The organism is Kitasatospora sp. cg17-2, from assembly GCF_054031055.1.
Map to the genome: position 1 here is coordinate 8,127,333 of NZ_CM132923.1, position 57,072 is coordinate 8,184,404.

Here is a 57,072-nt window from a genome sequence, read left to right on the forward strand (position 1 = left end):
CGGCCGCCTCGCCGAGCCCGCGCCCGGCCCGGTAGGCGTGCGCGTACCCGGCGAGGTCGGTCTGGTAGACGGCGACGACCGGCAGGCCGAGCCGGGCGGCGACCTGCGCGCCGCGCGCGCCGAGCACGAACGGGCTGGCCAGGTGGACCAGGTCGGGCCGGTGGCCCTGGATCGCGGCGGCCAGCCGGCGGCTCGGCAGCGCGATCCTGACCTGCGGGTAGCCGGGCAGTGGGACGGAGGGCACCCGCACCACCGGCAGCTCGTCCGGCACGCCGCCGGCGCCGAAGGTGTGCGCGGGACTCTGCGCGCCGCGCGCGGGTGCCGGGGTGACGACGAGCGGCTGGTGCCCCCGGCGCAGCAGGTGCTCGGCGGTCCGCAGCACGCTGTGGGCGACGCCGTTGACCTCGGGGGGAAAGGACTCGGTGACGATGACGACACGCATGCCAGTGTTCTGTCCGGGTCCGGCGTGCAGGCGGCCAAAGGGATCTGTCGTACAAACGAACGCGGGTCGGCGAATTGTGCCGCCGACCCGCGTCCAGCCCTCCGTGGGGCATCAGCGCGACGTCACCGAGACGTCAACGAGCCGCTCCGGCCGCTCCGGCGGCCGCCTCCTTCAGCTCCGCGTAGGGCGCGAGCTTGCGGATCGACTCGATGCTCTTGAGGCAGTCGTCCCGGTTCTCCTGCGGGTCGCCGGTCACCACGATCGTCCCGTTGCTCGACTTGAGTCGGAACCGGTGCATGCCACTGTCGTCGGTGTACAGCTCGAACTTGCCGGCCATGGAGTTTTCGCCTTTCCTTCGGTGACCCCCTCGCAAGGCAACGTAGGGGCAAATCCCTTGCCGCGCATGTCAGATGAGGCATCAGGGGGCTACGCCGAACGGGTCCGGCGCCTCGGCCGGCTGTCGCCGGTCCCGTCGGTCCCGCCGGTCCCGCTCCGGTCAGTCGTGGTAGAGGGTGAAGGCGGCCGCCTCGATGGCGTCGGCCGCGGCGTCCCCCAGGAAGAGCCGGCGCAGCAGTCGCACCACGTCGTCCAGGGACACCTCCGCCTCCACCTGCACCCGGATCCGCGAGTCGCTCCGCACCTGGCGAACGATGTCGTTCTTCGACAACTCCCTGCCCATGACTGCTCCCTCGATCGGTCCTCCGGCGCGGTCGGTTCCCCGCGCCGTCGAGGTCGAGCGAATCACCTCACCGGGTGCGGAACTCGGTCAGCTGAGGCAAAGCGGGAAGTCCGGACGCGACCGTTCGCCAGGTGCGGTCGCGGGGCCGCCGCGCGGGCGGCACGACTGGCGGGGCCCCGGACGGTCGGCGCAGGCTGGGAGGGGGACGGCTCGGGGACCGAGGAGCACGGTTCATGGACGACACCGAGACGGAGGTCCTGGTCGTGGGCGCCGGACCGGTCGGGCTGACGGCCGCCGCCGAACTGCGCCGCCGGGGCGTCGGGTGCCGGATCGTCGACCGGCTGGACCGGCCGCAGCCGTACGCCAAGGCCGTCGGCCTCCAGCCCCGCACCCTGGAGGTGTGGGAGGCGATGGGGCTGGTCGGCCGGGTCCTCGACGAGGCGGTGCCGCTGCTCGGCCAGCTCAGCTTCGTCGACGGCGAACCGGGCCCGCGGCTGGAGCTGGAGCTGCCCGCCGAGGTGCCCTACCGGTTCGCCGCGCTCCCGCAGGACACCACCGAGCGGCTCCTCACCGAGCACCTGGCCGGCTTCGGGACGCGGGTCGAGCGGGGAACCGAGCTGCTCGGCCTCGACCAGGACGACGACCGCGTCCGCGCCGAACTGGCGACCCCGGACGGTTCGGCCGTGCTGCACGCGCGGTACGTGCTGGGCTGCGACGGTGCGCACAGCCGGGTGCGCCGCGCGATCGGCGTCGACTTCGCGGGCGACGCCTTCCCGGAGCGGTACATGCTCGGGGACGTCGAGGTCGACTGGGACCTGCCCGGGGGCTACGGCGTGCGCTGCCTGCGCCGCACCGGGGACGGCGCGCCCGACGACGTGCTGGTCTGCATCCCGCTGCCGGGGCGCCGCCGCTACCGGGTGTCGATGCTGGTCCCGTCCGGTCCGGAGGACGCGGCGGACGGCGCGGCCGCCGGGGAGGTCACCCACGGTCTGGCGGGCGGACGGGGGCCCGATCTGGCGGACATCCAGGCGGTGCTCGACCGCCTCTCGCCCCGGCCCGCGACGGCGGGGGCGCTGCGCTGGTCCTCGGTCTTCCGGATCAGCCACCGGCTGGCCGACCGGTACCGGGTCGGGCGGGTGTTCCTGGCCGGCGACGCCGCGCACATCCACCCGCCCACCGGGGCCCAGGGCCTGAACACCGGCGTGCAGGACGCCTACAACCTGGCCTGGAAGCTCGCGCTCGCGCTGCGCGGGGCCGCCGCCGACGGGCTGCTCGACAGCTACCACGCCGAGCGCCACCCGGTCGGGGCGGAGGTGGTCGGCCGCACCGTGCGGCACGCCCGGGGCGAGGCGGACGCCGACGACCTCACCACGGTGCTGCTGCGCCAGGCCCAGCTGCTGGTGAACTACCGGGGCGGACCGCTCGGTGACGAGGGCGGCGCGACCGGAGCCGGACCGCGGGCCGGGGACCGCGCACCCGACTGCACCGGGCTGGAACGGCCGCTCACCGCCTTCCCCCAGCGGCTGTTCGACCTGCTGCGGGCCCGTCCGCACCACGCGCTGCTGCTGTACGCGGGCGCCGGGGCCGACGGCGCGGCGCGGGCGGAGCACCTGCACGCGCTCGCCGACGCGGCCCGCGCGGCGGCGCACGGCCTGCTGGACGTGCACGTGCTGCTGGCCGGGGACGCCCCGGCGCCGCCGGAGGGGCTGCTGCTGCCGTACGCGCGGGACGCCGCCGGCTCGTTCCGCGCCGCCTACGCACCGGCCGACGGCGAGGCGTTCCTCGTCCGCCCGGACGGCTACCTGGGCACCCGGCTGCCCGCCCCGACCCCCGCCGCCCTGACCGGTCACCTGCGTCGCACCTTCCGGTAGCCGACAGCCGACAGCCGCGGCCGCCGCGCCGCAGGTCAGGTGCCCTCACCGGGCGCTGTCGGAGGCACCGCCTAAGGTGGGAGACCCGTCCCGTGGAGAGGTGCCGCCCGCCGATGTACGCCCTGCACGCGCTCTGGCGAGCCGACGGCCGGCTCGCCGTCTGGGCGGAGGACGCGGCGGTCCACCGGGGTGATGCGTACGAGCCCGGCGACCGGGCCGGCCGGGGCGGGACGGCGCACCCGTTCGCCTGCCCGGCCGGGGAGGTTGCGCGGCTGCTGGGGACGGTCGGGCCGGGGCTGGGGTGGCTGGCCGAGCAGGCCGGCGAGCGGTGGACGGGGTTGCTGCTGCCCAGCCTCGGCGGGCGGCCCGTGCCGTCGCCGGACCTGCCGGTCGGAGCCACCTCGCGGGGGGTGGGGCTGAGCCCGTGGCGGGTGCCCGCGCTGCTCTTCGACCGGTCCCAGGCCGCCCAGCTGCTCGGCGCGCTGCACGATCCGCACTGGCCGGGTGCCACCGTCCAGCTGCCGGACGGCACACCGGCCGAGCTGGCGTACGGAGCCTCGGTGCGCTGGCTGGCCGCCGTGCACGATCTGGCCTGGCGGCTGGTCGGGCGGGGGCGGCTGCTGCCGGTGCCGGTGGAGGAGGCGGGGGAGTGGTACGCCCGCTGGCGGCCCGCGCCGGACGCGCCGGCCCGCCGGGAGGCGGCCGCGCTGGTCGCGGGCTGCCCGCCGGTGTGCCGGGCCGAGCACCCGGCGCCGGCCTCCGCCGACGGCCCGCCCGGCAGGCCCGGTGCATCCGGCCGGTCCGGCCCGCCCGGTACGTCCGGCAGGCCCGACCTGACCGCGCCGCCGACCGCCGCCGAGCTGTTCACCGGGGTGCTCGACGCCCTGGTCGACCAGGAGGCCCGGGTCGCCCTGGCCGATCTCGACCCGCCCGCCGAGCCGTTCCTCGCCGCCCTGCACTCCCCGGACGGCCGGCTCGGCCAGGCGCCGCCCGCCGGACTGCCCGAACGGCTCGCGGTCTGGCAGACGGCCCGCCCGGCGGACGGGCCGCTGCGGCTCGACTTCCGGCTCACCGAACCGCTCGGCCACGACGCCGACCCGGAGGTCGCCGGCCCGGCGATCGACGACGGTACGGACCCGGACGCCGCCGACTCCTGGTGCCTCGACCTGCTGGTCCGCGCCGTCGACCGGCCGTCCCTGGTGGTCCCGGCCGCCGCCCTGCGCCCCGGCTCCCGCGACCCGGCCCGGGAGGCCCTGGCCGACGCCGTCCCCGCCGGGGCCGGCGATCCGGCCGAGGCGTTCCGCGAGGAGCTCGCCCGCGCCGTCCGGGTCGCCCCCGAGCTGCGCGCCCTGTTCACCGGCACCTTCCCCACCGAGGCCCGGCTCGGCCGGGCCGGCGCCCTGCGCTTCCTGCGCGAGGACGCGCCCGCGCTCACCGCCGCCGGCTTCGGCGTGCTGCTGCCCGCCTGGTGGCAGCGCCGCCCCCGGCTCGGCCTGGTGCTGACGGCGGGCGCGCCCGCCGACGGCCCGGCCGCCGTGCGGCGCACCGCGCAGGTCGACCGGGACGCCGTGCTGGACTTCGAGTGGCGGCTCGCCCTGGGCGACATCACCCTGACCGAGCGGGAGTTGGCCGACCTCGCCGCCGCCCAGCAGGGGCTGGTCCGGCTGCGGGGCCGCTGGGTCGAGGTGGACCAGGCCCAACTCGCCATCGCCGTAAGGTTTCTGGCCGAGCACGGCAGTGGCACCATGGCGCCGGTCGAACTGCTGCGGCTGGCCGTGGACGACGGCGCGGTGGTGGACGGCCTGCCGGTCACCGAGGTGCGGGCGGCCGGGCCGATCGGCGACCTGCTGGCCGGCCGGCCCGGTCCGGCGGACCGGGTCCCGGAGCTGCCCGAGGGCTTCACCGGCACCCTCCGCCCGTACCAGCGGCGCGGGTTGGCCTGGCTGGACGCGCTCGGCCGGCTCGGCCTCGGCGCCGTCCTGGCCGACGACATGGGTCTCGGCAAGACGGTGCAGACGCTGGCCCTGCTCGCGCTGGAGCGGGAGCGCGGGGCGCGCGGACCGGTGCTGCTGGTCTGTCCGATGTCGCTGGTCGGCAACTGGCGCCGGGAGGCCGCCGCCTTCGCGCCCGGTCTGCGGGTGCACGTCCACCACGGCCCCGACCGCACCGCGCCCGCCCCGGACGCGCCCGGCACCGGCCTCGGCCTCGGCCTCGACGGCTCCGATGGCTCCGCCGACCCCGCCGACTCCGCCGACCCCGCCGACCTCCCCGACCTGGTCATCACCACCTACGGCGTGGTCCAGCGGGACGCCGCCGAACTGCGCCGGATCCACTGGCGGCGGATCGTCGCCGACGAGGCGCAGCACATCAAGAACCGTTCGGCCCGCCAGTCCCGGGCGCTGCGCTCACTTCGCTCCGGCCCGCGCATCGCGCTCACCGGCACCCCGGTGGAGAACCGGCTGGCCGATCTGCACAGCGTCCTGGACTTCGCCAACCCCGGGCTGTTCGGCAGCCCGGAGTCGTTCCGGGAGCGGTTCGCCAACCCGGTGGAGCAGACCGGCAGCGTGGACGCGGCGGCCCGGCTGCGGCGGGTCACCGGCCCGTTCCTGCTGCGCCGCCGCAAGACCGATCCGCAGATCGTCCAGGACCTGCCCGCCAAGCAGGAGTTCACCGTCAGCTGCTCGCTGACGGCCGAGCAGGCCGGGCTCTACCGGGCGGTGGTGACCGATCTGCTGGAGCGGCTGGGCGGACTGCGCGGGGTGGAGCGCAAGGGCGCGGTGCTGGCGGCGATCGGCCGGCTCAAGCAGGTGTGCAACCACCCGGCCCAGCTGCTGCACGACGGCACGGCGGTGGCCGGGCGTTCGGGCAAGGTGGAGCGGCTGGTCGAACTGCTGACGGAGGCGCTGGCCGAGGGGGACCGGGCGCTGGTGTTCACCCAGTACGCCGAGTTCGGCGCGATGCTCCGGCCCTACCTGCGGCGGAAGCTGGGCGAGGAGGTGCTCTATCTGCACGGCGGCGTGCCGCGCGGGCGCCGGGACGAGATGGTCGAGCGCTTCCAGTCGCCGGCCGGGCCGCGGGTGTTCCTGCTGTCGCTCCGGGCGGGCGGCACCGGGCTCAATCTGACGGCCGCCAACCAGGTGGTGCACCTGGACCGTTGGTGGAATCCGGCGGTCGAGGACCAGGCCACCGACCGCGCGCACCGGATCGGGCAGCGCCGGGACGTGCAGGTGCGGCGGCTGGTCTGCGCGGGCACGGTCGAGGAGCGGATCGACGAACTCCTCACCGCCAAGCGGACCCTGGCCGAGGCGGCGCTCGGCGCCGACGAGCAGTGGCTGGCCGAACTCCCGGCCGAGCGGCTGCGGGAGCTGCTCACCCTGTCCGCCGACTCGATCGGAGTGTGACCGCTGTGACCCCTTCGGAACGCCCGCCGGAGTACCGCCCGGACCGCGGCGCCGACCGGCCGCTCGCCGAGCTGCTCGACGTCTACTGGCGCGGCCGGGTGCCGACCCCGGTCGACCCCGAGCAGGCCGGAACGCCCACCGCCCTGGACGAGTTGGGCCCCTCCGGCATCACGGTACGCGGCCGCCCGCTGGAGGCCGGACTGGCCGCCGCCTACCGGCGGTTCACCGGGGCCGGCTGACCCCGGTGGACCGCCGCGCGGAGCCGGAGGCTCAGCCCGCCGTGACCGGGTAGTGGTCGGACAGGTCGTTGTAGGTGTAGCTGGTGCCCCAGCTGCTCACCGTCCAGGGCGCGCTGTGGAAGCGGACCACCGAGTTGGTGTAGGCGGCCGGGCGCGCGTGGTCGGCGCGGTAGAGGACGTAGTCGAGGTCCTCCTTCGGCTCGCCGGGGTAGCGGTAGGCCGCGATCGAGTTGTCCGCGGTGTCGAAGGAGTTGACCCAGCCGTCGCGGGTGGTGGCCGGTGCCACGCCCGCGTTGGTCAGCAGCGACGGGTACTCGCTGCCGTGCGAGTCGATGTTGAGGTCACCGGCGAGCACGATCGGCTCGGCGGCCGGGATGTTCTTGGCGTCGACGAAGGCCTTCATCGCCTTGAGCTGGGCGGCCCGGACGGTGGCCGGCTGGCCGGCCGAGCAGCCGGAGTCGGTGGACTGGAGGTGGGTGCCGATCACGTGGGTGCGCACGCCGTTGACGTTCAGCACGGCGTAGACGAAGCCCTTGTTGGACCACCAGTCCGCCCCGCAGGCGTCCTTGAAGATGTACTGCTCCTTGCGCAGGACCGGCCACTTGCTGAGCAGGGTGACCCCGCCGTCCTCGGGCGTGGCGGAGCTGTAGCTGCCGTAGGTGGCGTCCCAGCCGCTGGTCGAGCGGCCGACGACCGGGGTGTGGTACGGGTACTGCGCCGAGGCCTGGGCCACCAGGGCGTCGGAGGCGGCGTTGTCGAAGGCCTCCTGGAGCACCACGACGTCCTGGCCCTGGAACACGTCGGCGGCCGGGATGGCCTTGGCCCGGTAGTCCTGGCCCCAGTTGGGGTAGAGGTTCTTGCTCATCAGGAAGATGTTGTACGTCAGCACCTTGAGCGGCGCGACCGTCGGCAGCGCGGCGGCGGTGCCCTGCGAAGCGGCGGCGGCGCTGCCCGCCGCGGGGGCGGCGAGGGCGCTCGGCGCGGCGGCGAGCGGGGCGAGCAGGGCGGCGGCAGCGGTGCACACCGCGGCGAGGCGCGCGTCGGGGCGGCGCGTGGAGGGAGTTGGCATGTGCGCAGTGAAGCGAGACCGGGCGGCGCTCGTCCAGACAGTGAACGATAACCATATGAACTCATTGGTAACTTAAAGCTGTCTGGCCAACTCCTTCTCGGGCGGAGGAACTTGTCCGGACAACGCGCTCGGCCACCACATGTGCCGGTCCAGGTCGACGGTCAGCGCGGTCACCAGGACGGAGCGCACCACCAGGGTGTCCAGCAGCACGCCGAGGGCCACCGCGAAGCCGATCTCGGCGAAGCCCACCACCGGCAGGGTGCCCAGCACGGCGAAGGTGCTGGCCAGGATCAGGCCGGCCGAGGTGATCACCCCGCCGGTCGCGGCCAGTCCGGCCACCGCCCCCCGCCGGGTGCCCTGCTGCACGGCCTCCTCGCGCACCCGGGTCATCAGGAAGATGTTGTAGTCGATCCCCAGTGCCACCAGGAACACGAAGACGAACAGCGGGAAGGAGTTGTCCTGCCCCTCGAAGTGGAAGACGTGCTCGAAGAAGAACGCGCTGATGCCCAGTGCCGCCGCGTAGGAGAGGACGACGGTGGCGATCAGCACCAGCGGCGCGGTGACCGCGCGCAGCAGCAGCGCGAGGATCACCAGCACCACGCCCAGCACCAGCGGGATGATGGTCCGGTTGTCGGAGGTCGCGGCCCGGCCGGCGTCCAGGATCACCGCCGTCGAACCGCCCACCTGGGCGTCGGCGTTCGGCACGGCGTGCACGGCGGTCCGCAGCCGGTCCACGGTGTCCTTGGCGGCCTGGCTGTCCGGCGGGTCGGTGAGGGTCGCCCGGAACAGCGCCCGCCCCTCGTGGAACGTCGGCTCGGTGGTGCTCGCGATCCCGGGTGTCGCCCGGGTGGCCTCGCGGACCGCGCCGCTCTCGGCGGCCGCCGAGACGACGGTCAGCGGCGCGCCGGTGCCGGCCGGGAAGTGCGCCTCCAGGGCCTGCTGGCCGACCACCGAGTCCGGTGTCCCGGTGAAGCTGCCGGCCGTGCTGAGTCCGGTGGCGTTCAGCGAGACCAGCCCGACGCAGCAGGCCGCCAGCGCCAGCCCGGTGCCGACCCACACCTTGCGCGGCCGCCGCGCGATCCACTCGCCGACGTGCGCCCAGCGTCCGGAACGGGTCGGCTCCGGTGTGCCGAAGGCGGGCTTCACCGGCCAGAACACCCAGCGCCCGAGGATCACCAGCAGCGCGGGCAGCAGGGTCAGCATCGCGACCAGCGCCACCAGCACGCCGATCGCGCAGACCGGGCCGAGGCCGCTGGTCGAGTTCATCTCCGCGACCAGCAGGCAGAGCATCGAGGCGACCACGGTCGCGGAGGAGGCGAGGATCGCCGGACCGGCCCGGTGCAGGGCGAAGGCCATCGCCTCGTGCCGGTCCCCGTGCCGGCGCAGCTCCTCCCGGTAGCGGGCGGTCAGCAGCAGGGCGTAGTCCGTCCCCGCGCCGAGCACCAGCACGATGAGGATGCCGGCGCTCTGGGCGTTGACGGTCAGTCCGGCGTGGTCGGCCAGCAGGTAGATCACCGCCTGGGCGACCACCAGTGCCCCGGCCGCCGAGAACAGCGGCAGCATCCACAGCACCGGGCTGCGGTAGGTGAGCAGCAGCAGGACGATCACCACGGCGACGGTGGCGGCGAGCAGGGTGGAGTCGATCCCGGCGAAGGCCTCGGCCTGGTCGGCGCCGACCCCGGCCGGGCCGGTGACATGGGTGGTCATGCCGAGGCTGTTCTCGGCGGCGGTGGCGCGCAGGCTGTCCACCGCCGGGCGGAGGTCCTGCCAGCCGCCGGTGCCGATGTCCACCGACACGATGGTCTGCAGGGCCTGGCCGTCGGCGGACTCCACCGGCCCGGTGACCGGGCCGACCACGTGCGGGGCGGAGGCGAAGGCCCGGGCGTCCTTGACCGCCTCGGCCTTGTCGGCGGGCGTGATGCCGCCGTCCCGGACGTAGACCACCACCGCCTGGGCGGTGTCCACCGGCTGGAAGGCGCGCTGTTCGTCGAGCACCTGGGTGGACTCGGCGTTGCCGGGCAGCCAGCTGGACGCCTGGTTGTCCTCGACGTCGGTGAGCTTGCCCGCCAGCGGGCCCGCCACCACCAGCAGGACCAGCCACAGGGCCAGCACCACCCACTTGCTGCGGCGTCCGCACGGCAGCTCGGCCAGTCTCCGGGTCGGGCTCATCGGGGGACCACCGTTCTCGGGGCTGCGACGGCGCGGGTCGGCACCACGCGTCGGCATCGTCCGCTCCAGCCTGGCACCGGCCCCCGGACCCGGCAGCCCGAGCGGCACCGGCGGGCGGCCGACCGTGTGTCGACCGGTGCCCGAGCCCCCGTCCGGCGGAGGCCCGCCCCCGCCCCTGACGCCGCTTCCGGCCCCGCCCCCCCGCTGGGGCAGGTGGGGCGGGTGCGCGCGGACGGTGCGAGGGTGGTCCCGGCGTGCCGTGGTTCTTCCGTCGTTCATACCGCGCTCGCCTCCCGGCGTCGCTCCGTTGGCGGGCCGCCGGGACGGTGGTGGCGCCCTGTCAGCGCTTCCCCCTCCCCCCAGGACGGACATCGTGACCGCATCGCGCGCACCGCGTCGACGCCGCAGCCTCGCCCTCCTCCTCGCCACCGCCCTCGGCCCCGTGCTGGCCACCGGCGTGCTCGGGGTGTCCCCGGCCGCGGCCGCGCCGGCCGACGACATCCGGATCAACGAAGTGGTGACCACCGGATCCGTCGACGACTCGATCGAGCTCGTCAACAAGGGCACCGCCGCGGTCGACATCTCGGGCTGGGTCCTCAAGGACGACAACAACAGCTCCAGCTACAAGGTCGCCGCCGGCACCACCCTCGCCGCCGGCGCGTTCAAGGCCTTCGACGTCCACAACGCCTTCGGCCTCGGCTCCGCGGACAAGGCCCGGCTGTACCTGCCGAACGGCAGCACCCTGGTCGACAGCTTCACCTGGAGCACCCACTCCGCGCCGTCCTGGTCGCGCTGTCCCGACGGCACCGGCGCCTTCGCCCAGGCCCAGCTCACCCTGGGCGCGGCCAACAGCTGCGGCTCCGGCGGCGGCACCCCGGTGGCCTGGCCCGGTGGCAGCGGCATCGCCACCGCCGACGCCTCCAACGTCTTCGGGACCGACCTCAGCGGCCTCTACCAGGACGGCGGCGTGCTGTGGGGCGCGCAGAACTCCGGCAAGCTCTGGCGCCTGCTCCCCGACGGCTCCGGCGGCTGGACCCCCGACACGGCCTCCGGCTGGAGCAGCGGCAAGACGCTGCGCTTCCCGGGCGGCACCGGCAGCCCCGACAGTGAGGGCGTGACCGTCACCTCCGCCGGGGCGGCGGGCGGCGTCTTCGTCTCCAGCGAGCGCAACGGCGACGCGTCCGGCACCAGCCGGCTGTCCGTGCTGCGCTACGACGTGAGCGGCACCGGCAGCACGCTGACCGCCACCAAGGAGTGGAACCTCACCGCGAGCCTGCCCGCGGTCGGCTCCAACCTCGGCCTGGAGGGCATCACCTGGGTGCCGGACGGCGCGCTGACCGCCGCCGGCTTCAAGGACGAGTCGACCGGCGCGGCCTACGACCCGGCCGGGTACGCCGCCCACACCGGCGGGGTGTTCTTCGTCGGGGTCGAGGGCACCGGCGCCGTGCACGGCTTCGTCCTCCAGGACAGCGGCAGCTTCACCAAGGTCGCCTCGATCAGCACCGGCCTCGCCGGGGTGATGGAGGTCCAGTGGGAGCCGCAGACCTCGCGCCTGTGGGTGGTCTGCGACGACACCTGCAACGGCCAGCACCGCACCCTGAAGGTCAACGCCTCCGGGGTGTTCGCCACCACCGCGATCTTCAACCGCCCGACCGGCATGTCCAACCTCAACAACGAGGGCTTCGCGATCGCCGGCGCCGCCGAGTGCGTGGGCGGCAGCAAGCCCGTCTACTGGTCCGACGACAGCAACACCGGGGGCCACGCCCTCCGCAGGGGCACCGTCACCTGCTGATCCGGGGACAGCCGTCCACCCCGCGGCCCCGAGCCACCCGGCTCGGGGCCGCGGCCGTTGCGGGAGGCGCGGGCGTTCACACCGGCCGCGCGGCGGTCGCGCGGGCGTTCACACCGGCAGCGGGACGGTCGCGCGGGAGCGGAGCCGCTTCAGCGCGGTGATGTCGAGGGTGTGGCCGGCGCCCTCGCCGCCGTGCTTGCGGTCCGGGGTCTCCACGATCAGGGGGACGCCGGCCGTGGCCGGGTGCTCGAAGAGCTCGCGGAACGGTTCGGCGCCGATCAGACCGGCGCCGATGTTGGCGTGCCGGTCCTTGCGGGCGCCGACCGCGTCCTCGGAGTCGTTGGCGTGGATCAGCCGCAGCCGGCCCGGCCCGGCGGCCTCGACCAGCGCGTCCAGGGTCGCCCGGACGCCGCCCGGCGCCGCCAGGTCGTGGCCGGCCGCGAAGGCGTGGCAGGTGTCCAGGCAGACCCCGACCTTCGGGTGGCCGTCCAGCGCCTCCACGTACCCGGCGAGGTCCTCCATCCGCGCGCAGAGCGAGCTGCCCTGGCCGGCCGTGGGCTCCAGCAGCAGCCACGGCGCGTCCTCGCCGAGCGCGTCGAGCTCGTCCAGCAGCCGCCGCACGTCCTCGCGGACCTGGGCCATCGCCTCCGCCCGCCGCGAGCCGCCGCCGGGGGCCGAGCCGACCGCCGAACCGGTGTGCAGCACCACGCCGAGCGCGCCGATCGCGTGCCCGCGCCGCAGCGAGTGGCGCAGCGAGTCGGCCGAGCGCTCCCTGGTCACCGGATTGTCCGAGCCGAAATTGATCAGGTACGGCGCGTGCACGTACGCCGGGACCGCCCGTTCCGCGCAGGCCGCGCGGAACTCCGCATCCTGCGCCGGGTTGCCGGTCGGCGTCGCCCAGCCGCGCGGGTTCGCGACGAACACCTGCACCGTCTCGGCGCCCACCCGCCCGGCGTACGCGAGGCCGGTCCCGGCCAGACCCCGGCCGGCCACCGGCACATGGGCGCCGATCGGGTTGCGGAGGCCGGCGGTGGTGGGGGATGCGGAGGCGGTGTCGGCGGCGGGTGCGGCGGCTTCGGCGGTGCTGGTGCTCATGGCTCCGAGCATGGCACGCCGACGACGGTCCGCCGTCGGCCGGGCCGGTGCCCCCGACCGGCCGACGCCCCGTCAGCCCGGCAGCCCAACCCTGGTGGCGGGGCCTGCCGCCCGCCCCTAGCGTCGGTTCGGCCGACACCCACCGGCCGTCACCTCCCGAACACCCCGCGTCATCGTGCCGACGTCCCCGCGAGCGCGCCCCCGCCGTCGGAGCGTCAGAAAGCAGGTCACCACTCATGCCCACGCGACGGGTCCACCACCTCGCCGCGGCCACCGCCGCCGCCACGACCGCCCTGACCACCGTGCTGACCGCCGTCGGCGCCGCACCCGCCCGCGCCGCCGGCGACCTGCACCTGGTCCGGCCCGGCGAATCGATCCAGCAGGCCGTCGACGCGGCACTGCCCGGCGACACCGTGCAGCTGCTCCCCGGCGAGTACCGGGGCAGCGTCCGGATCACCACGCCCGGCCTGACCCTGCGCGGCGCGGGCCGGGACAGCGTGCTGCTGCCCGCCGACGCGTCCGCCCCCGTGCCCGCCGACGGGGCCGCCGTCTGCGCGGCCGCCGGCCACGGCCTCTGCGTGGCCGGCACCGACGACCGGCCGCTCGACGGGGTCACCGTCGAGGCGCTCGCCGTCACCGGCTTCCGCAAGAACGGCATCAGCGCCTCCGGCACCACCGGCCTGACCGTGCGCGCCACCTTCGTGCACGACAACGGCCAGCAGGGCATCAGCCAGGAGAAGTCGACCCGGGGCGTGATCACCGCCAACGAGTCCACCCGCAACGGCCAGTCCGGTGTCTTCCTGGCCAACTCGGTCGACAGCGAGGGCGGCGCCCTCTCCGCGGACGGCACCCTGGTCAGCGCCAACCTGCTGACCGACAACCGGGTCGGCGTCACCGTCCGGCGGCTGCGCGACCTGAGCGTCGAGCGGAACCGGATCCGCGGCAACTGCGGCGGGGTGTTCGTCGTCGGCGACGAGGGCGTGCCCCGGGCCGGCGCCCTCACGGTGACCCGCAACCAGGTCGTCGCCAACAACCGCTACTGCCCGCCGAACCCCCGGCTCGACCACATCCAGGGCGCCGGGATCGTGCTCACCGGGGCCGAGGAGACCTCGGTGACGGAGAACGAGGTCCGCGACAACGTCGGCGCCTCGCCGTTCTCCGGCGGCATCGTGCTCGTCCACAGCGTGGTGGGGGTGGCCAACGCCCGCAACACCGTCGCCGACAACCTCGTGCTCGGCAACGGGCCGGCCGACCTCGCCGATCGCGACACCGGCACCGACAACTCCTTCGCCCGCAACCAGTGCGCGGTCTCCGAGCCGGCCGGCCGCTGCTGACCGGTTCCGACCCCGCGCGCCCCGGGCGCGTCCTCGAACCCACGCCCCCCGACCCCCGCAGAAAGCAGAGACCCGGCCCCATGACCACCGCACCCGCCACCACCCCGCAGGCAGCCATGCGCCTGCGGGAGCTCGTCTTCGGCGCCGCCTGCGCCGCCGCCGTCCGCGCGGCCGCCCGGCTCGGTGTCGCCGACGCGCTCGGCGACACCCCCACCCCCGTCACCGACCTCGCCGCCGAGCTCGGCACCGAGCCCCGCCAGCTGCGCCGCCTGCTGCGCGCCCTCACCTGCTACGGCATCTTCGAGGAGCTCGACGGCGACCGCTTCACCCACACCGACATGTCCCGGCTGCTGCGCGAGGACGCGCCGAACAGCCTCCGCTACATCTCCCTGTGGTGCACCGAGCCGTGGACGTGGGAGGCCTGGCCGAAGCTGGACGAGGCGGTGCGCTCCGGCCGCAACGTCTTCCCCGAGCTGTTCGGCAAGGAGTTCTTCGACTACCTGCACAGCGACGGCGGGGAGTCCGCCAAGGTCTTCGACCGGGCGATGACCACCTCCAGCCGGCAGTCCGCCGCCGACTTCGCGGCCTACCTCGACCTCACCGGGATCGACGCGGTGGTCGACATCGGCGGCGGCCAGGGCCATGTCCTCGCCAGCCTGCTGGAGAAGCACCCGGCGCTGCACGGCACCCTGCTGGACCTGCCCAAGGTGGTCGCGGGCGCCGATGCCCGGCTGCGCGAGGGCGGCGCCTTCGCCGACCGGGCCCGGCTGGTCCCCGGTGACTGCCGGGAGGCGATCCCGGTCGTCGCGGACCTCTACATCATCAAGAACATCCTGGAGTGGGACGACGCGAGCACCCGCCGGACGCTGGCGAACGTGGTCGCGGCGGCCCGCCCGGGCGCCCGGGTCGTGGTGGTCGAGAACCTCGTCGACGACAGCCCCTCGATGCGCTTCACCACCGCCATGGACCTCCTGCTGATGCTCAACGTCGGCGGCGCCAAGCACTCCGAGGCGAGCATGGTCCGGCTGATGACGGAGGCCGGGCTGGAGGTCCGGGAGGTGCGCCCGGTCAATCCGTACCTGCACGCCTTCGAGGCCGTGGTGCGCGGCTGACCCGGTCCGCCGGAACGACGCGGCCGCCGGTCCCCTTCCGAGGGGGACCGGCGGCCGCGTCGTGGGTGCGTGCGTCGTGGAGCGGGGGTTCAGGCCTTGCGGCTGGACTCCAGGTGCGCGAAGACCACCACGTTGTCCAGGTAGTCGCGGCGCTTCTTGTCGTAGGTGCCGCCGCAGGTGATCAGCCGGAGCTGGGCGTCGGGCGTCTTCCCGTAGACCTTCTGGTCGGGGAAGGCGTCCTTGGCGAAGGTCTCGACGGCGTCCACCGAGAACACCGCGACCGTGCCGTCCGCCCGCCGGACCTCCACCTTGTTGCCCGGCAGCATCAGGCTGAGCAGCAGGAACACCGCCGGGCCCTTGGTGGTGTCGACGTGTCCGGCGACCACCGCGGCGCCGCGCTCGCCCGGGGTGACGCCGTCGCGGTACCAGCCGACCAGGTTCTTGTCGTCCGGCGGCGGGGCGTTGAGCTGGCCGGCGGGGCTCAGGGTGAGTTCGGTGAAGGGGGCGTCCACGTTGAGCTGCGGGATCCGCAGCCTGGTCGGCTTGGAGCGCTTCAGCGGCGCCGCCGCCTTGACCGGCGCGGCGGGGGCGGGCGCGGCCGCCCCCGCCGGTGCGGTGGAGGCCGGGGCGGCGGGGCCGGTGGCCGCCGCCGCCCCCGTGGCCGGTCCCGGAGCGGCGGACGCGGCAGCGGCCGGGGGCGCGGCCGCGACGGCCGACGCGTCGTCGGCCGGGACGCTGTCCACCGAGTTGTAGATCAGCAGCAGACCGACCGCGGCCGCGCCCATTCCCGCGCGCAGCAGCCGGGACGTACCCGGGATCAGACCGGCCATCGTCGCTCGTACTCCTCTCGGCGGCCCGGGCCCGGGGTGCCGCGGGCCGGACACGGCGGAGCGCCGCCCCGCACGCCCCCGTCGTGACCGGCGCGCGGGGCGCGGGTCACGACCGGGAGGCGGCGGGAACGGCGCGCGGTCAGATGGCGGCGTCCGCGGTGCGGCGGCCGCGGCGCAGCGCGATCGCGCCCGCCCCGAGGCCGCCGAGCAGCAGGACCGCGCCGGAGGCGAGGCCGCCGCCGGAGAGCGCGAGCCCGCCGCCACCGGTGTGCACGCCGCCGTGCGGGGTCTTCTCCTCGCCCTTGCCCTCGGACCCCTTGCCCTCGGACCCCTTGCTCTCCGAGCCCTTGCCCTCGGAGCCCTTGCTCTCCTCGGTGGCGGAGGAGCCCTTCTGCTTCTCGTCCCAGGTCTTCTGGCCGTCGGGGGAGGCGGCCTTGTCCTGCTTCTCCTGCCAGGTGAGGTTCTTGCCCTGGTCGGCGGCCCCGTCGGCGTAGGCGAGCGGGGCACCGACGGTGAGGACGGCGGCGACGGCTGCTCCGGCGAGCAGGGTGCGTGCAGAACGCATGATGATGATCCTTCCGGCGCGGTACCGCGATCGCCGACACATCATCGGGCGGGGGACTCGCGGAGTGGGCGCCTGATTCACCGTCAACCACCCTGGCGCCCGCTGCCACCGGAGGGCGGCAGCCCCGGCCCGGCGGGTGACCCCTTCGAGTGGAGTCCCGGGCGTGTTCACCCGAGTGCCCTGGGCGATCCGGGTGAGGTGTGTGTACGAGCGGAGGGACTGGCGCCCGGGCGGGCGGGCAGACTCGGCGCATGGTCGAGATCTCGAAGGACGTCCGTGAGCGGGTCGAGGCAGGGCACATCTGGTACGTCGGCACGGTCAACGCCGACGGTTCGCCGCACGTGAGCCCGATGTGGGTGGGGATGGAGGGGGACCTGCTGCTGTTCAACACCTCCGTGGGGCGGGTCAAGGAGCGCAATCTGCGGCGGGACCCGCGGGTCTGCCTGTCGCTCGCCGACCCCGGGGACCCGTACGACCGGGTGCAGATCCGGGGGCGGGCGGTGCGGTTCGTGGAGGGCGAGGAGGCGGACCGGAACATGGACCGGCTGGCGCACAGGTACCTGGGGGTGGAGCGGTACGGCTGGGTCGTCCCGGGGGAGCGGCGGGTGGTGGTGCTGGTCGAGCCGACCAGGATCAGCCGGGTGGTGGGCGTCGAGCCGCTGCCGCCGGGCGCCCCCGGGAACGACCCGGCGGGTCCCGGCTGAGCCGTCCGTCCCGTGCGCCCTGTCCGCACCGCCCTGCCCGGGCCCGGCGCGGCCGTTCCCCGAGGTGGCGGTCGAGGGGTGGCGGCCCCGGGGAACCGTTCGGCCGGGGCCGCGTCTATCTTGAGGGGCCACGGACACGAGAGGGGCGCACATGGGCACGGCCGGTCGGAAGGTGGCCGCCGCGGCGGCGACGGGCGCGCTGCTGGCGGCATTGGCCGCCTGCGGTTCCGGGAGCTCGACGAGCTCCGAGAACGCGGCGAAGGGCACGGCGGGCGCGTCGGCGAGCCCCGGGACGACGGCCGACGCGGCCACCGGAGGCACCGGCGCGCCCTCGGCGGCGGCCGGGAGCGGGACCGCGACGCCGTCGGGCGACCCGGCCGGCGGCGGGGCGGCGGCCGGCGGTACCCCGGCGGCCGGTACGGCCGGCGCGGGCGCGGCCACTGCGGGAGCGGCGGCGGGCGGCTCGTCCGGCGGGACGGCGGGGACGGCAGGGACGGCCGGTACGGCCGGTACCGGTTCCGGCACCGCCGGCGCGACGACCGGGGCCGCCACCGGGGGCGCTGCGGGCGGCGGAGCGGGTGGAGCCGGCGGAGCCGGACAGCCGGCCACCGGGCCCGACTCGGACACCGCGCTGCTCGACTCCGCGCTGCTCGCCCTGCTGCTGCCCGACCAGAAGGCGATGACCGGCTGGGAGGAGGAGAAGCGGCGGGTCGACACCGCCGACCACGCCACGACCTGCACGGCCGCCGCGCCCTGCAAGGGCAAGCCGCTGAGCGGCACCGCGAGGTTCGCCTCCGGCGAGGTGGTGGTGCGCTTCGGCGTCGACACCCTGCCCGGCCGGGCGCAGGCCCAGGACCGCTACAAGGAGGCGTACGGCGCCTACGCCGACGCCACCAAGTACGGCCCGGCCGACATCGGCCTGCTGGGGACGGAGAGTCGCGCGTTCAAGGGCGACCTCGCGGGCCGGGACGGCGTGGCGATCGTGCTGCGCGCCGGCACGGTGGTCGCCACCGTCACCACCGAGGGCGGTCCGGTGGACCCGGCGGGCACCCGGCGGCTGGCCGCGATGCTGGTCTCCCGGATCGAGCAGGCCCAGGCGGGCCGCACCCCGGACGCCGTCCTCGGATAGCCCCTCGGGCCCGACGCCCGTCCTTCGGCAGGCCCCGCGGCCCCCGGACCGACCCCTTGAGTTCCAGGGGCGGTCCGGGGGCCGCGCGCGTGTGCCGATATCACGGCCGCACCACCGCCAGGTGACAGAAAGTCAGCACTCCCTGCGTTCCGGCCAAGTTGAGTGCGGCCGTCCGCTGGCTGAAATCCACGGTCCGAATAGCGGACACCCGAGTGGACATCCCGAACGGGAAGACCGGTCGGCGCGACGCCGCTGGTGGTGCCCGCGAGCGGCTGTTCCGGCCGGTCGCGGCCGGATAAGCGGCAGGTGAGGGAAGGCTGAGCGAGCGGCGGTATCAGGCCGATTCGGGCGGGGGCCGGAATCCGGCCAGCCGGTTGCCCTGTAGCGAATCGGTAACCGAGGGTCGTACTGATGAACGAAACGCCTCACCTGCCCAGTACCGGTCCGTCGGCCCGCCGCGACTTCCGCCTCCTGCTCTCGGGGGCCGTCGCGGCGCAGGCGGGAAGTCAGGTCACCCTGGTCGCACTGCCCCTGGTGGCAGTGGTGGAACTCGATGCCACGCCCTTCCAGGTCGGTCTGCTGACCGCCGCCGAGACCGCCGCCTTCCTCCTGGTCGGCCTGCCCGCCGGCGCCTGGCTGGACCGGATGCGCAAGCTGCCCGTCCTGGTCCGCGCCGACGTGCTGCGCTGCCTCGCCGTCGGCTCGATCCCGGTGGCCGCCGCGCTGGACGTGCTCGGCCTGCTCCAGCTCTACCTGGTGGCCCTGGTCACCGGGGTGGCGACGGTCTTCTTCGACGTCGCCCACCAGTCCTTCCTTCCGGTGCTGCTGCCGCGCGACCGTCTGGTGGCGGGCAACGGGGCGATCGAGACGGTCCGGTCCTCGGCGCAGATCGCCGGGCCCGGCCTGGGCGGCGGGCTGGTCCAACTGCTCGGCGCCCCGTTGGCGATCGTCGCCGACGCGTTCGGCTTCCTCGCCTCGGCGGCCCTGCTCTCCCGGATCCGGGCCGAGGAGCGGCTGCCCGAGCCCGAGCCCGGGCGTTCGCTGCGCGCCGAGGTCGCCGAGGGGCTGCGGTTCGTGCTGGGCCACCCGCTGCTGCGGGTGATCGCCGCCACCACCGCGGCGTCCAACCTGTTCAGCGCGGTGCTGATGGCCGTGCAGACCGTTTTCTGGGTGCGGGTGCTGGACCTCTCGCCGGCCGCGATCGGGGTGCTGCTGTCGGCCTCGGCGGTCGGCGGGCTCGCCGGTGCGCTGTGCGCGGGCCGGCTCGCCGCGCGGATCGGGCAGGCCCGGCTGATCTGGCTCGCCCCGCTGGTCACCGGCCCGTTCGCGCTGCTCTGGCCGCTGGCGGACGGGGGCGCGGGGGCGGTGCTGTTCGCGATCGGCGGGGTGGCGGTGCTGTTCGGCGCCGTGGTCTACAACGTCGCCCAGGTGAGCTTCCGGCAGAGCCTCTGCCCGCCCCGGCTGCTCGGCCGGATGAACGCCACCATGCGGTTCCTGGTCTGGGGCACCCTGCCGCTCGGCGCCCTGCTCGGCGGCGCCGTCGCCGAGCAGGCCGGTCCCCGCACCGCGCTCTGGCTCTGCGCGGCGGGCTTCCTGGTGGTGCCGGTGCCGCTGCTGTTCTCGCCGCTGCGCGGGCTGCGGGACCTGCCGTCCGCGCCACCGGAGGACGGGACCGCGGCCGACGGACCGACGGCGGACGTGCCGCCCGCCGCGGACGGCGACCCGGCCGCCGACGGTGCTGCCGGGCGCGACGCCGCCGACGGTGCTGCCGGGCGCGACGCCGCCGACGCCGGAAGGGCTCGCTGAACGCGCCGCCCGACCGGGCCCGGAACCACTCCGACCCACCGACGCCCCGACCCGAAAGCGGAGACCCTCCCGTGCACTCCAGCATCACGGCCGCCTACCTCACCCGCTACCGGTCCCTCGCCTCCGCCGCAGGGACCGGCTCCGACCCGGCGCCGCTGCTCCCGCTCACCGGCGCCCAGCGCCGCTTCCTGATCACCCGGCACCGCGACCGGCTGGCCCGGACGGACGTCGTCCCGCTGTTCTTCGCCTTCCCCCGGGGCACCGTCGACCTGGCCCGGCTGCGCCGCGCCGCGCTCCGGCTGGCCCGGCAGCACCCGGCGCTGTGCGGCGAGTTCACGGTGCTGCGCGGTACGCCGGTGCTGCGGCTCGGCGAGCCCTCCGTCGAGGTGGCCCGGGTGCCGGTGGACCCGTCCGGGGCAGAAGCCGACCGGGCCGCCGGGGCCGGGCAGCCGGACGGGCCGGCCCGGGCGGCGCTGCTGCGGGCGCTGCTGGACTGGCCGACCGACGGACCGGCGCTGCGGCTGCTGCTGGCGGCCGGACCGCGGGACGAGGAGGAACTGCTCGCCGTCGCCCTGGACCACGCCGCCTGCGACGAGCAGTCGCTCGGCCTGGTCACCGAGGGGCTCGGCGCCGCCTACGCGGACGCCGACGGCGGCGAGGATCTCCCCGGCGCGGGGCGGGCCGAGGCCGTCGAGTCCTACCGGGCCGCGGTGGAGGGCCAGTTGGACGCCGAGGCGCGGGCGGCCGGCGAGGCCGCCCAGCGCCACTGGGCCGCCCGGCTCGGCGCCCTCGCCGACGCCCCGGAGGGGACCGGTCCGGCCGGGGCGGCCCGGTCGACCGGTATGGCCGTGGACCGGCTGCCCGCGGTCACCGGCGCCGCCCGGAGCGGTGTCTTCCCGGCCCTGCTGGACGCCGTGGCCGCCGCCGCGCACCGGCTCGACGGCGGCGACCGGGTGCTCGCGCTCGGCTACCCGTGGGGCGGCCGCCCCGCCGACACCGCGCCCGTGCTCGGCTGCTTCCTCAACACCCTGGTCCACCCCGCGCCGCCCGGCCCGCCCCGCCCGCTCGACACGCTCGGCGCCGAGTGGTGGGACGACCTCGACCACGCGGACACCCCGTACGACGAGGTGGTGCGCGCGGCCCGTTCCGCCGGGGCGAGCTGGTCCGGCGCGCTCGACGGACTGCTCACCTTCGAGGACCTGCACCGCAGGCCGCCGCTGGTGCTGGGCGGGACCGCCGGACGCGAGGTCCACCTCGCGGGCCGTCCGCTGGCCGCGCCGATCGCGGTCTCCGCCTCGCACGGCGAGGACCTCCTGGTCCGGCTGGCCTGGGACCGCGAGCGCTACGCGGACGCCGCGGCGGAGGCGGCCTTCGTGACGCTGCTCGCGACCCTGCGCCACCACCTGGGCGCCGGGGCCTGACCCGCCGGGCCGTTCCGGCCCCGGACCGCCGCACGCGCCGACTGCCGCACCCGCCGGTCGGCCGGTCCGGCACGACCACCCCGACCCGTCCCGACCCACCTCGACCGTCCCGACCCACCACGACTCACCCCGACCCACCCCGCCGGGCCCGCCACCACCCCCGGCGGGTCCCGGCCCCGGGGCAGGCCCCACAGCGCCCGCCCCGAGCCGTCGAACCGAACCAACAACCCGACACCACCTGGGAGTTGCCCATGTTCGCACTCTCCTCTTCGCAGGAGATCGTCTGGCTGCACGAGCAGATGCAGCCCGGCAGTCGCGCCTACAACTTCACCGCCGCCCTCGATCTCTGGGGGCCGCTCGACACCGACGCGCTCCGGGCCGGCCTCACCGCCGTGCTCGCCCACCACCCCGGCCTGCGGCTCGAACTGGTCACCCGCGCCGAGGGGTTGCCGCTCCAGCGGGTCGGCGCCCGGACCGAGCCGCGGCTGCGCACCAGCGACCTGAGCACCGGGGTCGACCCCGAGGCCGCGTTCCGGACCCTGCTGGCCGCCGAGGCCGAGGAGCCGCTGGACACCACCGACGCCCCGCTGCTGCGCTGGCACCTGGTCCGGATCGGTGACGACCACCACCGGCTGATCCACGTCGAGCACCATCTCATCCACGACGGGCACTCGTTCGCGATCCTGCTGCGCGACCTCTTCACCGTCTACCGCGCCCACGTCCTCGGCGAGGCCGACGCCGTCACCCTGCCCGCCGCGCCCTCCTACGAGGAGCACGTGCACGCCGCCGAGGCCGTCCGGGACGCCGGCCGCGAGAGCGGACTCGCCTTCTGGAAGCAGGAGTTGGCGGACGCCCCGCTCGACCTCGCGCTGCCGGGCCTGGCCCGCCCCGGTGCGGGCCGCCGCCACCGCGGCGGCCAGCTGCGCCAGTCGATCGGCGCCGACCTCGCCGAGCGGCTGCGCGAGCGGGCCAAGTCCGACGGCCACACCCCGTTCTCCACCCTGCTCACCCTCTTCGCCGAACTGCTGCGCCGGCACAGCGGCCACCAGGAACTGATGGTCGGCACCGCCGTCGGCAACCGGCCGCCCGGCTTCGAGGGCACCGTCGGGATGTTCGTCAACACCGTGCCGCTGCGCCTGCGGCTGGACCCGGCCGCGCCGGGCACCGAGGCGGTGGACGAGGTGACCGATGTGCTGTTCCGCGCGCTGCCCCACCAGGACGTGCCGGTCCAGGAGTTGACCCGCGCGCTCGGTCGGCACACCAGCGGCGCCGACAACCCGCTGTTCAGCGTGATGTTCAGCGCGCACGACGCGCCGCTGCCCGATGTGCAGGCCCCCGGCCTGGAGGTCTCGCTCTACGAGGGCTTCAACACCGGCACCACCCGCTTCGACCTCGACCTCGTCCTGCTGCCCGACGACCGCCGGGTGGTCGGCGAGAAGCACGGCGCGGCCGGGATGACCCTGGTCTGGGACTACGACGCCGACCTGTTCGGCGAGAGGATCGCCACCCTGCTCTCCGAGCGGCTGCTCGACCTGCTGCGCGGCTACCTCGACGGCCCGGACGCCCTGCTCGCCGACCTCGCGACGGCGCCCGCGACGGCGCCCGTCACGGCCGGCGTCACGGTCGGCGCCCACGCGGACGCCGGTGCCGACGCGCTGCCCGAGCCGGCCGGCCTCGACCCGGCCGCCGTCCACGACCCCACCTCGCTCGCCCTGCTCGCCGGTTCCGAGCGGCTGAGCTACGGCGACCTCGACCGCCGGGTCGGCGAACTGGTCGAGCGCCTGCGCGCCGCGGGGGTGACCCCCGGGCAGCCGGTCGCCACCGTGCTGCCGCGCGGCGTCGACAGCGTCGTCGCCCTGCTCGCCTGTCTGCGCCTCGGCGCGGTGTACGCCCCGCTCTCCGCCGAGGACCCGCAGGCCAGGCTGGCCCTGCTGCTGGAACGGCTCGCCCCGGCCCTGGTGCTGGCCACCCGGCAGAGCGCCCTCGCCCTGCCCGCCGACACCGTCCCGGCCCTGCTGGACGGCCCGGCCTTCCCGGAGGCCCGCCCGGCCGCCGTGCTCGACGGCGCCGCCTATGTGATCCACACCTCCGGCTCCACCGGTGTGCCCAAGCCGGTCCTGGTCGGCCGTACCGCGCTGGCCCGGTACCTGACCGCCGTGACCGCCCGTTACGGCCTGGGTCCGACCGACCGGGTGCTGCTGTTCGCCCGGCCGTCCTTCGACGTGGCGCTGGAGGAGGTGCTGCCCTCGCTGGTGGCGGGCGCCGCCCTGGTGCTGCCGCAGCGCGAGGTCCCGACCGGGCCCGAGCTGGTCGCCGTCCTGGCCGCCCGCGGCGTCACCGTCGCCAACCTGCCGACCAGCTACGCGCTCGCCGTCCGCGAGGACCTGCGCGAGGCACTGGCGGACGGCCGCTGGGCGCCGCGCCTGCTCGTGCTCGGCGGCGAGCGGCTGCCGGCCCGCGCCCTGCGCGGGCTGACCGAGGGCACCGCCGTCACCGTCCTCAACGCCTACGGCGTCACCGAGGCCACCGTCACCTCCACCGTGCACGAGCTCACCGCGGCCGAGCTGGCCCCGGCCGCCGCCACCGGGGACACGGCCGCCGAGGGGACCGACGACACCGCCGAGATCCCGCTCGGCACCGAACTCCCCGGCGTCCGGATGTACGTCCTGGACACCGGCGGCCAGCCGCTGCCGCCCGGCGCCGTCGGCGAACTCGCCGTCGGGGGAGCGGCCCTGGCCGACGGCTACCTCGGCCTGCCGGAGGTCACCGGCACCCGCTTCCCGGCCGTCCCGGCCCTCGGCGGCGAGCGCGTCTACCGCACCGGCGACCGCGGCTACCGCGACCTCGACGGACAGCTGCGCTTCCTCGGCCGCCAGGACAACCAGGTCAAGCTGCGCGGCTTCCGGATCGAGCTGGAGGAGATCGAGGCCGCCGCCTCCGCCGAACTCGGCGGCCGCTCCTGCGCCGTCCTGCTGCACCGGGACGACAGCGCCGGACCGCGCCTGCTCGGCTTCCTCGACGGCGGCCCGCAGCCCGACCAGGCCGCCCTGCACGCGGCCCTGGTCCGCCGGCTGCCCGCCGGACTCGTCCCGGCGAGCTGGACCGCGCTCGACGCCATGCCGCTGCTGCCCGGCGGCAAGCCGGACCGGACGGCCCTCGCCCGGCTGGCCGCCGAGGCACCTGTGGGCGCCCCGCCCGAGGCGGCCCCGTCGGCCTTCACCGACCCCGCCCAGCTGATGATCGCCGAAGCCTGGCGGGAGGTGCTCGGCCACGACCGGTTCGCCCCGGACTCGCACTTCTTCGAGGTCGGCGGCCACTCGCTGCTCGCCGCCCGGCTCGCCGCCTGGCTGGAGCCGCGCCTCGGCAACCGGCCCCCGCTGCGCACCCTCTTCCAGCACCCCGTCCTGGCCGACCAGGCCCGCGCCCTCACCGGAGCCCAGCAGTGACCCTCACCGCCCCCGGCCCCACCGCCGCCCGTCCCGTCGCCCGCCCCGCCACCGGCACCGGCCTCTCCGCGCCGTCCGCCGTCCTGGAGGCCGAGTACCGCGAACTCGTGGCCGCCTTCGAGAGCTTCGTGCGCCGCGAACTCGAACCGCTCGCCGCCGAGCTGGCGGAGTCCGCCGAACAGCCGCCGGCCGACCTGCGGACCTACGTCCGCAAGCGCTCCGCCGCCCTCGGCTTCTACGCCGGCGACTACCCGGAGGAACTCGGCGGCTCCGGCATGCCGTTCACCGCCGTCGTGCTGCTCCACCACGCCGCCGGGCGCAGCGGCTGCCCGCTCGCCCCCTACGCGCTGGCCGGCTCCGACGGGCCCAGCCCGCTGCTGCGGCACGGCACCCCCGAGCAGATCGAGCGCCATCTGGTCCCGCTGGTCCGCGGCGAGCGCACCCGCTGCCTCGCGCTCACCGAACCGCAGGCCGGGTCCGACGCGTTCCGGCTCACCACCACCGCCGTCCGCGACGGCGACGGCTGGCTGCTGAACGGCCGCAAGACCTTCGTCAGCAACGCCGACCGGGCCGACCTCGCGCTCGTGGTCGCCGCCACCGACCTCGGCGACGGCGCCGGGCCGACCGCCGGCGCCACCGCCTTCGTCCTCCCGATGGACCACCCCGGGCTGCGCATCGGCCAGCGCTACGAGGGCATGTCCGGGGAGCCGCTGTTCGAGCTGGTGCTCGACCGGCTGCACGCCCCGGCGGCCTCGGTGATCGGCGGCGAGGACGGCATCGGCGCCGCCACCGGGCTCGCCATGGACAGCCTCTCCCGGGGCCGGCTGGTGGTCGCCGCGATGTGCGACGGCATCGCCGAGTACGCGCTGCGGCTCGGCGTCGAGTACGCCCGCGAGCGGCAGGCCTTCGGGCAGCCGATCGGCGACTACCAGCACATCCAGGACCACCTGGTCCGCACCCGCGCCGAGGTCGAGGCCGCCAAGCTGCTCACCCTCGCCTGCGCCCGGCTCGTCGACGAGGGCACCGAGGCGCCCGAGAACGCCGCGCTCGCCAAGCTGACCTCCTCCGAGACCGCCGTCCGGGCCGTCGACCGCGCGCTCCAGGTGCACGGCGCCACGGGCTGGGTGCGGGGTCACCCGCTGGAGTACCTCTACCGCTACGTCCGGATGACCACCATCATCGAAGGGACCTCCGAGGTCCAGAAGGTGATCGTGGCCCGGGCCATGGGCCTGGGCTGACCCGTACCGACCATCCATCGACGTCCGGAGGACCCCGTCATGACCACCATCCAGGACCGGCCCCTGCCCGGCCTTCTGCCCGGCCTCTCCGTCGCCTACGGCCGCCCGCACCGCGACGGCGCCGTGCTCGACCTCTTCACCAGCTGGGCCCGCCGCACCCCGGACGCGCCCGCGCTGATCGACGGCGCGCTCACCCTGAGCTACGCCGAACTCGACCGCCTCGCCGACGAGATCGCCGGGCAGCTGGCCGGGCGGGTCCGCCCCGGCGACCTGGTCGGCCTCTGCCTCGACCACTCCGCCGCCCTGGTCGCCGCCACCCTGGCCGTCGCCCGGATCGGCGCCGTCCACCTGCCGCTCGGCCCGCGCCCCGGCGAGCGCCGGCTCCGGGCCGTCGCCGAACAGCTGCGCCCCGTCTGCCTGATCGGGGACCCGGCGCTGCTGCCGCCCGCCCACCGGGACGGCCGGCACCACCCGGTGACCGCCCCGGGCGCGACCGGGATCGTGGCCGCCTTCGCCGAGGCCGCGGACGGCGCGGGCGCGGACGGCGCGGAGGCCGTCCGCGCCCCCAGAGGCACCCAGTACACCGTGCTCACCTCCGGCTCCACCGGCCTGCCGAAGGCCGTCGCCGTCGGCCAGACCGCGCTCGGCGCCCTGCTCACCTGGTACCGCGAGCTGACCGGCCTCGGCCCGGGCGACCGGCACAGCCTGCTCATCGGCGTCTCCTTCGACCCGCACCTGATGGAGCTGTGGGCCGGTCTGACCTCCGGCGCGGCGCTCTGCGTCGCCCCCGAGGCCGTCCGCTGGGACCCGGCCGCGCTCACCGACTGGTGGCGCACCGCCGGCATCACCGTCGGCGTGCTGCCCACCCCGCTCGCCGAGCCCGTCCTCGACCGGCCGTGGCCCGCCGACCTGCCGCTGCGTCACCTCACCGTCGGCGGCGACCGGCTGCGCCGCACCCCCGGTCCGGACGTCACCGCGACCGTCCACAACGCCTACGGCCCGGCCGAGGCGACCGTCACCACCACCGTGCACAGCATGGCGCCGGGTGCCGAGCACGGCGCCGGGGCGCCGCCGATCGGCCGGCCCGTCCCCGGCGCGATCGTCCTGGTCGCCGACGAGAACGGCCGCCCGCTGCCGCGCGGCGAGGCCGGCGAACTGCGGATCGGCGGCCAGGGCCTGGCCATCGGCTACCTGGACGCGGAGCTGACCGCCGAGCGCTTCGTCTCCGCGCCCGACGACCTCGACGGCACCGACCGGGTCTACCGCACCGGCGACCGGGTGCTGATGCGCGCGGACGGCGTCCTGGAGTTCCTCGGCCGGCTGGACGACCAGGTCAAGGTCAGCGGGGTGCGGATCGAACCGGCCGAGGTCGAGGCCGCCCTGGAGCGCGACCCCCGGGTGCGGCGCGCCGCCGTCGTCGCCCGCCCGGCCCCGGTCGGCGGTGTCCAACTGCTCGCCTTCGCCCAGCCCGTGACCGAGGGCGGCCCGGTGGACGGCGCCGAACTGCTGGCGGCGGTCCGGCCCTGGCTGCCCGAGCAGGCGGTGCCGAGCGTGCTGCGGCTGGTCGACGGCTTCCCGCTGGACGCCAACGGCAAGATCGACCGGGCCGCGCTGCTCAAGGCGGAGGAGGCCGAGGCCCAGCAGGGCGCCGAGCACTCCGCCGGGGCCGGGGCGGAAGGGGCCGCCACGCCGACCGAGCGGACGCTGCTCCGGATCTGCGCCGGCCTGCTCGGCCGGACCGACCTCGACCCCGCGGACAACTTCCTGGACGCGGGCGGGACTTCGGTCACCGCCGCGCGGCTGCTCGCCGCCCTGGAGGAGGAGTTCGGGGTCCGGCTGAAGGCTCCGGTGCTGCTGCGCCAGCCCGATCTGCGCGCGGTGGCCCGGCTGGTCGACGAGCGCCGTCCGGGCGCCGCCGCGGGCTGACCGGCCGCCGCCCTCCCTCCCGCCCACCGTCGCACGGCGCCCCGGCCCACCGCCGGGGCGCCCGGAAGGCTGACCTCCTATGACTCCCTCCCGCTCCACCGCCGGTACCGCCGACCTCGCCGCCGCGCCCGCCACCGTCCCGGCGCTGGTCGCCCGGCAGGCCGCCGAGCGCCCCGAGGCGCTCGCCGTCACCGACGGCACCACCACCCTGACCTACCGCGAACTCGTCGACAACGCCCGGAGGTTGGCCGCCGAGCTGACCGCCCGCGGGGTCGCCCCCGGCAGTGCCGTCGGCGTGCTCTGCGCCCGCGGCAGCCGGATCGCCGTCGCCCACCTCGCCGTCTGGTGGGCCGGCGGCCATGTGCTGCCGCTCGACCCGGCGTACCCGGCCGCGCGCCTCACCGCGATGCTCGACGACGCCGCCGTCCGGCTCACCCTCGGCGACAAGGCGCTGCTGGCCGAACTCGACCTGGCCGAGGACCGCTCGCTGGTGCTCACCGAGACCGGCCCCGGCGGGACCGGCGACGACGAGCACGGGCCGGCGCCGGTCGACCCCGATCCGGCCGCCGCCGCCGTCGTCTACTTCACCTCCGGCTCCACCGGGCGCCCCAAGGGCGTCCTGGTGCCGCACCACGCCGTCGCCGAGCTGGTCACCGCCGCCGACGGGGTCGTGCTGCGGCCCGGCGACCGGATGCTGGTCCGCACCTCGGCCGGCTTCGACCTCTCCACCCTGGAGCTCTGGGGCCCGCTGGCCAACGGCGCCGCGCTCGCCGTGCCGACCGCCGAACGCCCCAGTGCGGAGGAACTCGCCCGCGACGTCGAGCGGTTCGGCGTCACCCACGCCGTGCTCGCCACCGCCCTGTTCCACCAGCTCGCCGCGCGCGGCTCACGGATCTTCGGGGTGCTGCGGCACATCGTGGTCGGCGGCGAGGCGCTCGCGGCCGAGCACGCCGGGGCCGTGCTGCGGACCTACCCGTGGCTCGAACTGGTCAACGGCTACGGCCCGACCGAGGCCACCACCTTCGCCACCCTGCACCGCGTCCGGCCCGCCGACTGCGCGGGCCCGGTGCCGATCGGCCGCCCGTTCGGCGGCACCGGCGCCGCCGTCCTCGACCGGGACCGCCGGCCCGTCCCGGACGGCACCCGCGGCGAACTCTGGCTGACCGGACGGCTGGCGCTCGGCTACCTCGGCCGGCCCGGGCTGACGGCCGAGCGGTTCGTCGAACTCCCCGGCCTGGGCCGGGCGTACGCCACCGGCGACCTGGTCTCCCGGCGGCCGGACGGCGTCCTCGACTTCCACGGCCGCCTGGACGACCAGGTGAAGGTGCGCGGCTACCGGATCGAGCCCGGCGAGGTCGAGCACGCGCTGTGCGGCCTGCCCGAGGTTGCCGAGGCCGCCGTGGTGGTGCGCCGCGCGGGCCGCGAGGACGCCGCGCTCACCGCCTTCGTGGTCGCCGCCGAGGGCTTCCGCCCGGTCGTCGAGTCGCTGCGCCGACAGCTCGCCGAGCGCCTCCCGGCCCATCTGGTGCCCACCGCCTGGACGGTGCTGGACACCCTCCCGCTGACCGGCAGCGGCAAGGTCGACCGCCGGGCGCTGGCCGCCGAGGAGGAGCCGACCGAGAACGCCGGGCCCGTCTCCGGGTCCGTCTCCGAGCCCTCCGCCCTCGGCCCGATCGAGCAGGTCGTCGCGGCCGCCTGGTCGCGCGCCCTGGAGACCGAAGTGACCACCCCCGACGCGGAGTTCTTCGCCCTGGGCGGCCACTCGCTGCTCGCCATGTGGGTGGTCGACGACCTCCGCGAGGACCTGGGCGTCGAACTGCCGCTCGGCGACTTCCTGAGCCGGCCCACGGTGGCCGGCCAGGCCGCCCTGATCGAACGCGCCCTGCTCGCGGCCGATCCCTCCGACGCGGCTGAGGCTGCGACCGCGACCGCGACCGCGGCCGCCGACCCCGACCTCGTGACCGCCGGTGCCCACGCCCAGGAGTCCACCCGATGACCGCCCCGATCGACCAGGCCGAACTGCTCCGCCGGGCCCGGGGCCGCACCAGGACGACCGCGCCCGGCACCCCGGCCGCCGGCCCCGTCCCGCGCGGCCCCGCCCCCGGCCCGGCCCCGCTCTCCCACGCCCAGCAGCGGATGTGGCTGATGGACCGCCTCGGCCAGGGCGGCCCCCGCTACCACGTCCCGCTCGCCACGCGGTTGAGCGGCCCGCTGGACCGGGACGCCCTCGCCACCGCCCTGACCGGCCTCACCGCCCGCCACCACATCCTGCGCACCCGCTACGGCCACCGGGACGACCGGCCGCACCAGGAGCCCGCACCGCCCGCCCCGGTCCCGCTCCCGGTCCGGGACGCCGCCCCCGAGGACGCCGCCGCCCTGCTGCGGGCCGAGGCGGCCCGCCCGTTCGACCTCGCCGCCGGGCCCGCCCTGCGCGCGCTGCTGCTGCGGCACGCCCCGGACGAGCACACGCTACTGCTGACGATCCACCACATCGCCGTGGACGGCGGCTCGCTGCCCGTCCTCGCCGAGGAACTCGGCGCCCTGTACGCGGCCGCCGTCGAGGGCCGCCCGGCCGACCTGCCCGAACCGGAACTCCAGTACGCCGACTACGCCCGCTGGGAACGCGCCCGCGACGACCGGCTCGCCGAAGCGGCCGCCGCCCGGGCCGCCCGGCTCACCGGCGCCGGACCGCTGCCGCTGCTGCGTCCCGTCCCGCCCGGCACCCCCGAACGCCGCGCCGTCCTGCACAGCGCGCCGCTCACCGCCGACACCCTGGACGGACTGTGCCGGCTCGGTGCCCGGCACGGCGCGACCGCGTTCACCGTCGTCCTGACCGCCGCCTTCGCGGCCCTGCGCGCCGCCACCGGCGGCTCCGACCTGGTGCTCGGCTGCGCGGGCGGCCACCGCTCCCGGCCCGAACTGCGGCGGCTGGTCGGCCTCCAGGTCAACACCCTGCCGGTCCGCGCCCGGCTGCCCGAGCCCGACGGCGACCCGGCCTTCACCGAGCTGCTGACCGTCGTCCGCACCGCCCTGCTGGACGCCCAGGAGCACCACGAGGTGCCCTTCGACCTGGTCGTCGAGCGCCTGGGCGCCGCCGCCCGGGGCGCCGACGGCACCCCGCTGCTCGCCGTCAGCTGCGACCTGGTCCACCCGGCCGAGCCGCTGACGCTGCCGGGCCTCACGGCCGAGGCGGTGGAGGTCGACCTCGGCCTCGCCAAGTTCGGTCTGACCCTGCTGGTCGAGGACGGTCCGAGGCCGCGCTGCCTGCTCCAGCACGACCCGGCCGCCCTGGACGAGGCCACCGCGGCCCGGCTGCACGCCGTCTTCGCCGACCTGCTGACGGTCGTCGCCACCGACGCCGACCGCCCGCTGTCCCACCTCCCCGGCGAGCGGCTGCTCGACGAGCGGCCCACCGACAAGCGGCCGGTCGACGACCGGCACCCCGCCGTCGCCGCCCTGCTCGCCGACCCCCGGGTCACCGACGCCGCCCTGCACCTCGCCGCGCACGGCCCCGCCCTCGCCTACGCGACCGTCAGCGGCCCGGTCGCCCCCAGCGGCGCCGAACTGCGCGCCGCCCTCCGCCGCCGGCTCGCCGGGCCGGAGCAACTGCCGCTCGCCGTCACCCTGCTGGACCGCATCCCGCGCGGATCGGACGGGGCCCTCGACCCCGGCCGGCTCCCCGGCGCGCCCACCCCCCACCTGGACACCGTGCGCGAGGTCTTCGCCGAACTGCTCGGCACCCGGCCGTCGGCCGAGGGCGACTTCTTCGGCCTGGGCGGCCATTCCCTGGTGGCCGTGCAACTGGCGGAGCGGCTCCGCGCGCGCCTCGGCCTGCCGCTGACCGGCCTGGACGTGCTGGAGCGGCGGACTCCCCGCGCCCTGGCCGCCCTGCTCGCCGAACGCGCCGCCGAGCGCGGCAGCGGCGCCCGCCGCCCCGCCGCCGGCACCGGGACCGCCCGCGCCGCCCGGACCGGGACGGTGCTGCTCACCGGCGCCAGCGGCGGCGTCGGCGCCGCCCTGCTCCAGGAACTCGTCGCCCAGGGCCGCCCCGTGCGCGCCCTGGTCCGCCCCGAGTCGGCCCATCTGGTGGCCGGGGCCGGGGTGGAGGTCGCCGAGGGCGACCTCGCCGACCCGGACAGCCTGCGCCGGGCCGTCGAGGGCGCGGAGACCGTGATCCACGCCGCCTGCACCTTCACCGAGCACGCCGTCGACCTCGCCGCCATGCGCGTCCTGGTCGAGGGCTGGCGCGGCACCGGCGGGTTCGTCTTCGTCAGCAGCATCGACGCCTACGGCCGGCCGGAGCCCGGGGAGGTCCCCGAGGGCGGCCCCTCGGCCGGGCCGCTCACCCCGTACGGGCAGGCCAAGCTCGACTGCGAGCGGATCCTGCTGGACGCCGCCCCGTCGGCGGCCGGCCCGGTCGCGGTGGTCCGCTCGCCGATCGTCTGGGGCCCGCACCGGCGGCTGCGCGACCAGCTCCGCTGGGGCGCCACCGGTGCCCTCTACCAGGCCGCGCTGGCCGGCCGCCCGATCCTGCTGCCGGAGCCCGCGGCCGGGTGGGCGGGGGCGAGCTGGGTGCACTCCGCGGCCCTGGCCCGGGCGGTGACGGCGAGCCTCGGCGACGCGCCCGGCCGGATCGTCAACGCCGTCACCGGCCATGTCTCCTGGGCCGAGTTCAGCGCCGAACTGGTCCGGCTGCTCGGCTCGTCGAGCACCGTCGCGCACGGTCCGGACGCCGAGGCCGAGCTGCTGCGCCCCTGGTCCTACCGGGCCGACGCGCTCGCCGGGCCGCTGGCCCCGGAGCCCGGCGAGGACTGGCGCACCGTGCTCGCCGCGATGACGGCACCGCCCGCCGGGACGCACTGACCGTGCCCGCCGGGCCGCGATGACGGCACCGCCCGCCGGGACACACTGACGCTCCGACGGCGGGATACGACCCGCCCGCACGACCCGCCCGCACGACCCGCCCGCACGAGCGGACACCCCGGGGGCCCGAGGCCCGCGGGGTGTCCGCTCGTCGTGTCACCGGTACGCGCTCAGCCGCGGCGCTCCCAGCGGTAGAACTCGCGCGCCATCGCGTCCTTCGGCCCCCGCCAGGTGGCCGGGTCGTACGCCTGGACGTAGGCGGTCAGCGTGTCGCTGAGGGAGCGGAACTCGGGGTGGCCGACCACCTGGGCGACGGCCGGTCCGGGCGGCCGGTCCGCCTCGATGAGGTGCAGGTACACGTCGCCGAACTGGAACAGGCTGCGCCCGGTGACGCCGATCAGATGGGGGAGTTCACCCCGGTTGTCGGAGTCGGCGAAGGCCTCGGCGATGCCGGTGGCCGCGTCGGGCTTCATCCGGGCGACGATCAGGGCGCGGTGGATCCCGGTGGTCCGGTTCTCGGTCGTGGGGGACGTCATGGCTCAGAGCTCCGCGGCCTTCTTCTCGACCTTCTCGCGGATCAGCTGCAGCTGGATCCGGGAGTTGCGGTTGATGTGGTTGACCATGCCGTCGTCGTCGACGGGCGCGGTGGGCTTCATCGCGAAGTCCTGCACCCAGCGCATCCGGGTGCCGGACGGCACCTCCGAGTACTCCCAGTGGATCTCCATGAACTCGAACGGGCCGGGTTCGACCCGCCGGGCCCGCACCTCCAGCTCGGAGCGGTCGGTGGTGCGCTCGGAGACCCAGCTCCAGACCTTGCCGTCGTCGTCCGGGTGCATGGTCAGCCGGAAGGTGACCCGGTCGCCGTCCCGCTCCAGCACCTCGACCGAGGCGTACTCGCTGAACAGCTGCGGCCAGTTCTCCAGGTCGTTGGTGATCTCCCAGACCAGGTCGAGCGGGGCCGCGATGACGATCTCGTTGTCCGTGTGTCCGGGCATCTCAGGCACCCGCCTTCGCGGTCACGGCGGAGTTCACCAGGGCCAGGAACTCGGCCGGGGTCTTGGCCGACTCCGCGCCGTTGGTGACCTTGACTCCGTGCCGGTTCTCCAACTCGCCGACCACGCCGAGCAGGCCGAGGGAGTCCACGCCGAACTCGTCGAAATCGGCGCCGGGCCGCTCCAGTTCGACCGGGTCGATCTCGACGCCGGCCCGGGCCCGGATGAGTTCCGCGAGTTGGGGATAGTTGAGGGTGTTGCTCACGGGGGTGTCCCTTCGTAGCGAGCGAGTGGTTGAGCGGTGGAGCGTGGGGCGTGGAGCGGTGGGGCGTGCAGCGGTGGGGCGTGGGCGTGCCGCGGGAGGACGGTCCGGCGGCGGGGTCAGTCCGGTTCGCCGCGCCGCAGCACCAGCGCCGAGTTGGAGCCCATCAGGCCGCGGCTGAGCACCAGGGCGGTGCGCAGTTCGGCCGGCCGGGCGCGGCCGGTCACCAGGGCCAGGTCGTGGGCGACCTCGGTGACGTTCGGGGTGGGCGGCAGGACGCCGTCCTCCATGGCGAGCACGGCGGCGACCGTGTCCAGCGGCGGCGCGCCGCAGTAGGCCCGCCCGGTACCGGACTTGGGGGCGGTGACCGGGACCCGCTCGGCGTAGGGGCCGAGCGCGTCCGCCAGCGCGAGCGCCTCGGCGCGGTCCGCGGCCGGGATGCCGAGGGCGTCGGCGAAGACCACGTCCACCTCCTCCGGCGAGATCCTGGCCCGGTCGAGGGCGATCCGGATCGCCGCCGCCAGTCCCTCGCGGGACTCCGCCCAGCGGGAGGCGCCGGTGAAGGTGGCGCCGTGCCCGGCCACGTACGCCCGGACGGCTGCCCCGCGTCGGCGGGCGGTGGCCTCGTCCTCCAGCAGCAGCATCGCGCCGCCCTCGGCGGGGGCGAAGCCGGCCGCGTCGGGGGAGAACGGCAGGTAGGCCCGGTCGGGCCGGTCCACCAGGCTCAGTTCGGGGTAACCGAGCTGGCAGACCATCGAGTACGGCGCGAGCGGGGCCTCGGCGGCGCCGACCACCACCGCGTCGGTGCCGTGCGCGACGGACCGGGCGGCGTGCGCGATCGCGTCCAGTCCGCCGGCCTCGTCACTGGCCACCACCCCGCACGGGCCCTTGTAGCCGCCGCGGATCGACACCTGGCCGGTGCTGGCCGCGTAGAACCAGGCGATGGACTGGTAGGGGCCGACGAACTGCGGTCCCTTGCCCCACAGTTGCTGGAGCTCGCCCTGGCCGAACTCGCCGCCGCCGGAGCCGGCCGCGGTCACCACGCCGACCGAGTAGGGGTGTTCGGGATCGGCGACGAATCCGGCGTCCGCCACCGCCTGGTCGGCGGCGGCCATCGCGTAGTGCGTGAACCGGTCGGTCTGCACCAGGTAGCGGCTGTCGATGACGGCCTGCGGGTCGAAGTCCCGCACCTGGCCCGCGACACGGAGCGGGAGGTCCGCGCAGCCCTCGCGCGATATCCGGTCGAGGACGCTCACGCCCTGCCTGGTGGCCTTCCAGAAGGCATCGGCCCCGACGCCGTTGGGTGCCACCACACCCAGGCCGGTGATCACCGCCCGGCGTTCCTGTTGACGTGACGTCATGGATCTCACCCCGTTCTCGTGAGCACGACGGCGGACTGGAATCCGCCGAAGCCGCTGCCGACCGAGAGGATGTGGCGCAGCGGGGTCTCCCGGGCGGTGCGCGGCACGTAGTCCAGGTCGCACTCCGGGTCGGGTGTCTCGTAGTTGGCGGTCGGCGGCACCACGCCCCGGTCCAGTGCGAGGGTGCAGGCGACCACCTCGATCGCGCCGATCGCGCCGAGCGAGTGCCCGACCATCGACTTGATCGAGCTCATCGGCGTCCGGTAGGCGTGCTCGCCGAGCGAGCGCTTCACGGCCGCCGTCTCGTGCCGGTCGTTCTGCTTGGTGCCCGAGCCGTGCGCGTTGACGTAGTCGACGTCGGTGCGGTCGACCCGGGCGTGGGCGAGCGCCTGGTCGATCGCCCGGGACATCTCCAGCCCCTCCTGGGTGAGGCCGGTCATGTGGTAGGCGTTGCCGAAGGTGGCGAAGCCCCCGATCTCGCCGTAGATCCGGGCGCCGCGCCGCCGGGCGTGCTCCAGTTCCTCCAGCACCAGGACGGCGCCGCCCTCGCCGAGCACGAAGCCGTCCCGGTGGGCGTCGAACGGCCGGGAGGCGTGTGCCGGGTCGTCGTTGCGTTCGCTGGTGGCCTTGATGGCGTCGAAGCAGGCGACGGTGATCGGTGAGATCGGCGAGTCCGAGGCCCCGGCGATGCAGATGTCGGCCCGGCCGTCCTCGACCGTCTGGAAGGCGTAGCCGATGGCGTCCAGGCCGGAGGTGCAGCCGGTGGAGACGGTCTGCACCGGTCCGTGGGCGCCGGTGCGCTCGGCGACCGCCGAGGCGAGCGTGCTGGGCGCGAAGGCCCGGTGCAGCTGCGGTTCGGCCAGCCGGTGGTCGACGTCCCAGCGGGCGCCGCCGGCGCTGACCAGGGCGTAGTCGTGCTCCAGCCGGGTGGTGCCGCCGACGGCGGTGCCGAGCGAGACGCCGATCCGCCACGGGTCCTCGGCGGCCAGGTCGAGTCCGGCGTCGCTGATCGCCTCGTCCGCCGCCACCATCGCGAACTGGACGTAGCGGTCGGCCCGTTGGACTTCGTCCGGGCCGAGCCCGTGGGCCGCCGGGTCGAAGTCGCACTCGGCGGCGATCCGGGAGCGGAACCCGGCGGGGTCGAAGAGCGTGATGCCGCGGGTCGCCGTCCGCCCGGCGGTGAGGAGGTCCCAGAACGCGGGGACCCCGACCCCACCGGGCGCGACCACGCCGATTCCGGTGACGGCGACCCGTCGGCGGCTCACGAAGCCACCTTGGCGTGTTCCGGCGGCCCGGCGTTGACCGCCGCCCCGGTCTCCTCGGTGTCGACGTGGCCGAGTTCGGGGCGCGGTGCCAGCGGGCCGAGGTGGAAGACCATCTTGGCCACGGTGTCGCCGACGTTGCGGAACCGGTGGCGCATGTTGATCGGGATCATCAGCCCCTGCTCGGGCTTGAGGATCCGGGTCTCGCCGTCCAGGTCCACCTCCAGGTCGCCGGTGACGACGAAGACGAACTCCTCGGAGTAGGGGTGGTAGTGCTCGCCGATCCGCTCGCCGGGCTCCACGATGGCCAGGCCCATGAACCCGCTGGTGGCGCCGCAGGTGGCGGGGGTGAGCATGGCGCGCAGGTCGCCGCCGCGCCGGCGGTTCTCCGGGGCCTCGGAGACGTTCACGATCCGTGGGTACTGCGTGGACATGGTTTCTTCCTTCTTGCCGGGTGTTCCACCGGGTGGGCCGCCGGGTGCTGCCGGGTGGGCCGCCGGTGCTGCCGTGTGCTGCCGGGTGCTACCTGGTTCCGCCGGGGTTCCGGCCGGTGCCGCCGCGGGCGGCGGTCCGGACCGGAACGGACCGACGGAACGTCAGGAGTCCTGCGAGGTGCGGTCGGTGACCGGGTTCATGGCGCGCGCGGCGAGGAAGGCGCGCAGTCCGGCGTCGGTCCGCAGGTCGACCTCGGGGCCGAGGTCGAGCAGCCGGCCGAGCACGGCGGCCTCGCGCTCGCCGGCGATGCCGAGTGCCGCCGCCGGGTCCGCCTCCGGCGGCACCCGCAGGTCCACCAGCCGGACCACGACGTCGTCCCGGTGGAACACGGTGCTGGTCGCGACCGGACCGGTCGGGTCGACGGTGGCGAGCTCGTCGTACTCGGCGAGGAGGTCGGTGACCGCCTGGCCGTTGCCCGGCTTCACCGGGTACAGCACGGCGTGCCGGTGCGGCCGCCCGGCGGCCGGGGAGCCGGCCACGGCCTGGTTCTCGGCGGGCAGCGCGGCCCGGGCGAAGAAGGCGCGCGCCGCCTGCGGGTCGCCCAGCTGGCGGGCCTCCTCCAGGTGCGGGTTGATCGCCTCCTCGACGGCCCGGACCTCGGGCTGCATGGCGACGTGTCGCAGCGCGTCGCCGAGGCTGCCGATCACCTCGACCGCGCGGACGACGCGGTTGCCGTGCATGAACAGCGAGGTGCGGCGCAGCCGGGTGGTCGAGTCGACCTCGGCCCGGGGGGAGGCGTAGCCGGACAGGATCCGGGCGACCTCGGGCTCGGTGCCGGGCTTCACGGTGAAGGTGAGCGCGTGCCGGACCACGCCGTCCGGGCCGGGGTCGGCCTTCGGCGGGCCGACCTGCCCGGACGGGGCGGTGCGCGGCAGTCCCTCCGGCACGTCGGCCGGGGCCCGGGTGCCGGTGGCGCCGGCGGCGGAGGTCTCGCGCAGGATCGTGTAGCGCATCGAGCGGAAGGTGTCGCTGACGCAGCCGTGCATCGGCTTGACCATCTCGCGGTGGGCCGGGCTGTCCACCCACTCCAGGAAGGTCTCCTGGTCCTCCCACTCGCTGGTGATGAGCCACTGGCGGGGGTCGTTGATGGACTGGCAGAGCTGGTCGCTGACGTGGCCGGGCACGGTGGCGACCTGGTGGCGGAGCTGCTCGTAGACGTCCATGAAGCGCTGCTGGGCGCCGTCCTGGATCTCCAGCATCAGCACTACGCGCAGCCGGGTGTCGGAGGCCGAGTGCTGCCGCGCGGGCGGTTCGGACAGAGTCGTCATGATCCACTTTCTGCTTCTGGGCCGCACGCGTCGGGGGCCGCGTGCGGCGGCTCCGGTGCCGGTCGGGCCGGTCGGCCTCCGGCGGGGAGGGGTGCTGGGGTGGCGTCGGCCACCAGGTCTGAGGTCGATCGTGCGCGGTGCTCCCGGGTGGCGCGAGCCATGCGGGCCATCCGAGCGATGAAGCGCCAGAACGGCCCCGGCGCGGGGGACGGTAGGACCGGGCCGCCGTGTCCGCGGGCCCCTCCGAGGGTCGCGCCGAGCCCCGCATTCGGCCCCGAACTCCCGTACAGGCTGGAGCAATTGATGAATCCGAAGGTGGACGACCGGGTACCGGTCCTGATCGTCGGCGGCTCGTTGGTCGGGCTGTCGGCCGCACTCTTCCTGGGCCGACTGGGTGTCAGGCACCTGCTGGTCGAGAAGCACGCCGACACCTCGCGTCACCCGCGTGGCCGAGGCAACAACGTCCGGACGATGGAGCTGTACCGGGTGGCCGGCATCGAGGCGGCGATCCGCGAGGCGGCGTCCGTCCTGGCCCCGAACCACGGCATCCTGCAGGCCCCCTCGCTGACCGGCGAGGAGCAGGAGTGGCTGTTCCGCGAGATCGACCCGGGCGGGCGGCTGGCCCGCTTCAGCCCCAGCTCCTGGTGCCTGTGCAGCCAGAACGACCTGGAGCCGGTGCTGCGCCACGCCGCCCGGGACCTGGGCGCGGACATCCGCTTCGGCACCGAGCTGCTCTCCTTCGAGCAGGACGACGAGGGGGTGACGGCGCTGCTGCGCAGCCGGGAGACCGGGGAGGAGCGGACCGTCCGGGCGCAGTACCTGGTCGCGGCGGACGGCCCGCGCAGCCCGGCCCGCACCGCGCTGGGCATCGGCCAGAGCGGCCAGGGCGAGCTGTTCCACAACGTCAGCATCACCTTCCGGGCGAAGCGGCTGGCCGAGGCGGTCGGCGACCGCCACTTCATCGCCTGCTACCTGACGAACCCCGAGGCCGACGGCGCCCTGCTGCCGGTCGACAACCGGGAGGAGTGGGTGTTCCACGCACCGTGGCACCCGGAGCACGGCGAGCCGCTGGAGGCGTTCACCGACGAGCGCTGCGCCCGGCACATCCGGGCCGCCGTCGGCCTGCCGGAGCTGGACGTCGAGGTGACCGGCCGGGCGCCGTGGCACGCCGCCGAGCGGGTGGCCGAGAGCTACTCCTCCGGGCGGGTGTTCCTGGCCGGGGACTCCGCCCACGAGATGTCCCCGACCGGGGCGTTCGGCTCGAACACCGGCATCCAGGACGCGCACAACCTGGCCTGGAAGCTCGCCGCGGTGCTCTGCGGCTGGGCCGGTCCGGGTCTGCTGGACACCTACGGGCAGGAGCGCCGCCCGGTGGCCCGGGTGACCAGTGAGCGGGCCTCGGCGCGTTCCGCCGAGCACAGCCACCCGGGCTACGCGGTGGTGCCGGGCGTCGGCCGGCAGGCCGGGGTGCTGGCGGTGGCGCTCGGCTACCGCTACCCGCAGGGCGCGGTGACCGGCACCGACCCGGGGGGCCCGGTGGTCCCGGAGGCCTTCGGGTCGACGGGCGAGCCGGGCAGCCGGGCGCCGCACCAGTGGCTGCGGCGGGCCGGGGTCCGGCTCTCCACCCTGGACCTGTACGAGCAGACCATGGTGCTGCTGACCGGTTCGGCGGGCACCGGCTGGCAGGAGGGCGCCCGCCGGGCGGCGGACCGGCTGGCCGTCCCGCTGGAGGCGTTCCGGATCGGTGCGGACGGCGAGGACGACCTGGCCCCCGAGCCGGGCGAGGACTTCGCCGCCCTGCACGGCATCGGCCCCGACGGTGCCCTGCTGGTCCGCCCGGACGGCTTCGTGGCCTGGCGCGCCGAGGGCCCGGCCGAGGACCCGGCCGGGGAGGTCGAGCGGGCCCTGCGCGAGGTGCTCGCCCTGTAACGCGGTCCAGGACAGCGGAACGGGCCCGCCGGTGCGTACCGGCGGGCCCGTCCTGCTGGGTGGCGGGGGTCAGTGGCCGCCCGCGTCGACCACCTCGACGTCCTCGATGTTCTGCTCGATGACCTCGGCGGGCAGGGCGACCCGGATCGCCCAGAAGTAGATCGCCAGCGAGAACACCGTGACCGCGGCCATGTCCCACCACATCGGGATCCGGCCGGTGCCGTCGCCGAAGCCGCCCTGCCAGGAGACCAGGCCCAGGCCCAGCAGGTAGACCGGCAGCCACTGGGCGGGCCGCAGGTCCAGGCGGGGGGCGTTCGGCAGGCCCTTGCGGGTGGCGTAGAAGGCGTAGCTGCCGAGCAGGCCGTAGCCGACCACGATGGCGATGCCCAGGCGGGAGAGGGTGTGCCAGCCGGACCAGTAGATGATCAGGCTGGAGACCACGAAGGAGGCCGGGGCGATGACCGCGCCGCCGGGCAGGCGGTAGGAGCGCTCGCGGTGCGGCAGCCGGCGGCGCAGCGCGCCGAAGGCCAGCGGGGCGCCGGCGTACATCAGCACGCTGGCGGAGACGATGAAGCCGACCAGCTCCTGCCAGCTCGGGAAGGGCAGGAAGCAGATGACGCCGGTGACGAACGACATGACCAGGCCGAACCACGGGGTGCCGCGCTTGTCGACGCGCTCGAAGAGCTGCGGCGCGTAGCCGTTCTTGCTCAGGCCGTACGCGATGCGCGAGGTCGACGTGGTGTAGATGAGGCCGGTGCCGCCGGGGGAGACGATGGCGTCGAAGTACAGCACCCAGGCCAGCCAGCCCAGGCCGACCACGGTGGCGAGGCCGGCGAACGGGCCGTCGATGCCGGGGAAGTCCAGCTTGTCCCAGCCGTTGGCGAAGGAGGCGGCGGGCAGCGCGGCGATGAAGACGACCTGCAGCAGGACGTAGATGACGGTGCCGATGGCGACCGAGCCGAGCACCGCGCGCGGGATGTCGCGCTTGGGGTTCTTGCTCTCGCCGGCCAGCTGGATCGCCTGCTCGAAGCCCAGCAGGGCGAAGATGATGCCGCTGGCGCTGACCGCGGTGAGCACGCCCTTGACGCCGAACGGGGCGAAGCCGTGCGAGCTGAAGTTGGAGCCGTGGAAGTTGGTCACGGCGAGCACGAAGATCGCGAACAGCGGGACGAAGATCTTCAGCCAGGTGGTGGCGCTGTTGGTGCGGGCGAGCACCCGGACGCCGAGGAAGTTGACCGCGACGAACAGGCCCATCAGCAGCACGGCGACCACGAAGCCGCTGGTGGTGAGGGTGCCGTTCTCGTTGAGGAGGCTCTTCGCGAACTCCCAGTGCCCCGCGTAGCCGATCATCGCCTCGACCTCGATCGGGGCGACGGTGGCGGCCTGGAGCCAGGAGAACCAGCCGAACGACATGCCCGCCAGGCCGCCGAAGGCGTAGTGCGGGTAGCGTGCCGTGCCGCCGGCGACCGGGAACATGCCGCCGAGCTCGGCGTGCACGAAGGCCAGCAGGACGATCGCGACCGCGCCGATGCCCCAGGCGACGATCGCCGCGGGGCCGGCCACGACGACGGCGTTCTTGGCTCCGTAGAGCCAACCCGAGCCGATGATCGATCCGACCGAGGCCCACATGAGGCCGATCAGGCCGACCTCGCGCCGGAGCGAGCGGTGGGTGGTGGTGCCGGCGGTGCCGGTGCTCGATCCGGGCGGAGAGAGCTGGTTGAGGGAAGCCATGCGCAATCTCTCTGTGCTGTGGGAGCTCCGGCTGTACGGAGCGCGGAGAGTTGCCACACAGTAGGCGTATTCATAGACCTCTGCACAGATTTCATTACTGAATGTTTACCTACTTCGCGGGATATTCCCGCAGGTAGGAGGCCATGTGTTCATGTGCCCGTTACGTGACTCGCGAGTAGTTCCGCTATCTGAGCGCGAATTGAGCCTCGCTCCGTACTCGTGCAATATGGAGGGCGTCCGGATTTATAGAAATCGGCTGGAGCGCATAGAAATACCGCTGCGTGGCGTGCCGGGGGCTCTCGCGCGCGGACGCCTAGCCTGGGGCGATGACCGACCGCCAGACCGGGCCGCGGCCGCCGGTCCGCTACCGACCGCTCTCCCCGCTGCGCGAGCACCTGCGCGAGTCGTTCTGGTTCGCCCCGCTGCTCGCCTGCGTCGCCGCCGTGCTGCTGGCCGGGCTGACCGCCGAGCTCGACGAGGCGGTGGTGAGCCAGAGCGTCGCCGACACCGATGCGGTCGACGAGCTGCTGCGCTTCAACAGTGCCGCCAAGTCCGTTGTGTCCACGGTGAGTTCGGCGATGCTGACGTTCATCGGCGTGGTCTTCTCGATCTCGCTGGTGGCCCTGCAGATGGCCGCCAGCCAGTTCAGCCCGCGGGTGCTGCGGCTCTACGTCCGCAGCCGGCTGACCAAGGCCGCCTTCTCGGTCTGCCTGGCCACCTTCCTCTTCGCGCTGCTGGTCCAGTTCAGCTACGACGACTCCACCGACCCGGCCAAGCTCACCTCGGTACCGGTCTTCTCCAGCGTGGTGGCCGTCCTCCTGGTCGTGCTCAGCCTCGGCCTCTTCGTGCTCTACGTGCAGTCCACCATGAGGCTGCTGCGCGTCCCGCACGTCATCGACCGGGTGGCCGACGAGTCGATGACCGTGCTGCTCCAGTACCGGCTGATGCCCGCCGAACCCGCGCCGCCCGTACCCGCCGAGGCGTACACCCTGCTGCACGAGGGGCGCTCCGGGGTGCTGCGGGACGTCAACATCGGGCGGCTGCTGCGGATCGCCCGCAAGCACGACGCGGTGCTGCACCTGGTGCCCAGGATCGGTGACTTCATCGCCCCCGGGACCCCGATCGTCCGAGTGGCGGGCGAGCGCCCGCCGCGCTCGCGGCGGATCGCCCAGGCGCTCAACGTCGGCGTCGACCGCACCATGCACCAGGACCTGAGCTTCGGCTTCCGCCAGCTCGTGGACATCGCGATCCGCGCGCTCTCGCCCGCCGTCAACGACCCGACCACCGCCGTGCAGGCCGTCGACCGGATCCACCAGCTGCTCGCGACGCTGCTCCACGAGAGCTTCGGCGACCTCTGCCACCGTGACCGGAACGGTGCGGTCCGGCTGGTCGAACCGGTGCCGGGCTGGTCGAGCATCGTCGACCTCGCCTTCACCGAGATCCGCCTCTGCGGCGCCGGCCACCCCCAGGTGACCCGCCGCCTGACCGCCGCGCTGGACGACCTGCTGCGGATCGCCCCGGACCTGCGCCGGCCCGAACTCCTGGAGCAGCAGGTGCTGTTGGTCCGCGCGGTGACCCAGGAGCAGGCCGACCCGGAGGTCCGGGCCTTCGCCCTGCGCCCGGACCGCCAGGGCATCGGCTGACCGGCCCGGGCGCCGCGACGCGGGGTGGCCCGGGGGCCCGGGGGCTCGGGTGCACCGGCCCGGGCCCCCGGGGGTTCTCGGGGGCCCTCAGGGCACCGGCCGCAGGGTCGGCCGGGCCGGTACGAGGGCGCGGAGCACCAGATCGACATGGACGTGGGCCGCGCCGGCCCGGAGCAGGGCGGCCGAGACGGCGCGCAACTCCTCCGGTCCCGTGCAGGCCAGCCGCAGTTCCAGATCGGCCCCGCCGGCCAGCGCCAACCCGCTCTGCACCGCCGGGAGTTCGGCGACCAGCCGGTCGAAGTCCAGCGGGACGGGGCCGAAGCTCACCCGGGCGAGGGCGTGGAGCGGCCGGGCCGGCTCGGGCCGGGGCGCCTCGGGGACCAGATGGAGTGCGCTCACCGGCGCTGCAGCCGCGCACCGGACCGGGTGGTGGGACGCCCGGCGCCGGGGCGGGCGGCGCCGTCGGCGGCGGACGGACCGCCAGGGCCGTCGGCCCGGGCGGCGGTCGGCGGGACGGCGGGTGCCACGGCCGGGGGGACGACCGGTGCGGCGACCAGTCGCGGGTCCAGGACGAGCTCCTCGACGCCGAGCGGCGCGGTGAGCGCCCGCAGCGCCGGTTCGCCGAGTTCGACGGCGGCCTGCTCCGGGCCGAGCAGCTCGGCGAGCGCGCCCGCGGAGCTGAAGCCGACGGCGCAGCGGCGCCCGTCGCGCAGGCGGAAGAGGCGGAGGGAGGTGGTCCGTCCGGTGACGGTGACCGGGACGTGCCAGACGACGACGCGGGCCATGCGGGTACTCCCGAGTGGTGGAGAGGGGCCTGCCGGAACTGCACCTCCGACGCTAGGACCGTCGCGGCCGGAGGGAGAACCTTCCTGACGCAGCGTTGACCGAATGCAGCGCCGCGTTGACGAAGTCCTGACGGTCGGGTGCACCGCTCACCGGACGCCCTTCCCCATCCTTCCCTATCGTGACCTGTGTCATGGTAGTTTGCGTAACGAAGCGACAAGGTGAAGGAGGCGGCCGGTGCCGGAGCACCCCCCGGAGTACTTCTCGGTCGAGCAGGTTGCCGAACTGCTCGGACTGCACGTCCGCACGGTCCGCGGCTACGTCCGCGACGGCCGGCTGCGGGCCACCAGGATCGGCAAGCAGTACCGGATCGCCCGCCGGGACTTCGAGTCCTTCGCCGGCGGCCCCGGTGCCGGCGGCGCCGATGCCACCACCGAGTCCGAGGCCCCGCCGCCCGCGGCCCCGGGACCGCTGCACGCCGAGGCGTCCGCCGTGGTGCAGATCGACGCCATCGGCGTCCGGGAGGCCGCGCGGCTGTCGAACACCCTGCTCGCGGCCGTCTCCGGCCCGCGTGGCGGCGGCGTTCCGCTGCGGATCGAGACGCTGCACAACGAGGAGCGCTCGACCCTCAAGGTGATCGTCCTCGGCGCCCCGGCCGACACCGCCGAGCTGCTGCTCCTCGTCCACACCCTGACCACGGAGAACCGCCATGTCTGAGCCGCTCCCGATGCCCGCCCCCGCTCCTGTGTCCTCGGCCGCCCCTTCCCCGGTCGTGGTGCGGCTGTCCGCCGACGGCCCGGTGGTCCGCGCACCGGCCGACGGCATGGACCTGCTCGGCGAGGCCTTCGCCCAGGACGCCGAGTGGCTGGTCGTGCCCGCCGCCCGGTTCGGGGCGGAGTTCTTCACCCTGGGCACCCGACTCGCCGGGGAGGTCACCCAGAAGTTCGCCCAGTACCGGGTCGGCCTCGCGGTGGTCGGCGACCTCTCCGCGTACACGGGGGCCAGCGGCGCGCTCCGGGACTTCGTCCGGGAGAGCAATCGGGGCCGCCAGCTGTGGTTCCTCGCCGACGAGGCCGAGTTCGACGCCCGGATCGACGCGCTGGGCGAGGCCCGGAACGGTGCCTTCCGGCCCTCCCGGTGACCCGTTCGGCTTGCTCCCGGGCGGCATCGGGTCGACCGTGGAGCTGATCCGTGCCGGGGGGAGGTGGAGCGGAGGGCCGGTCACGAGATATCTTGACGTCAAGACGTTGGAGACGTGAAGCGGAGTACCGATGACTGACTCGACCATCATCTATACGCACACCGACGAGGCGCCTGCTCTGGCGACGTACTCGTTCCTGCCGGTCGTCCAGGCGTACGCCTCGACCGCGGGCGTGAAGGTGGAGACGCGCGACATCTCCCTCGCCGGGCGGATCATCGCGAGCTTCCCGGAGCGTCTGACCGAGGACCAGCGGATCGGCGACGCGCTCGCCGAGCTGGGCGCCCTGGCCAAGACCCCGGGTGCCAACATCATCAAGCTGCCGAACATCTCGGCCTCGATCCCGCAGCTCAAGGCCGCCGTGGCCGAGCTGCAGGCGCAGGGCTACGCGCTGCCGGACTACCCGGACGACCCGCGGACCGACGAGGACAAGGACGTCCGCGCCCGCTACGACAAGGTCAAGGGCAGCGCCGTCAACCCGGTCCTGCGCGAGGGCAACTCCGACCGCCGCGCCCCCGCGTCGGTCAAGAACTACGCCAAGACCCACCCGCACCGCATGGGTGCCTGGTCGGCGGAGTCCAGGACCAATGTCGCCACCATGGGTGTGAACGACTTCCGCTCCACCGAGAAGTCGACCGTGATCGGCGAGGCCGGCGCGCTGCGCATCGAGCTGCTCGCCGAGGACGGCACCACCACCGTGCTGCGCGAGTCCGTCCCGGTGCTGGCCGGCGAGGTCGTCGACGCCTCGGTCATGCGTGCCGCCGCGCTGAACGAGTTCCTGGCCGCGCAGGTCGCCCGCGCCAAGGCCGAGGGTGTGCTGTTCTCGGTCCACCTCAAGGCCACCATGATGAAGGTCTCGGACCCGATCGTCTTCGGCCACGTGGTCCGGGCGTTCTTCCCGCAGACCTTCGCGAAGTACGGCGAGACGCTGGTCGCCGCCGGTCTGAACCCGAACAACGGCCTCGGCGGCATCCTGGCCGGCCTGGACGCGCTGGAGAACGGCGCCGAGATCAAGGCCTCCTTCGAGGCCGAGCTGGCCGCCGGTCCGGCCCTCGCCATGGTCGACTCGGACAAGGGCATCACCAACCTGCACGTGCCGAGCGACGTCATCGTCGACGCCTCGATGCCGGCCATGATCCGCACCTCCGGCCACATGTGGGGCCCGGACGGCCAGGAGGCCGACACCCTGGCCGTGCTGCCGGACAGCAGCTACGCCGGTGTCTACCAGGCCGTCATCGACGACTGCCGCGCCAACGGCGCCCTGGACCCGGCCACCATCGGCTCGGTCCCGAACGTCGGCCTGATGGCCCAGGCCGCCGAGGAGTACGGCAGCCACGACAAGACCTTCGAGATCGCCGCCGCGGGCACCGTCCGCCTGGTCGACGCCGCCACCGGCGAGGTCGTCCTGGAGCAGGCCGTCCAGCCGGGCGACATCTTCCGCGCCTGCCAGACCAAGGACCTGCCGATCCGCGACTGGGTGAAGCTGGCCGTCACCCGCGCCCGGGTCAGCGGCGACCCGGCCGTGTTCTGGCTGGACGAGACCCGCGCCCACGACGCCGTGCTGATCGAGAAGGTCAAGGCGTACCTGCCGGAGCACGACACCACCGGTCTGCGGATCGAGATCCTGGCCCCGGTCGAGGCCACCACGTTCTCGCTGGAGCGCATCCGCCGCGGCGAGAACACCATCTCGGTGACCGGCAACGTGCTGCGCGACTACCTGACCGACCTGTTCCCGATCCTGGAGCTGGGCACCAGCGCCAAGATGCTGTCGGTCGTCCCGCTGATGAACGGCGGCGGCCTGTTCGAGACCGGCGCCGGCGGCTCCGCCCCGAAGCACGTCCAGCAGCTGGTCAAGGAGAACTACCTGCGCTGGGACAGCCTGGGCGAGTTCTTCGCGCTGGCCGCCAGCTTCGAGCACCTGGCCCGCACCACCGGCAACGCCGGCGCCCAGGTGCTGGCCGACACCCTGGACCGCGCCACCGGCACCTTCCTCAACGAGGACAAGTCGCCGAGCCGCCGCCTCGGTGGCATCGACAACCGCGGCAGCCACTTCTACCTGGCCCTGTACTGGGCCCAGGAGCTGGCCGGCCAGACCGAGGACGCCGCCCTGGCCGAGGCCTTCGCGGGCCTGGCCAAGACGCTGACCGAGCAGGAGGCGACCATCGTCGAGGAGCTCGGCGCCGTGCAGGGCTCCGCGGTCGAGCTCGGCGGCTACTTCCAGCCGGACCCGGCCAAGGCCGCGGCCGTGATGCGTCCCTCGAAGACGCTCAACGAGGCGATCGCCAACCTCGGCTGATCCCGCCCGCAGCGCGCACGACCCGGGAGGCCCCGGGAATCCGTACCGACGGATTCCCGGGGCCTCCCGGCGTTCCACCACCGCCCGGGAGCGGCGGGGGACTCAGTGCCCCTCGCCGTCCGGGCGGGCCTGCCGGGGGAGCAGGAAGGCGATCACGAAGGCCGCCGCCAGCAGTGCGGCGACCAGGCCGTAGGTCAGACCGGCCGCGTGCCCGAAGCCGTCGGTGCGGGCCCACCCGAAGAACGCGGTGCCGAGCAGGGCGACGCCCATCGAGCCGCCCAGCTGCTGCTGGGCGTTGAGGACGCCGGAGGCGGAGCCGGTCTCGGACTCCTCGACCCCGGCCAGCGCGATGTCGAAGAACGGGGCCATGATCAGGCCGAGCCCGAGGCCGGCCAGGGCGAGCGCCGGCGCCAGCCGCCAGGAGGTGAGGCCGTCGGCGCCGTCCACGGCGGCCCACAGGCCGAGCGCGCCCGCGGCGGCCAGCACCATGCCGAGGTGCAGCACCCGGCGGCCGTACCGGGGAGCCAGCAGGGCGCCGGACAGCACGGCGCCGACGACCACGCCGATCGAGAGCGGGATCATCGACAGTCCGGCGTGCAGCGGCGTCCAGCCCAGGCCGAGCTGGAGGTGGAGGGTGAAGACCAGCATCAGGCCGGAGAGCGCGGCGAAGAACACCAGCCCGGTGGCGAGCGCCGAGACGAAGGCCCGCTTGCCGAAGAGCGAGGGTTCGATCAGCGGGGTGCCGCCGCGCCGCAGGACGCGGCGCTGCTGGACGGTGAAGAGCCAGGCCGTCGGCACCGAGGCGGCCATCGAGAGGAAGGTCCACAGCGGCCAGCCGAGCTCGCGGCCCTGCACCAGCGGGTAGACCAGCAGCAGGACGGCCAGGCCGAGCACGAGCACACCGACCGGGTCGATCCGTCCGGTGCCGGTGCCGGTGGTGCTCCGGCCGGCACGGGCGGGGCGGTCGGTGCGGTCGGCGGGCAGGATCCGCCCGGCGGCGAACACGGCGAGCAGGCCCACCGGCAGGTTGATCAGGAAGACCGCCCGCCAGCCGAGGCCGAACCAGTCGGCCCCGGTGAGGTAGCCGCCGAGGGTCGGGCCGAGCACCGAGGAGAGCCCGAGGATCGGGCCGAACAGGCCGAAGGCGGCGCCGAGCTCCTTGGGCGGGAACATCGCCTTGATCAGCCCGAGCCCCTGCGGGATCAGCAGCGCCGCGAACAGACCCTGCACGGTACGGGCGGCGACCAGGGTGCCGGCGCCGGGCGCGGCGGCGCAGAGCACCGAGGCGAGGGTGAAGCCGGTCGCGCCGAGGACGAACAGGCGCTTGCGGCCGAAGAGGTCGCCGAGCCGGCCGCCGGTGATCAGCAGGACGGCGAAGGCGAGCGTGTAGGAGGCGGTGATCCACTGGATCTGGGCGTCACTGCCGCCGAGGTCCTGCCGGACGGCGGGCGCGGCGACGCCGACGATCGTGGTGTCGAGGAGGTCCATCACCTCGGCGGCGAGGATGACGGCGAGTCCCGCCCAGCGCAGCCGGTAGCCGGTGGACGGCGTTCCGGTGGGCGCGGGCGGGGCGATCTGACTGGTCATGGGGAGGTCTCCGGAGCGAGAGCCAGCGACGAACGGCGTTCGTCATTACGAACACTGTTTTCTAGAACGAACAGTGTTCTCCCATGGAACGGTGTTCGTGTCAAGTACTGTGGGTCCTGTCACCGACCACGAAGGAGCCCCCATGACCAGTGCCGCCCCGCGCTCCGGCTGGCCCGAGCACTGGCAGGACAGGGAGCGGACACCCCGGCGGCAGCCGCTGAGCCGGGAGCGGATCGTCGAGGCGGCGCTGCGGATCGTCGACACCGAGGGCATGGACGCCCTGAGCATGCGGCGGGTCGGCCAGGAGCTCGGCACCGGCGCGGCCAGCCTCTACGCCCATGTCGGTTCCAAGGAGGAGCTGGTCGAGCTGGTCCTCGACCTCGCCTACGCCGACATCGAGCTGGAGGAGGCCGACCCGGCCCGCTGGGAGGAGCAGATCAAGGGCCTGCTGCGGCGCTCCCGCGAGGCGCTGCTGTCGCACCGGGACCTGGCCAAGGCCGCCGTGGTCGCCAACGTCCCGACCACCCCGCACGCGATGGACATCGCCGAGGCCATGCTCGCCGTGCTGCGGGCCGGCGGGCTCGACGAGCAGACGGCCGCCTACGGGGTCGACCTGCTGGGTCTGTACACCACCGCGACCGCCTTCGAGGCGTCCACCCGGGGCGGTGGCAATACCGAGGAGTTCACCGAGCGGGTCCACGACTACTTCGCGACCATCCCGACCGATCGCTATCCGATGATCACCTCGATGGCCGCCGCGCTCACCCGCAACGTCGGCGACGAGCGCTTCGAGTTCGGCCTGGACATCCTGGTCGCCGGCCTCGCCCGGCAGGCCCCGCGCGGCGCCTGAGCCCGTCCCGTTCCTGTCCCGTCCCCGTCCCGTTCCCGTTCGTGTCCCCGTTCCCGGACACGACGGAGCCCCCGTCCGCGATCGGACGGGGGCTCGTCGAAGGTCTTCGGCCGGTGCGGCCGGTGCGGCCGTGCGGCGGGATCAGCCGGCGTCGGCCGCCGGGCGCCGGTTGCGCTGGTCCAGCGAGGCCAGATAGGCGTTGTAGGCCGCCAGCTCGGCGTCACCGCTGCGGTCCTCGGCGCGGTCCTGGCGGCGCGAGAGCCGCGCCTCCGAGCGCATCCACTGGTAGACCAGCGCGATCAGCACGATCGCGGTCGGGATCTCGCCGAACGCCCAGGTGATGCCGCCGGCCAGCTTCTGGTCCGCCAGCAGGTCGGTGCCGGGCGGCGCCCCCTCGGTGGTGAAGGTCTTGACCAGCTGGTGGTTGGCCATCATCACCGCGACACCGAAGAAGGCGTGGAACGGCATGCCCATGAACAGCTCGATGATCCGCATCACATGGCCCGGCCGGTGCGGACCCGGGTCCACGCCCATGATCGGCCAGAAGAACACCAGCCCGGTCGCCAGGAAGTGCACCATCATGGCGATGTGCCCGAGCCGGTACTGCATGAGGAAGTCGAACAGCGGGGTGAAGTAGACGCCGTACAGGCTCGCGATGAACAGCGGGATGGTGAAGCCCGGGTGCGAGATCACCTTCACATAGGTCGAGTGCAGCAGTGCCACCAGCAGCTCGCGCGGCCCGCGCGGACGTCCCCGGCCGGCCGGCCGCAGGGCGCGCAGCGCCAGGGTGATCGGCCCGCCGAGCAGCAGCAGGATCGGCGACAGCATGGAGAGCACCATGTGCTGGATCATGTGCGCGCTGAACAGCACCATGCCGTAGTCGTTCAGCCCGGTGCAGGTGACCAGGATCACCGAGCCGATGCCCAGCACCCAGGCCACCGTGCGCCCGACCGACCAGTTGTCCCCGCGCCGCCGCAGCCGCACCACGCCGAGCAGGTACAGCGCGAGCCCGGCCAGGGCGGCGGCCAGGAACACCCAGTCGGGGGACCAGGTGAGCACATTGGAGAGCGTGAAGGGTCCTAGTTCGGTCATCCCGCCGTGGTGGTGCATGCCTGACATTCCGTCGCCCATCGGCGGGTCCTGCTTTCCGTCCTCGCGGTCCCTGGATGGGTCCGGTTCGCCCGTTTTGCTTCGTCGTACAGCCTAGGCGGGCCTTACCCCGGCCGGTGCCCCGGCCCCCTGTGGGCAGGCTCGGCCCTTCGGGACGAGGGTGTTCTCGTCGGTGCGGCCGTTGGCGTGGGCGTCGACGTCGTGGACGGTGGCCGGTCGGAGTGGGCGAGACGGTGCCGCCGTGGCCGTCAGGTGTCCGAGTACCCGAGGTCGCCGATGGTCCAGCTGCTGATGTCCTCGATGGCGATGCGGTACATGCCGCCGGTGTGGGGCAGCGCGAAGTCGCCCTGAAGGATCTTCGCCCGGTGGAGATGCAGGTGGGTCGGCCGTGCCGGTGGGCCGTCGGCGGGCGGTGCGAAGAGGGCGGCGAACGGCTTCAGGTGCTCCGAGGTCTGGAGGACCTCCGCCACCCGCTCCCACCACAGGGACACCGGTGCGAGCCTGCCGGTGATCACCGCGCCGGGGACCACCACGGTCAGGGACATCTGGTTGCTGTGCTCGGACTCGACCATCGCGGCGATGTCGACGAGCAGCCCGTCGGGGTTCGACATGCCCCCAAGAATAGGACACCGGCTCCATGGCCCGAGGGCCCGCGCCGCTGGGTCACGGCTTCCGGGAGCCCCGGGTCGAGCCTGGGCCGGGCACGGCGTTCGACGCGGCCTCGACGGCAGTTGTCGCGGCCACGGACCGCGGTCGGCGTGCCCGTCGGCGGGAAGCCCTCGACCGGAGCGGCGGGCCCCGCAGACCCGGCCCGGCCCGGCCCGGCGCCCCGGCGCCCCGGCGCCCCGGCGCCCCGGCGCCCCGGCGCCCCGGCGCCCCGGCGCCCCGGCGCCCCGTCGGCTCAGGCCCGGCCGTCCGGGGACGGCAGGGCCCAGCGGATCGTCCGTACCACCATCGCCCCCAACGGGCCGGCCGCCGCGTCGAGTCCGGCGGAGGCCGGGAGTCCCAGCAGGGCACGGTACCGCGGTTCGAGGAGGGCGAGTGCCGAGGCGCAGAGCGCGCCGTGGGCGGGGCGGGCGACGAGCGGGATCGGTGGACGGAGCAGCAGGAAACGAGCGGCGTCCGCGGCGGCGGCGGTCGCCGCGAGTTCGGGGTGGAACGAGCGGAGCACCTCGGCGAGTTCGGTGCGGGTACGGGGCGGGTCGAGGACGCCCAGGTCGGTGGCGACCAGGGCCATGTCGGCCACGTACTCCTCGCAGCCGGCCGGGTCCAGGGGCGTGGCGCCGTACCTCTGGTGGGCACGCAGGAAGCAGTCGGTCTCGGCCGCGTGCACCCAGGCGAGCAGGTGCGGGTCGTCGGCCCGGTAGGGGACGCCTTCGGGGGTCGTGCCGCGGATGCGGGCGTGGACGGATCGGACCCGGCCGACGGCGGCGCGGGCGTCCTCGTCGGTGCCGAAGGTGGTGACGGCCAGGAAGGTGCTGGTGCGTTGGAGCCGGCCCCAGGGATCGCCGCGGTAGCCGGAGTGGGCGGCCACCGCGGCCATGGCCACCGGATGCAGGGACTGCAGCAGCAGGGCGGCCAGTCCACCGACGAACATGGCGGCGTCGCCGTGCACCACCCGGATGGCCCGGCCGGGGCCGAACCGCCGCGGCCCGGGCCGGGTGTGGATGCGGGCCCGCACCGCCGGGCCGTCGGGCCCGGCGATCCTGGCGAAGAGCGCATCGCCGAGCCGGCGGCGGCAGTCGGTGGTGCGGGTCGCGCTGCGCTGCGGCACGTTCGCGGTTCCCGTGGCGGCCGCCCGGCCGGGGGCGGGGTTCACCATCCCGCGATGCGACCGACGGCGAAGGCCGCGACCGCGAGTGCCGTCACCAGGATCAGGGTCAGCGGGATCCACCCGGGCCAGGCGTCGTGGAGCTCCACGGCCTCGGGCACCGAGATCGCGTGACAGGTGGACGCCTCGCACTCCGGCGTCTCGGCGGGCGCCGGCCCTGCGACGGGCTTCTTCGACAACGGTTGCTCTGTGGACATGACGACTCCTCAGTGGCGCGAGTCGGAGCAGGCGGAGGTGCTGTCGGGGGCGTGGGCGATCCGTACGGGCGCCGGGTGTTCCCTGCTCGGACAACCCCGGTTCCCGGCAGCTCGGGCCGGTCGGGCCCGGCCGAACCGGCGGGGTGGCTCGCGCGAAGGGCCGGGGTCCGGATGCTCACGCTGCCAGCCTGCATCGTTTCAGGACCGGAGGCACACTCGCAGCGTTTGTGCACCACCCTGTCCTCGTGGCGCCCGACCCGTGCACACCGTCGCCCCGCAATCCGCAGCAGTGTTCCGGAACGAAGCCACGAACGAAGCTACAACGGGCCGGCAGTCGGCCGGTCCGTGGACAGCGGGAGGAGCTCATGGTCAGAGTGCTGCGCACGGTGACCCTCGACCGGGCGGCGGACGAAGTGCTGCGCTACCTCGCGGACTTCGGCAACACCGAGCAGTGGGATCCGGGAACGGTACGGTGCGACCGCCTGGACGGCGGCTCGGTCGCCGAAGGCTCCACCTGGCGCAACATCTCGCGTTTCCGGGGGCGGGAGACCGAACTGCTGTACCGCTTGGAACGCCTCGCCCCCGACCGGCTGGTGTTCGTCGGACGCAACCGCACCGTGACCGCGACCGACGACATCACCGTACGGGCGGACGGCGCCGGCGCCGTCCTCACCTACCGGGCCGAACTGAGATTCCACGGCCTCGCGCGGCTCGCGGCGCCCCTGCTCCGACGTGAGTTCGAGCTCCTGGCCGACGCGGTCGCCGCGCGCCTGCCAGTGGTCCTCGCCGGCACGTGACGACACCGGGCCGGACCGACACCCGCCGAACCCGAGACGCCGGAGGTCGTTCGTGGAGATCGTGAATCTGAGGCTCCTGGTGGTCGGTGCCTCCGGTGCCGTCGGCGGCGAGCTGGCGGCGGCAGCCGCGGCACGGGGCGCCCGGGTGGCGGTGGCCGGCCGGGACCCGCAGCGCCTGGCCCGCGCCGCCCGGCGTGCCCGCGCCGGCCCCGGCGTCGTCTTCGACGCGTACGACCTGGAGGGTGGCCGCGCCCTCGGACCGAGGGCGGCCGAGCAGCTCGGCGGCCTCGACGCCGTCCTGGTCGCGATCGGCGCGGTCGCGTTCGGGCACTGCTCGCAGCTGGGCCCGGAGATGGAGGAGCACCTGATGACCGTGAACGCCCTCGCCCCCATGGCGGTGCTCGAAGGCGCCCTTCCCCTGATCGGCCCCGGCGGCTCCGTCGGAGCGATCACCGGCGTGATCGTCGACCGCCCGCTCGGCGGCGCCGCCGCGTACCGGGCCTCCAAGGCCGCGCTGTCGGCCTGGCTGGACACCGCACGTGTCGAGTACGCCCACCACGGGGTCTCGGTCCTGGACGCACGTCTGCCCCACCTCGACACCGGCTTCGCCGACCGGGCCCTGGCCGGCTCCGCCCCTCCGCTCCCGCCCGGAGCGGACCTGGACAGCTGGGTCGGCGCCGTACTGGACGCCCTGGTCCAGGGCGTGGCCGTGCTGGCTCCGTACGGGCGGCGGGGCGAACCTGCGGCCTCGCCGTCCACGACGGCCGGGCGCGTCCGGTGAACACCGGGCGCACATCGTGGTGGCGGGCGGCCCCGGGGCGGGCACCCGGTCGGGACTCACCCGGAGTACCCGCCGGCCGCGCGGCGCAACACTGCGCGAACGCCGCGGTTCGGCCGGACCGTTCGGGCTGCCGATGCTGGACGGTGGAGGCGTTCGCCTCCCCGTCGGAGAAGGGGATCGTCATGGACCTCGGTGACGGGCCTCCCGCGGACCACCGCTCCGTTCGGGCGGGTCGCGCGGGAGCGGCCCGGTGAGCGGGCCCCGGCCGCACTGGCTGTTCGGGGACCAGCTCGGCCCGCACTTCCTCGCCCCGCACGGGCCCGGACCGGATCCCGACGCGCCCGTGGTCCTCGTCGAGGCCCGGTCGGTGTTCCGCCGCCGGCGCTTCCACCGGGCGAAGGCCCACCTGGTGCTGTCCGCGATGCGGCACCGGGCCGCCGAACTCGGCGAGCGGGTCCGCTACGTCCGGGCGGAGACCTACCGGGAGGGGCTGCGGCAAGCGGTGGGGGAGAACTCCGTCACGGTCTGCCACCCGACGTCCAGGGCGGCACTCGGTCTGGTCACGGCGCTGCCCCGGGTGGAGGTGCTCCCGCCACGCGGCTTCCTGGTGCCGTTCGGGGACTTCCGCCGCTGGGCGGACGGCCTCGGCGGGCGGCGGCTGCTGATGGAGTACTTCTACCGGCGGGTCCGCAGGGCCGAGCACCTGCTCCTGGACCCCGGCGGGGAGCCCGTCGGCGGCCGGTGGAACCTGGACGCCGACAACCGGGAGCCGCCGCCGCGCGGGAGGTCCGTCCTGCCCGTGCCGCCGCCCCTCTGGCCGGAGGAGGACGAGATCGACGAGGAGGTACGGGCCGACCTCGACCGCTGGGAGCGGTCCGGCGAGGTGCGCTTCGTCGGACGGGACGGCCCCCGCCGCTTCGCCGCCACCCGCGCCGAGGCCGTGCGGGCGCTGGAGCACTTCGCGACCGCCCGCCTGCCCCACTTCGGTCGCTGGGAGGACGCCGTCCTGGCGGCCGACCCGTGGATGGCGCACAGCCTGCTCTCCGTCCCGCTGAATCTCGGCCTGCTCGACCCGGGCGAGTGCGTGCGCCGCGCCGAGGACGCCTACCGCTCCGGGGACGCGCCGCTCAACAGCGTGGAGGGGTTCGTCCGGCAGGTGGCCGGGTGGCGCGAGTACGTCTGGCAGTTGTACTGGTACCTCGGTGAGGACCACCGGAACCGCAACGCACTCGGCCACCGCACCCCGCTGCCCGACTGGTTCGCCGAACTGGACGCGGACGCGGTGCGGGCCCGCTGCCTCTCCCGCGTGCTCGCCCAGGTCCGCGACACCGGATGGACCCACCACGTCCCGCGGCTGATGGTGCTCGGGAACTGGGCCCTGCAGCACGGCTACGACCCGGCTGCGGTCACCGACTGGTTCCACCGCAGCTTCGTGGACGGCTACGACTGGGTGATGGTCCCCAATGTGATCGGCATGTCGCAGTACGCCGACGGCGGCACCACGACCACCAAGCCCTACACCTGCGGCGGCGCCTATCTGAACCGGATGAGCGACCTCTGCCGCCCGT

Annotated in this window: 47 protein-coding genes (2 of these 47 running past the window's edge); 24 read left to right on the plus strand and 23 right to left on the minus strand. The window is 75.1% G+C overall.

The window, feature by feature from the left end:
- The 3 genes from ACW14Y_RS34230 to ACW14Y_RS34240 all read right to left on the minus strand — a co-directional run.
- Positions 1–442: the 5' end (the start) of a glycosyltransferase family 4 protein gene (locus ACW14Y_RS34230; RefSeq protein ID WP_456984661.1), read on the minus strand. 884 nt of this gene lie to the left of the window's left edge; the window shows 442 of its 1,326 coding nt (coding positions 1–442); the start codon lies at positions 440–442; its stop codon lies off the left edge, out of view.
- Between the two features lie 133 nt (positions 443–575).
- Positions 576–779 carry a YegP family protein gene (locus ACW14Y_RS34235; RefSeq protein WP_380307072.1) on the minus strand — a complete coding sequence of 68 codons (204 nt, stop codon included), beginning with the start codon at positions 777–779 and terminating at the stop codon, positions 576–578.
- Between the two features lie 159 nt (positions 780–938).
- Entirely contained in the window at positions 939–1,121 is a 183-nt protein-coding gene (locus ACW14Y_RS34240) for a hypothetical protein (protein WP_030396317.1), read from the minus strand.
- Positions 1,122–1,354: 233 nt separating this feature from the next.
- On the opposite strand from ACW14Y_RS34240, the gene ACW14Y_RS34245 reads away from it, so the two are divergent.
- From ACW14Y_RS34245 to ACW14Y_RS34255, 3 genes are all read left to right on the plus strand, one after another.
- Positions 1,355–2,992, plus strand: coding sequence for an FAD-dependent monooxygenase (locus tag ACW14Y_RS34245; RefSeq protein WP_456984662.1), 1,638 nt, complete (start codon positions 1,355–1,357; stop codon positions 2,990–2,992).
- Between the two features lie 113 nt (positions 2,993–3,105).
- Complete coding sequence (locus tag ACW14Y_RS34250) at positions 3,106–6,393, plus strand: SNF2-related protein (RefSeq protein ID WP_456984663.1); 3,288 nt, start codon at positions 3,106–3,108, stop codon at positions 6,391–6,393.
- Between the two features lie 5 nt (positions 6,394–6,398).
- Positions 6,399–6,632, plus strand: a complete 234-nt coding sequence (locus ACW14Y_RS34255; RefSeq protein ID WP_380307066.1) for a hypothetical protein — start codon at positions 6,399–6,401, stop codon at positions 6,630–6,632.
- 31 nt (positions 6,633–6,663) lie between these two features.
- Here ACW14Y_RS34255 and sph read toward each other — a convergent pair whose 3' ends face one another.
- Both sph and ACW14Y_RS34265 read right to left on the minus strand, forming a co-directional pair.
- Positions 6,664–7,701 carry a sphingomyelin phosphodiesterase gene (gene sph, locus ACW14Y_RS34260; protein ID WP_456984664.1) on the minus strand — a complete coding sequence of 346 codons (1,038 nt, stop codon included), beginning with the start codon at positions 7,699–7,701 and terminating at the stop codon, positions 6,664–6,666.
- A 72-nt stretch (positions 7,702–7,773) separates the two neighbouring features.
- Positions 7,774–9,870 carry an MMPL family transporter gene (locus tag ACW14Y_RS34265; RefSeq protein WP_380307062.1) on the minus strand — a complete coding sequence of 699 codons (2,097 nt, stop codon included), beginning with the start codon at positions 9,868–9,870 and terminating at the stop codon, positions 7,774–7,776.
- 373 nt (positions 9,871–10,243) lie between these two features.
- Here ACW14Y_RS34265 and ACW14Y_RS34270 point away from each other — a divergent pair, with 373 nt between their 5' ends.
- Positions 10,244–11,662 (plus strand): lamin tail domain-containing protein, encoded by a 1,419-nt coding sequence (locus ACW14Y_RS34270; protein WP_380391941.1) that lies wholly within the window; start codon positions 10,244–10,246, stop codon positions 11,660–11,662.
- A 108-nt stretch (positions 11,663–11,770) separates the two neighbouring features.
- On the opposite strand, the gene ACW14Y_RS34275 is transcribed toward ACW14Y_RS34270, so the two are convergent.
- Entirely contained in the window at positions 11,771–12,757 is a 987-nt protein-coding gene (locus tag ACW14Y_RS34275; protein WP_380307058.1) for a deoxyribonuclease IV, read from the minus strand.
- Positions 12,758–12,993: 236 nt separating this feature from the next.
- On the opposite strand from ACW14Y_RS34275, the gene ACW14Y_RS34280 reads away from it, so the two are divergent.
- A complete protein-coding gene (locus tag ACW14Y_RS34280) occupies positions 12,994–14,091 on the plus strand; it encodes a right-handed parallel beta-helix repeat-containing protein (protein ID WP_380307056.1) in 1,098 nt (365 codons plus the stop codon).
- An 80-nt stretch (positions 14,092–14,171) separates the two neighbouring features.
- Positions 14,172–15,203 (plus strand): methyltransferase, encoded by a 1,032-nt coding sequence (locus ACW14Y_RS34285; protein WP_380444393.1) that lies wholly within the window; start codon positions 14,172–14,174, stop codon positions 15,201–15,203.
- Positions 15,204–15,292: 89 nt separating this feature from the next.
- Here the strand turns inward: ACW14Y_RS34285 and ACW14Y_RS34290 are convergent, their stop codons facing one another.
- Together ACW14Y_RS34290 and ACW14Y_RS34295 are read right to left on the minus strand one after the other, a co-directional pair.
- Positions 15,293–16,033 carry a class F sortase gene (locus ACW14Y_RS34290; RefSeq protein ID WP_402724110.1) on the minus strand — a complete coding sequence of 247 codons (741 nt, stop codon included), beginning with the start codon at positions 16,031–16,033 and terminating at the stop codon, positions 15,293–15,295.
- A gap of 139 nt (positions 16,034–16,172) precedes the next feature.
- On the minus strand, positions 16,173–16,598 hold the full coding sequence (locus tag ACW14Y_RS34295; RefSeq protein WP_456984665.1) for a hypothetical protein: 426 nt from the start codon (positions 16,596–16,598) through the stop codon (positions 16,173–16,175).
- Between the two features lie 251 nt (positions 16,599–16,849).
- Here ACW14Y_RS34295 and ACW14Y_RS34300 point away from each other — a divergent pair, with 251 nt between their 5' ends.
- The 9 genes from ACW14Y_RS34300 to ACW14Y_RS34340 all read left to right on the plus strand — a co-directional run bounded on the left by ACW14Y_RS34300 (position 16,850) and on the right by ACW14Y_RS34340 (position 33,131).
- Positions 16,850–17,302, plus strand: a complete 453-nt coding sequence (locus tag ACW14Y_RS34300; RefSeq protein ID WP_456984666.1) for a PPOX class F420-dependent oxidoreductase — start codon at positions 16,850–16,852, stop codon at positions 17,300–17,302.
- Positions 17,303–17,453: 151 nt separating this feature from the next.
- Positions 17,454–18,431, plus strand: coding sequence for a hypothetical protein (locus ACW14Y_RS34305; protein ID WP_456984667.1), 978 nt, complete (start codon positions 17,454–17,456; stop codon positions 18,429–18,431).
- A gap of 411 nt (positions 18,432–18,842) precedes the next feature.
- Entirely contained in the window at positions 18,843–20,237 is a 1,395-nt protein-coding gene (locus ACW14Y_RS34310) for an MFS transporter (RefSeq protein ID WP_456984668.1), read from the plus strand.
- Between the two features lie 71 nt (positions 20,238–20,308).
- Entirely contained in the window at positions 20,309–21,658 is a 1,350-nt protein-coding gene (locus tag ACW14Y_RS34315; RefSeq protein ID WP_456984669.1) for a non-ribosomal peptide synthetase, read from the plus strand.
- A 251-nt stretch (positions 21,659–21,909) separates the two neighbouring features.
- Positions 21,910–25,104 (plus strand): non-ribosomal peptide synthetase, encoded by a 3,195-nt coding sequence (locus ACW14Y_RS34320; protein ID WP_456984670.1) that lies wholly within the window; start codon positions 21,910–21,912, stop codon positions 25,102–25,104.
- Entirely contained in the window at positions 25,101–26,342 is a 1,242-nt protein-coding gene (locus ACW14Y_RS34325) for an acyl-CoA dehydrogenase family protein (RefSeq protein ID WP_456984671.1), read from the plus strand. Before ACW14Y_RS34320 ends, ACW14Y_RS34325 begins: the two co-directional genes overlap by 4 nt.
- Positions 26,343–26,381: 39 nt before the next feature.
- Complete coding sequence (locus ACW14Y_RS34330) at positions 26,382–28,268, plus strand: non-ribosomal peptide synthetase (RefSeq protein WP_456984672.1); 1,887 nt, start codon at positions 26,382–26,384, stop codon at positions 28,266–28,268.
- A 79-nt stretch (positions 28,269–28,347) separates the two neighbouring features.
- Complete coding sequence (locus ACW14Y_RS34335) at positions 28,348–30,264, plus strand: non-ribosomal peptide synthetase (RefSeq protein WP_456984673.1); 1,917 nt, start codon at positions 28,348–28,350, stop codon at positions 30,262–30,264.
- The gene (locus ACW14Y_RS34340; protein ID WP_456984674.1) at positions 30,261–33,131 is read left to right on the plus strand and encodes a condensation domain-containing protein; all 2,871 of its coding nucleotides are present in this window, start codon (positions 30,261–30,263) and stop codon (positions 33,129–33,131) included. Before ACW14Y_RS34335 ends, ACW14Y_RS34340 begins: the two co-directional genes overlap by 4 nt.
- Positions 33,132–33,301: 170 nt before the next feature.
- Here ACW14Y_RS34340 and ACW14Y_RS34345 read toward each other — a convergent pair whose 3' ends face one another.
- The 7 genes from ACW14Y_RS34345 to ACW14Y_RS34375 form a co-directional block, all read right to left on the minus strand.
- Positions 33,302–33,631, minus strand: coding sequence for a TcmI family type II polyketide cyclase (locus ACW14Y_RS34345; protein WP_030396296.1), 330 nt, complete (start codon positions 33,629–33,631; stop codon positions 33,302–33,304).
- A gap of 39 nt (positions 33,632–33,670) precedes the next feature.
- Positions 33,671–34,126, minus strand: a complete 456-nt coding sequence (locus ACW14Y_RS34350; RefSeq protein WP_340635186.1) for an SRPBCC family protein — start codon at positions 34,124–34,126, stop codon at positions 33,671–33,673.
- Between the two features lies 1 nt (position 34,127).
- Entirely contained in the window at positions 34,128–34,388 is a 261-nt protein-coding gene (locus tag ACW14Y_RS34355) for an acyl carrier protein (protein ID WP_266273105.1), read from the minus strand.
- A gap of 116 nt (positions 34,389–34,504) precedes the next feature.
- Positions 34,505–35,746, minus strand: coding sequence for a beta-ketoacyl synthase N-terminal-like domain-containing protein (locus ACW14Y_RS34360; RefSeq protein WP_456984675.1), 1,242 nt, complete (start codon positions 35,744–35,746; stop codon positions 34,505–34,507).
- Between the two features lie 5 nt (positions 35,747–35,751).
- On the minus strand, positions 35,752–37,011 hold the full coding sequence (locus ACW14Y_RS34365; protein WP_402724101.1) for a beta-ketoacyl-[acyl-carrier-protein] synthase family protein: 1,260 nt from the start codon (positions 37,009–37,011) through the stop codon (positions 35,752–35,754).
- Positions 37,008–37,442: a cupin domain-containing protein gene (locus ACW14Y_RS34370; RefSeq protein ID WP_266314382.1), complete on the minus strand. Its 435-nt coding sequence runs from the start codon at positions 37,440–37,442 to the stop codon at positions 37,008–37,010. Before ACW14Y_RS34370 ends, ACW14Y_RS34365 begins: the two co-directional genes overlap by 4 nt.
- Before the next feature lie 162 nt (positions 37,443–37,604).
- Positions 37,605–38,771 carry a SchA/CurD-like domain-containing protein gene (locus ACW14Y_RS34375; protein WP_380308386.1) on the minus strand — a complete coding sequence of 389 codons (1,167 nt, stop codon included), beginning with the start codon at positions 38,769–38,771 and terminating at the stop codon, positions 37,605–37,607.
- Positions 38,772–39,074: 303 nt separating this feature from the next.
- Here ACW14Y_RS34375 and ACW14Y_RS34380 point away from each other — a divergent pair, with 303 nt between their 5' ends.
- Complete coding sequence (locus ACW14Y_RS34380) at positions 39,075–40,700, plus strand: FAD-dependent oxidoreductase (protein ID WP_456984676.1); 1,626 nt, start codon at positions 39,075–39,077, stop codon at positions 40,698–40,700.
- 69 nt (positions 40,701–40,769) lie between these two features.
- Here the strand turns inward: ACW14Y_RS34380 and ACW14Y_RS34385 are convergent, their stop codons facing one another.
- A complete protein-coding gene (locus ACW14Y_RS34385) occupies positions 40,770–42,329 on the minus strand; it encodes an APC family permease (RefSeq protein ID WP_380308392.1) in 1,560 nt (519 codons plus the stop codon).
- A 428-nt stretch (positions 42,330–42,757) separates the two neighbouring features.
- Here ACW14Y_RS34385 and ACW14Y_RS34390 point away from each other — a divergent pair, with 428 nt between their 5' ends.
- Positions 42,758–44,074, plus strand: a complete 1,317-nt coding sequence (locus ACW14Y_RS34390) for a DUF2254 domain-containing protein (protein ID WP_380308390.1) — start codon at positions 42,758–42,760, stop codon at positions 44,072–44,074.
- An 87-nt stretch (positions 44,075–44,161) separates the two neighbouring features.
- Here ACW14Y_RS34390 and ACW14Y_RS34395 read toward each other — a convergent pair whose 3' ends face one another.
- Both ACW14Y_RS34395 and ACW14Y_RS34400 read right to left on the minus strand, forming a co-directional pair.
- Positions 44,162–44,473 (minus strand): hypothetical protein, encoded by a 312-nt coding sequence (locus ACW14Y_RS34395; RefSeq protein WP_375977382.1) that lies wholly within the window; start codon positions 44,471–44,473, stop codon positions 44,162–44,164.
- Positions 44,470–44,859 (minus strand): SAV_915 family protein, encoded by a 390-nt coding sequence (locus ACW14Y_RS34400; protein ID WP_380309143.1) that lies wholly within the window; start codon positions 44,857–44,859, stop codon positions 44,470–44,472. The genes ACW14Y_RS34395 and ACW14Y_RS34400 overlap by 4 nt, the downstream gene beginning before the upstream one ends.
- Before the next feature lie 235 nt (positions 44,860–45,094).
- Between ACW14Y_RS34400 and ACW14Y_RS34405 the strand changes: the two genes are divergently transcribed.
- The 3 genes from ACW14Y_RS34405 to ACW14Y_RS34415 all read left to right on the plus strand — a co-directional run bounded on the left by ACW14Y_RS34405 (position 45,095) and on the right by ACW14Y_RS34415 (position 48,351).
- Positions 45,095–45,574 (plus strand): helix-turn-helix domain-containing protein, encoded by a 480-nt coding sequence (locus ACW14Y_RS34405; RefSeq protein WP_402724097.1) that lies wholly within the window; start codon positions 45,095–45,097, stop codon positions 45,572–45,574.
- On the plus strand, positions 45,567–45,998 hold the full coding sequence (locus tag ACW14Y_RS34410; RefSeq protein WP_456984677.1) for a DUF4180 domain-containing protein: 432 nt from the start codon (positions 45,567–45,569) through the stop codon (positions 45,996–45,998). The genes ACW14Y_RS34405 and ACW14Y_RS34410 overlap by 8 nt, the downstream gene beginning before the upstream one ends.
- Positions 45,999–46,128: 130 nt before the next feature.
- Positions 46,129–48,351, plus strand: a complete 2,223-nt coding sequence (locus ACW14Y_RS34415; RefSeq protein ID WP_456984678.1) for an NADP-dependent isocitrate dehydrogenase — start codon at positions 46,129–46,131, stop codon at positions 48,349–48,351.
- Positions 48,352–48,453: 102 nt separating this feature from the next.
- Here ACW14Y_RS34415 and ACW14Y_RS34420 read toward each other — a convergent pair whose 3' ends face one another.
- Positions 48,454–49,938 (minus strand): MFS transporter, encoded by a 1,485-nt coding sequence (locus ACW14Y_RS34420; RefSeq protein WP_456984679.1) that lies wholly within the window; start codon positions 49,936–49,938, stop codon positions 48,454–48,456.
- Positions 49,939–50,080: 142 nt separating this feature from the next.
- Between ACW14Y_RS34420 and ACW14Y_RS34425 the strand changes: the two genes are divergently transcribed.
- Positions 50,081–50,788 carry a TetR/AcrR family transcriptional regulator gene (locus ACW14Y_RS34425; RefSeq protein WP_456984680.1) on the plus strand — a complete coding sequence of 236 codons (708 nt, stop codon included), beginning with the start codon at positions 50,081–50,083 and terminating at the stop codon, positions 50,786–50,788.
- Between the two features lie 141 nt (positions 50,789–50,929).
- Here the strand turns inward: ACW14Y_RS34425 and ACW14Y_RS34430 are convergent, their stop codons facing one another.
- The 4 genes from ACW14Y_RS34430 to ACW14Y_RS34445 all read right to left on the minus strand — a co-directional run bounded on the left by ACW14Y_RS34430 (position 50,930) and on the right by ACW14Y_RS34445 (position 53,926).
- Positions 50,930–51,898 (minus strand): cytochrome c oxidase assembly protein, encoded by a 969-nt coding sequence (locus ACW14Y_RS34430; protein ID WP_380309145.1) that lies wholly within the window; start codon positions 51,896–51,898, stop codon positions 50,930–50,932.
- 248 nt (positions 51,899–52,146) lie between these two features.
- Entirely contained in the window at positions 52,147–52,509 is a 363-nt protein-coding gene (locus ACW14Y_RS34435; RefSeq protein ID WP_043475309.1) for a hypothetical protein, read from the minus strand.
- Positions 52,510–52,799: 290 nt separating this feature from the next.
- Positions 52,800–53,720: an oxygenase MpaB family protein gene (locus ACW14Y_RS34440; protein WP_380309129.1), complete on the minus strand. Its 921-nt coding sequence runs from the start codon at positions 53,718–53,720 to the stop codon at positions 52,800–52,802.
- A complete protein-coding gene (locus tag ACW14Y_RS34445) occupies positions 53,714–53,926 on the minus strand; it encodes a hypothetical protein (protein WP_380309127.1) in 213 nt (70 codons plus the stop codon). Before ACW14Y_RS34445 ends, ACW14Y_RS34440 begins: the two co-directional genes overlap by 7 nt.
- Positions 53,927–54,291: 365 nt before the next feature.
- Between ACW14Y_RS34445 and ACW14Y_RS34450 the strand changes: the two genes are divergently transcribed.
- The 3 genes from ACW14Y_RS34450 to ACW14Y_RS34460 form a co-directional block, all read left to right on the plus strand.
- Positions 54,292–54,723: an SRPBCC family protein gene (locus ACW14Y_RS34450; protein ID WP_380309125.1), complete on the plus strand. Its 432-nt coding sequence runs from the start codon at positions 54,292–54,294 to the stop codon at positions 54,721–54,723.
- 61 nt (positions 54,724–54,784) lie between these two features.
- The gene (locus tag ACW14Y_RS34455) at positions 54,785–55,504 is read left to right on the plus strand and encodes an SDR family NAD(P)-dependent oxidoreductase (RefSeq protein ID WP_402724092.1); all 720 of its coding nucleotides are present in this window, start codon (positions 54,785–54,787) and stop codon (positions 55,502–55,504) included.
- 250 nt (positions 55,505–55,754) lie between these two features.
- On the plus strand, positions 55,755–57,072 hold the 5' portion of the coding sequence (locus ACW14Y_RS34460; RefSeq protein ID WP_456984681.1) for a cryptochrome/photolyase family protein. The gene runs 197 nt beyond the window's last position; the window shows 1,318 of its 1,515 coding nt (coding positions 1–1,318); it begins with the start codon at positions 55,755–55,757; its stop codon lies off the right edge, out of view.

Bases quoted from the DNA above. Each gene is read 5' to 3' on its own strand.
- ACW14Y_RS34235 (WP_380307072.1), bottom strand. From the start codon at position 779: ATGGCCGGCAAGTTCGAGCTGTACACCGACGACAGTGGCATGCACCGG.
- ACW14Y_RS34240 (WP_030396317.1), bottom strand. From the start codon at position 1,121: ATGGGCAGGGAGTTGTCGAAGAACGACATCGTTCGCCAGGTGCGGAGC.
- ACW14Y_RS34245 (WP_456984662.1), top strand. From the start codon at position 1,355: ATGGACGACACCGAGACGGAGGTCCTGGTCGTGGGCGCCGGACCGGTC.
- ACW14Y_RS34250 (WP_456984663.1), top strand. From the start codon at position 3,106: ATGTACGCCCTGCACGCGCTCTGGCGAGCCGACGGCCGGCTCGCCGTC.
- sph (WP_456984664.1), bottom strand. From the start codon at position 7,701: ATGCCAACTCCCTCCACGCGCCGCCCCGACGCGCGCCTCGCCGCGGTG.
- ACW14Y_RS34265 (WP_380307062.1), bottom strand. From the start codon at position 9,870: ATGAGCCCGACCCGGAGACTGGCCGAGCTGCCGTGCGGACGCCGCAGC.
- ACW14Y_RS34275 (WP_380307058.1), bottom strand. From the start codon at position 12,757: ATGAGCACCAGCACCGCCGAAGCCGCCGCACCCGCCGCCGACACCGCC.
- ACW14Y_RS34280 (WP_380307056.1), top strand. From the start codon at position 12,994: ATGCCCACGCGACGGGTCCACCACCTCGCCGCGGCCACCGCCGCCGCC.
- ACW14Y_RS34285 (WP_380444393.1), top strand. From the start codon at position 14,172: ATGACCACCGCACCCGCCACCACCCCGCAGGCAGCCATGCGCCTGCGG.
- ACW14Y_RS34290 (WP_402724110.1), bottom strand. From the start codon at position 16,033: ATGGCCGGTCTGATCCCGGGTACGTCCCGGCTGCTGCGCGCGGGAATG.
- ACW14Y_RS34295 (WP_456984665.1), bottom strand. From the start codon at position 16,598: ATGCGTTCTGCACGCACCCTGCTCGCCGGAGCAGCCGTCGCCGCCGTC.
- ACW14Y_RS34300 (WP_456984666.1), top strand. From the start codon at position 16,850: ATGGTCGAGATCTCGAAGGACGTCCGTGAGCGGGTCGAGGCAGGGCAC.
- ACW14Y_RS34305 (WP_456984667.1), top strand. From the start codon at position 17,454: ATGGGCACGGCCGGTCGGAAGGTGGCCGCCGCGGCGGCGACGGGCGCG.
- ACW14Y_RS34310 (WP_456984668.1), top strand. From the start codon at position 18,843: ATGAACGAAACGCCTCACCTGCCCAGTACCGGTCCGTCGGCCCGCCGC.
- ACW14Y_RS34320 (WP_456984670.1), top strand. From the start codon at position 21,910: ATGTTCGCACTCTCCTCTTCGCAGGAGATCGTCTGGCTGCACGAGCAG.
- ACW14Y_RS34330 (WP_456984672.1), top strand. From the start codon at position 26,382: ATGACCACCATCCAGGACCGGCCCCTGCCCGGCCTTCTGCCCGGCCTC.
- ACW14Y_RS34335 (WP_456984673.1), top strand. From the start codon at position 28,348: ATGACTCCCTCCCGCTCCACCGCCGGTACCGCCGACCTCGCCGCCGCG.
- ACW14Y_RS34340 (WP_456984674.1), top strand. From the start codon at position 30,261: ATGACCGCCCCGATCGACCAGGCCGAACTGCTCCGCCGGGCCCGGGGC.
- ACW14Y_RS34350 (WP_340635186.1), bottom strand. From the start codon at position 34,126: ATGCCCGGACACACGGACAACGAGATCGTCATCGCGGCCCCGCTCGAC.
- ACW14Y_RS34360 (WP_456984675.1), bottom strand. From the start codon at position 35,746: ATGACGTCACGTCAACAGGAACGCCGGGCGGTGATCACCGGCCTGGGT.
- ACW14Y_RS34370 (WP_266314382.1), bottom strand. From the start codon at position 37,442: ATGTCCACGCAGTACCCACGGATCGTGAACGTCTCCGAGGCCCCGGAG.
- ACW14Y_RS34375 (WP_380308386.1), bottom strand. From the start codon at position 38,771: ATGACGACTCTGTCCGAACCGCCCGCGCGGCAGCACTCGGCCTCCGAC.
- ACW14Y_RS34380 (WP_456984676.1), top strand. From the start codon at position 39,075: ATGAATCCGAAGGTGGACGACCGGGTACCGGTCCTGATCGTCGGCGGC.
- ACW14Y_RS34385 (WP_380308392.1), bottom strand. From the start codon at position 42,329: ATGTGGGCCTCGGTCGGATCGATCATCGGCTCGGGTTGGCTCTACGGA.
- ACW14Y_RS34390 (WP_380308390.1), top strand. From the start codon at position 42,758: ATGACCGACCGCCAGACCGGGCCGCGGCCGCCGGTCCGCTACCGACCG.
- ACW14Y_RS34400 (WP_380309143.1), bottom strand. From the start codon at position 44,859: ATGGCCCGCGTCGTCGTCTGGCACGTCCCGGTCACCGTCACCGGACGG.
- ACW14Y_RS34410 (WP_456984677.1), top strand. From the start codon at position 45,567: ATGTCTGAGCCGCTCCCGATGCCCGCCCCCGCTCCTGTGTCCTCGGCC.
- ACW14Y_RS34415 (WP_456984678.1), top strand. From the start codon at position 46,129: ATGACTGACTCGACCATCATCTATACGCACACCGACGAGGCGCCTGCT.
- ACW14Y_RS34420 (WP_456984679.1), bottom strand. From the start codon at position 49,938: ATGACCAGTCAGATCGCCCCGCCCGCGCCCACCGGAACGCCGTCCACC.
- ACW14Y_RS34425 (WP_456984680.1), top strand. From the start codon at position 50,081: ATGACCAGTGCCGCCCCGCGCTCCGGCTGGCCCGAGCACTGGCAGGAC.
- ACW14Y_RS34430 (WP_380309145.1), bottom strand. From the start codon at position 51,898: ATGCACCACCACGGCGGGATGACCGAACTAGGACCCTTCACGCTCTCC.
- ACW14Y_RS34435 (WP_043475309.1), bottom strand. From the start codon at position 52,509: ATGTCGAACCCCGACGGGCTGCTCGTCGACATCGCCGCGATGGTCGAG.
- ACW14Y_RS34440 (WP_380309129.1), bottom strand. From the start codon at position 53,720: ATGGTGAACCCCGCCCCCGGCCGGGCGGCCGCCACGGGAACCGCGAAC.
- ACW14Y_RS34445 (WP_380309127.1), bottom strand. From the start codon at position 53,926: ATGTCCACAGAGCAACCGTTGTCGAAGAAGCCCGTCGCAGGGCCGGCG.
- ACW14Y_RS34450 (WP_380309125.1), top strand. From the start codon at position 54,292: ATGGTCAGAGTGCTGCGCACGGTGACCCTCGACCGGGCGGCGGACGAA.